Source organism: Enterococcus salsurae (assembly GCF_054784955.1).
On the sequence record NZ_BAAHWY010000003.1, the window covers coordinates 346029 to 403699 of the forward strand.

Annotated in this window: 56 protein-coding genes (2 of these 56 cut by a window edge); 40 read left to right on the top strand and 16 right to left on the bottom strand. The window is 40.6% G+C overall.

The features are described from left to right. The 3 genes in view from ACYVRS_RS09815 to lpdA are tightly spaced (at most 24 nt apart) and all read left to right on the top strand, a layout consistent with a single transcriptional unit that may run on beyond the window. Positions 1–149, top strand: partial view of an alpha-ketoacid dehydrogenase subunit beta gene (locus ACYVRS_RS09815; protein ID WP_054116776.1) — the end only. Its footprint begins 829 nt before the window's first position; the window shows 149 of its 978 coding nt (coding positions 830–978); its start codon lies off the left edge, out of view; the stop codon is at positions 147–149. 24 nt (positions 150–173) lie between these two features. Further along, complete coding sequence (locus tag ACYVRS_RS09820) at positions 174–1832, top strand: dihydrolipoyllysine-residue acetyltransferase (RefSeq protein WP_312497647.1); 1659 nt, start codon at positions 174–176, stop codon at positions 1830–1832. A 7-nt stretch (positions 1833–1839) separates the two neighbouring features. After that, on the top strand, positions 1840–3246 hold the full coding sequence (lpdA, locus tag ACYVRS_RS09825; RefSeq protein WP_054116778.1) for a dihydrolipoyl dehydrogenase: 1407 nt from the start codon (positions 1840–1842) through the stop codon (positions 3244–3246). Positions 3247–3362: 116 nt separating this feature from the next. On the opposite strand, the gene ACYVRS_RS09830 is transcribed toward lpdA, so the two are convergent. Then, complete coding sequence (locus ACYVRS_RS09830) at positions 3363–4430, bottom strand: PTS sugar transporter subunit IIC (protein ID WP_461203260.1); 1068 nt, start codon at positions 4428–4430, stop codon at positions 3363–3365. A 322-nt stretch (positions 4431–4752) separates the two neighbouring features. Between ACYVRS_RS09830 and ACYVRS_RS09835 the strand changes: the two genes are divergently transcribed. The 16 genes from ACYVRS_RS09835 (at position 4753) to wecB (ending at position 23380) form a co-directional block, all read left to right on the top strand. Beyond that, the gene (locus ACYVRS_RS09835) at positions 4753–6027 is read left to right on the top strand and encodes an O-acetylhomoserine aminocarboxypropyltransferase/cysteine synthase family protein (RefSeq protein ID WP_461203261.1); all 1275 of its coding nucleotides are present in this window, start codon (positions 4753–4755) and stop codon (positions 6025–6027) included. A 173-nt stretch (positions 6028–6200) separates the two neighbouring features. Next, positions 6201–7379: an MFS transporter gene (locus tag ACYVRS_RS09840; RefSeq protein ID WP_461203262.1), complete on the top strand. Its 1179-nt coding sequence runs from the start codon at positions 6201–6203 to the stop codon at positions 7377–7379. A 564-nt stretch (positions 7380–7943) separates the two neighbouring features. After that, positions 7944–8168, top strand: a complete 225-nt coding sequence (locus tag ACYVRS_RS09845) for a hypothetical protein (RefSeq protein WP_461203263.1) — start codon at positions 7944–7946, stop codon at positions 8166–8168. Positions 8169–8307: 139 nt separating this feature from the next. Then, positions 8308–8901 (top strand): hypothetical protein, encoded by a 594-nt coding sequence (locus ACYVRS_RS09850; protein ID WP_461203264.1) that lies wholly within the window; start codon positions 8308–8310, stop codon positions 8899–8901. Continuing rightward, complete coding sequence (locus tag ACYVRS_RS09855; protein ID WP_461203265.1) at positions 8894–9568, top strand: ABC transporter ATP-binding protein; 675 nt, start codon at positions 8894–8896, stop codon at positions 9566–9568. Before ACYVRS_RS09850 ends, ACYVRS_RS09855 begins: the two co-directional genes overlap by 8 nt. Before the next feature lie 730 nt (positions 9569–10298). After that, the gene (locus tag ACYVRS_RS09860; protein WP_461203266.1) at positions 10299–13871 is read left to right on the top strand and encodes an immunoglobulin-like domain-containing protein; all 3573 of its coding nucleotides are present in this window, start codon (positions 10299–10301) and stop codon (positions 13869–13871) included. A gap of 110 nt (positions 13872–13981) precedes the next feature. Then, the gene (locus ACYVRS_RS09865) at positions 13982–14476 is read left to right on the top strand and encodes a hypothetical protein (RefSeq protein WP_313537810.1); all 495 of its coding nucleotides are present in this window, start codon (positions 13982–13984) and stop codon (positions 14474–14476) included. Continuing rightward, a complete protein-coding gene (locus ACYVRS_RS09870) occupies positions 14473–15741 on the top strand; it encodes a nucleotide sugar dehydrogenase (protein WP_313537812.1) in 1269 nt (422 codons plus the stop codon). The genes ACYVRS_RS09865 and ACYVRS_RS09870 overlap by 4 nt, the downstream gene beginning before the upstream one ends. A 22-nt stretch (positions 15742–15763) precedes the next feature. After that, positions 15764–16498, top strand: coding sequence for a YveK family protein (locus ACYVRS_RS09875; RefSeq protein WP_313537814.1), 735 nt, complete (start codon positions 15764–15766; stop codon positions 16496–16498). A gap of 6 nt (positions 16499–16504) precedes the next feature. After that, positions 16505–17137 carry a CpsD/CapB family tyrosine-protein kinase gene (locus tag ACYVRS_RS09880; RefSeq protein WP_313537816.1) on the top strand — a complete coding sequence of 211 codons (633 nt, stop codon included), beginning with the start codon at positions 16505–16507 and terminating at the stop codon, positions 17135–17137. Positions 17138–17183: 46 nt separating this feature from the next. After that, positions 17184–17789 (top strand): sugar transferase, encoded by a 606-nt coding sequence (locus ACYVRS_RS09885; protein WP_313537879.1) that lies wholly within the window; start codon positions 17184–17186, stop codon positions 17787–17789. Then, positions 17789–18538, top strand: coding sequence for a WecB/TagA/CpsF family glycosyltransferase (locus tag ACYVRS_RS09890; RefSeq protein ID WP_313537818.1), 750 nt, complete (start codon positions 17789–17791; stop codon positions 18536–18538). The genes ACYVRS_RS09885 and ACYVRS_RS09890 overlap by 1 nt, the downstream gene beginning before the upstream one ends. Beyond that, positions 18528–19781 (top strand): O-antigen ligase family protein, encoded by a 1254-nt coding sequence (locus tag ACYVRS_RS09895; RefSeq protein ID WP_461203267.1) that lies wholly within the window; start codon positions 18528–18530, stop codon positions 19779–19781. Before ACYVRS_RS09890 ends, ACYVRS_RS09895 begins: the two co-directional genes overlap by 11 nt. Before the next feature lie 8 nt (positions 19782–19789). Further along, on the top strand, positions 19790–21205 hold the full coding sequence (locus ACYVRS_RS09900; RefSeq protein WP_461198622.1) for a lipopolysaccharide biosynthesis protein: 1416 nt from the start codon (positions 19790–19792) through the stop codon (positions 21203–21205). Next, positions 21202–22233: a glycosyltransferase family 4 protein gene (locus ACYVRS_RS09905; protein ID WP_461203268.1), complete on the top strand. Its 1032-nt coding sequence runs from the start codon at positions 21202–21204 to the stop codon at positions 22231–22233. Before ACYVRS_RS09900 ends, ACYVRS_RS09905 begins: the two co-directional genes overlap by 4 nt. A 22-nt stretch (positions 22234–22255) precedes the next feature. Beyond that, positions 22256–23380 (top strand): non-hydrolyzing UDP-N-acetylglucosamine 2-epimerase, encoded by a 1125-nt coding sequence (gene wecB, locus ACYVRS_RS09910; RefSeq protein WP_313537826.1) that lies wholly within the window; start codon positions 22256–22258, stop codon positions 23378–23380. Positions 23381–23803: 423 nt separating this feature from the next. Here the strand turns inward: wecB and ACYVRS_RS09915 are convergent, their stop codons facing one another. The 4 genes from ACYVRS_RS09915 to ACYVRS_RS09930 all read right to left on the bottom strand — a co-directional run bounded on the left by ACYVRS_RS09915 (position 23804) and on the right by ACYVRS_RS09930 (position 25367). Next, positions 23804–24328: a type 1 glutamine amidotransferase domain-containing protein gene (locus ACYVRS_RS09915; protein WP_313537828.1), complete on the bottom strand. Its 525-nt coding sequence runs from the start codon at positions 24326–24328 to the stop codon at positions 23804–23806. A gap of 109 nt (positions 24329–24437) precedes the next feature. Then, on the bottom strand, positions 24438–24704 hold the full coding sequence (locus tag ACYVRS_RS09920; protein ID WP_461203269.1) for a hypothetical protein: 267 nt from the start codon (positions 24702–24704) through the stop codon (positions 24438–24440). 21 nt (positions 24705–24725) lie between these two features. Continuing rightward, positions 24726–25268: a TMEM175 family protein gene (locus tag ACYVRS_RS09925; protein ID WP_461203294.1), complete on the bottom strand. Its 543-nt coding sequence runs from the start codon at positions 25266–25268 to the stop codon at positions 24726–24728. Between the two features lie 9 nt (positions 25269–25277). Then, a complete protein-coding gene (locus tag ACYVRS_RS09930; protein ID WP_313537830.1) occupies positions 25278–25367 on the bottom strand; it encodes a TMEM175 family protein in 90 nt (29 codons plus the stop codon). A 144-nt stretch (positions 25368–25511) separates the two neighbouring features. Between ACYVRS_RS09930 and ACYVRS_RS09935 the strand changes: the two genes are divergently transcribed. The 5 genes from ACYVRS_RS09935 to ACYVRS_RS09955 all read left to right on the top strand — a co-directional run bounded on the left by ACYVRS_RS09935 (position 25512) and on the right by ACYVRS_RS09955 (position 31149). After that, complete coding sequence (locus ACYVRS_RS09935; RefSeq protein WP_054116784.1) at positions 25512–25784, top strand: UPF0223 family protein; 273 nt, start codon at positions 25512–25514, stop codon at positions 25782–25784. A gap of 18 nt (positions 25785–25802) precedes the next feature. Next, entirely contained in the window at positions 25803–26570 is a 768-nt protein-coding gene (locus tag ACYVRS_RS09940) for an inositol monophosphatase family protein (RefSeq protein ID WP_461198625.1), read from the top strand. Between the two features lie 204 nt (positions 26571–26774). Then, positions 26775–28601 carry a translational GTPase TypA gene (gene typA / locus ACYVRS_RS09945; RefSeq protein ID WP_054116786.1) on the top strand — a complete coding sequence of 609 codons (1827 nt, stop codon included), beginning with the start codon at positions 26775–26777 and terminating at the stop codon, positions 28599–28601. 129 nt (positions 28602–28730) lie between these two features. Continuing rightward, positions 28731–30095, top strand: a complete 1365-nt coding sequence (rlmD, locus tag ACYVRS_RS09950) for a 23S rRNA (uracil(1939)-C(5))-methyltransferase RlmD (RefSeq protein WP_461203270.1) — start codon at positions 28731–28733, stop codon at positions 30093–30095. Positions 30096–30594: 499 nt separating this feature from the next. After that, positions 30595–31149 (top strand): cysteine hydrolase family protein, encoded by a 555-nt coding sequence (locus ACYVRS_RS09955; RefSeq protein ID WP_461203272.1) that lies wholly within the window; start codon positions 30595–30597, stop codon positions 31147–31149. 56 nt (positions 31150–31205) lie between these two features. Here the strand turns inward: ACYVRS_RS09955 and floT are convergent, their stop codons facing one another. Both floT and ACYVRS_RS09965 read right to left on the bottom strand, forming a co-directional pair. After that, positions 31206–32657 (bottom strand): flotillin lipid rafts scaffold protein FloT, encoded by a 1452-nt coding sequence (gene floT / locus ACYVRS_RS09960; RefSeq protein ID WP_461203274.1) that lies wholly within the window; start codon positions 32655–32657, stop codon positions 31206–31208. Between the two features lie 13 nt (positions 32658–32670). Then, positions 32671–33198, bottom strand: coding sequence for an NfeD family protein (locus ACYVRS_RS09965; protein ID WP_461203275.1), 528 nt, complete (start codon positions 33196–33198; stop codon positions 32671–32673). 371 nt (positions 33199–33569) lie between these two features. Here ACYVRS_RS09965 and ACYVRS_RS09970 point away from each other — a divergent pair, with 371 nt between their 5' ends. Beyond that, the gene (locus tag ACYVRS_RS09970) at positions 33570–33698 is read left to right on the top strand and encodes a hypothetical protein (protein WP_054116800.1); all 129 of its coding nucleotides are present in this window, start codon (positions 33570–33572) and stop codon (positions 33696–33698) included. A gap of 71 nt (positions 33699–33769) precedes the next feature. Here ACYVRS_RS09970 and spxB read toward each other — a convergent pair whose 3' ends face one another. Together spxB and ACYVRS_RS09980 are read right to left on the bottom strand one after the other, a co-directional pair. After that, positions 33770–35491, bottom strand: a complete 1722-nt coding sequence (gene spxB / locus ACYVRS_RS09975; RefSeq protein ID WP_313537840.1) for a pyruvate oxidase — start codon at positions 35489–35491, stop codon at positions 33770–33772. Between the two features lie 175 nt (positions 35492–35666). Beyond that, on the bottom strand, positions 35667–36167 hold the full coding sequence (locus ACYVRS_RS09980; RefSeq protein WP_054116802.1) for a MerR family transcriptional regulator: 501 nt from the start codon (positions 36165–36167) through the stop codon (positions 35667–35669). A 136-nt stretch (positions 36168–36303) separates the two neighbouring features. Here ACYVRS_RS09980 and ACYVRS_RS09985 point away from each other — a divergent pair, with 136 nt between their 5' ends. Together ACYVRS_RS09985 and ACYVRS_RS09990 are read left to right on the top strand one after the other, a co-directional pair. Beyond that, the gene (locus tag ACYVRS_RS09985) at positions 36304–37782 is read left to right on the top strand and encodes an MDR family MFS transporter (RefSeq protein WP_054116803.1); all 1479 of its coding nucleotides are present in this window, start codon (positions 36304–36306) and stop codon (positions 37780–37782) included. Then, positions 37779–38486, top strand: a complete 708-nt coding sequence (locus ACYVRS_RS09990; RefSeq protein WP_313537845.1) for a DUF4811 domain-containing protein — start codon at positions 37779–37781, stop codon at positions 38484–38486. Before ACYVRS_RS09985 ends, ACYVRS_RS09990 begins: the two co-directional genes overlap by 4 nt. A 35-nt stretch (positions 38487–38521) precedes the next feature. Here ACYVRS_RS09990 and ACYVRS_RS09995 read toward each other — a convergent pair whose 3' ends face one another. The 3 genes from ACYVRS_RS09995 to ACYVRS_RS10005 are packed head-to-tail and all read right to left on the bottom strand — an operon-like array spanning position 38522 to position 41887. Then, the gene (locus ACYVRS_RS09995) at positions 38522–39676 is read right to left on the bottom strand and encodes a pyridoxal phosphate-dependent aminotransferase (protein WP_461203276.1); all 1155 of its coding nucleotides are present in this window, start codon (positions 39674–39676) and stop codon (positions 38522–38524) included. Between the two features lie 20 nt (positions 39677–39696). After that, positions 39697–40419 (bottom strand): amino acid ABC transporter ATP-binding protein, encoded by a 723-nt coding sequence (locus tag ACYVRS_RS10000; protein ID WP_313537849.1) that lies wholly within the window; start codon positions 40417–40419, stop codon positions 39697–39699. Then, complete coding sequence (locus ACYVRS_RS10005) at positions 40412–41887, bottom strand: ABC transporter substrate-binding protein/permease (RefSeq protein ID WP_461203277.1); 1476 nt, start codon at positions 41885–41887, stop codon at positions 40412–40414. Before ACYVRS_RS10005 ends, ACYVRS_RS10000 begins: the two co-directional genes overlap by 8 nt. A gap of 493 nt (positions 41888–42380) precedes the next feature. Here ACYVRS_RS10005 and ACYVRS_RS10010 point away from each other — a divergent pair, with 493 nt between their 5' ends. From ACYVRS_RS10010 to holA, 10 genes are all read left to right on the top strand, one after another. Continuing rightward, positions 42381–43013, top strand: coding sequence for a 3D domain-containing protein (locus ACYVRS_RS10010; RefSeq protein ID WP_461203279.1), 633 nt, complete (start codon positions 42381–42383; stop codon positions 43011–43013). A 132-nt stretch (positions 43014–43145) separates the two neighbouring features. Further along, positions 43146–43811 (top strand): 2,3-bisphosphoglycerate-dependent phosphoglycerate mutase, encoded by a 666-nt coding sequence (locus ACYVRS_RS10015; RefSeq protein ID WP_461203280.1) that lies wholly within the window; start codon positions 43146–43148, stop codon positions 43809–43811. Between the two features lie 102 nt (positions 43812–43913). Next, the gene (locus ACYVRS_RS10020) at positions 43914–44180 is read left to right on the top strand and encodes an ACT domain-containing protein (protein ID WP_054116810.1); all 267 of its coding nucleotides are present in this window, start codon (positions 43914–43916) and stop codon (positions 44178–44180) included. A gap of 9 nt (positions 44181–44189) precedes the next feature. After that, complete coding sequence (locus tag ACYVRS_RS10025) at positions 44190–45539, top strand: PFL family protein (protein WP_054116811.1); 1350 nt, start codon at positions 44190–44192, stop codon at positions 45537–45539. Positions 45540–45715: 176 nt separating this feature from the next. Continuing rightward, positions 45716–47275 (top strand): TPM domain-containing protein, encoded by a 1560-nt coding sequence (locus ACYVRS_RS10030; RefSeq protein WP_461203282.1) that lies wholly within the window; start codon positions 45716–45718, stop codon positions 47273–47275. Positions 47276–47495: 220 nt separating this feature from the next. Next, complete coding sequence (locus ACYVRS_RS10035) at positions 47496–48113, top strand: HAD-IA family hydrolase (protein ID WP_312497842.1); 618 nt, start codon at positions 47496–47498, stop codon at positions 48111–48113. A gap of 64 nt (positions 48114–48177) precedes the next feature. Continuing rightward, entirely contained in the window at positions 48178–48819 is a 642-nt protein-coding gene (locus tag ACYVRS_RS10040) for a helix-hairpin-helix domain-containing protein (protein WP_461203283.1), read from the top strand. A gap of 103 nt (positions 48820–48922) precedes the next feature. Further along, complete coding sequence (locus ACYVRS_RS10045; protein WP_312497844.1) at positions 48923–49423, top strand: ComE operon protein 2; 501 nt, start codon at positions 48923–48925, stop codon at positions 49421–49423. Continuing rightward, positions 49392–51647 (top strand): DNA internalization-related competence protein ComEC/Rec2, encoded by a 2256-nt coding sequence (locus tag ACYVRS_RS10050; protein WP_461203284.1) that lies wholly within the window; start codon positions 49392–49394, stop codon positions 51645–51647. Before ACYVRS_RS10045 ends, ACYVRS_RS10050 begins: the two co-directional genes overlap by 32 nt. A 25-nt stretch (positions 51648–51672) precedes the next feature. Next, the gene (holA, locus tag ACYVRS_RS10055; protein WP_313537883.1) at positions 51673–52698 is read left to right on the top strand and encodes a DNA polymerase III subunit delta; all 1026 of its coding nucleotides are present in this window, start codon (positions 51673–51675) and stop codon (positions 52696–52698) included. 47 nt (positions 52699–52745) lie between these two features. On the opposite strand, the gene rpsT is transcribed toward holA, so the two are convergent. After that, complete coding sequence (gene rpsT, locus ACYVRS_RS10060) at positions 52746–53000, bottom strand: 30S ribosomal protein S20 (RefSeq protein ID WP_054116817.1); 255 nt, start codon at positions 52998–53000, stop codon at positions 52746–52748. A gap of 237 nt (positions 53001–53237) precedes the next feature. Between rpsT and ACYVRS_RS10065 the strand changes: the two genes are divergently transcribed. Together ACYVRS_RS10065 and ACYVRS_RS10070 are read left to right on the top strand one after the other, a co-directional pair. Then, positions 53238–54293, top strand: coding sequence for an inorganic phosphate transporter (locus ACYVRS_RS10065; RefSeq protein WP_313537867.1), 1056 nt, complete (start codon positions 53238–53240; stop codon positions 54291–54293). A 13-nt stretch (positions 54294–54306) separates the two neighbouring features. Further along, positions 54307–54930, top strand: a complete 624-nt coding sequence (locus tag ACYVRS_RS10070) for a DUF47 domain-containing protein (protein ID WP_312541561.1) — start codon at positions 54307–54309, stop codon at positions 54928–54930. 36 nt (positions 54931–54966) lie between these two features. Here ACYVRS_RS10070 and ACYVRS_RS10075 read toward each other — a convergent pair whose 3' ends face one another. From ACYVRS_RS10075 to ACYVRS_RS10085, 3 genes are all read right to left on the bottom strand, one after another. Next, positions 54967–55800 carry an undecaprenyl-diphosphate phosphatase gene (locus tag ACYVRS_RS10075; RefSeq protein ID WP_054116820.1) on the bottom strand — a complete coding sequence of 278 codons (834 nt, stop codon included), beginning with the start codon at positions 55798–55800 and terminating at the stop codon, positions 54967–54969. Positions 55801–55929: 129 nt separating this feature from the next. Continuing rightward, complete coding sequence (locus ACYVRS_RS10080; RefSeq protein ID WP_312497849.1) at positions 55930–56634, bottom strand: histidine phosphatase family protein; 705 nt, start codon at positions 56632–56634, stop codon at positions 55930–55932. 28 nt (positions 56635–56662) lie between these two features. Continuing rightward, positions 56663–57283, bottom strand: coding sequence for an MBL fold metallo-hydrolase (locus ACYVRS_RS10085; protein WP_054116822.1), 621 nt, complete (start codon positions 57281–57283; stop codon positions 56663–56665). A gap of 386 nt (positions 57284–57669) precedes the next feature. On the opposite strand from ACYVRS_RS10085, the gene ACYVRS_RS10090 reads away from it, so the two are divergent. Next, positions 57670–57671 carry a 2-nt sliver of a hypothetical protein gene (locus tag ACYVRS_RS10090; protein WP_312541565.1) on the top strand. 532 nt of this gene lie beyond the right edge of the window, so just 2 of its 534 coding nucleotides fall inside the window; its start codon straddles the right edge of the window (only 2 of its three bases are visible, at positions 57670–57671); the stop codon falls past the right edge of the window.

Consider the following 57671-nt stretch of genomic DNA (forward strand, 5'->3'; position numbering starts at 1 on the left):
TTTCTGAACGTGCGGTTCTATCACTTGAAGCACCAATCGGACGCGTATCTGCACCAGATACTATTTTCCCATTCGGTCAAGCTGAAAACATTTGGTTGCCAAATGCAAAAGATATCGAAGACAAAGTGAAAGAAATCGTGAACTTTTAATAGTTAAGAAGGGAAGAATAGACAATGGCATTTCAATTTAAATTACCGGATATCGGTGAAGGAATTGCAGAAGGCGAAATCGTCAAATGGTTCGTCAAAGCAGGGGATACCATCAATGAAGATGATACCTTACTAGAAGTTCAAAATGATAAATCAGTGGAAGAAATTCCATCTCCAGTGACAGGAACTGTCAAAAGCATCGTTGTTCCAGAAGGTACAGTTGCCAATGTAGGTGATGTACTGGTTGAAATCGACGCTCCTGGACACGAAGACAACGAAGGCGATGCAGGCGTGGCTGCTGAATCACAAACACCAGCAAAACCAGCTGCTGAACCAACGACAGAAACAACATCTGAGGCTGCTTCAGGTTCATCTGAAGGCTCTGGTGTCTTCCAATTCAAATTACCAGATATCGGTGAAGGGATTGCTGAAGGCGAAATCGTGAAATGGTTCGTTAAAGCAGGAGATACCATCAACGAAGATGATACTTTATTAGAAGTTCAAAACGACAAATCAGTGGAAGAAATTCCATCTCCAGTAACTGGTACGGTGAAAACGATCGTAGTTGCAGAAGGTACAGTTGCCAATGTAGGTGATGTATTGGTCGAAATCGATGCACCTGGTCACAATGATACAGCGGCATCATCTAGCACTTCAACAGCTGCAGAAGCACCAAAAGAAAAAGTTGAAACATCTGGATCAGCAAGTGTTGTAGAAGCAGCAGATCCAAACAAACGTGTCTTGGCAATGCCTTCAGTACGTCAATTTGCCCGTGAAAAAGATGTAGACATTTCTCAAGTCTCTGCAAGCGGAAAAGGCGGACGTGTCACAAAAGAAGATATCGAAAACTTCTTATCAGGTGGCGGATCATCTGCGCCAGCAGCAGCTGCAGCGCCAGCGAAAGAAGAAGCGAAAGCACCTGCGGCACCTGAAAGCAAACCTGCGGCACCTGCAAAAGCCTTCAAGTCTAATTTAGGTGATTTAGAAGAACGTGTTGCGTTAACACCTACACGTAAAGCAATCGCTAAAGCAATGGTCAACAGCAAACATACTGCACCACATGTGACATTGCATGATGAAGTTGAAGTAACCAATCTTTGGGATAACCGTAAGAAGTTCAAAGAAGTTGCTGCTGCCAACGGCACAAAATTAACTTTCTTACCATATGTTGTGAAAGCTTTGACTGCAACAGTCAAGAAATTCCCTATCTTGAATGCGTCTATTGATGATGCAAAACAAGAAATTGTGTACAAAAACTACTATAATATCGGTATCGCAACAGATACAGATCATGGATTGTATGTACCAAACGTCAAAGATGCAGACCGTAAAGGCATGTTCGCGATCGCTGACGAAATCAACGAAAAAGCAAAACTTGCCCATGATGGCAAACTTGCTGCTGATGATATGCGTAACGGCACGATCACGATCAGCAACATTGGTTCTGTAGGCGGCGGCTGGTTCACACCAGTAATCAACTTCCCTGAAGTGGCTATTTTGGGTGTTGGTACGATTGCGCAACAACCAATCGTCAATGCTGAAGGTGAAATCGTTGTTGGCCGTGTGATGAAATTATCACTAAGCTTCGACCACCGTATCGTTGATGGTGCGACAGCCCAACAAGCAATGAATAATATCAAACGTCTATTAGCTGATCCTGAGCTATTAATGATGGAAGGATGATTTACAAATGGTAGTAGGAGATTTTGCTGTTGAATTAGATACAGTTGTAATCGGTGCGGGACCTGGCGGCTATGTAGCTGCCATCCGCGCTGCTGAAATGGGCCAAAAAGTGGCAATCATTGAAAGAGAATATATTGGCGGCGTTTGTTTGAATGTCGGTTGTATTCCTTCAAAAGCGTTGATTGCTGCTGGTCATCATTACCAAGAATCGTTAGATTCAACCATGTTTGGTGTAAACACTGAGAATGTCACTTTAGATTTCACCAAAACACAAGAATGGAAAGACAACAAAGTTGTGAAAACATTGACGACTGGCGTTGGTTTTCTATTGAAAAAACATAAAGTTGAAAGCATTGAAGGAGAAGCATTCTTCGTTGATGACCATACATTACGTGTCATCCATCCTGATTCAGCTCAAACGTATTCTTTCAACAATGCAATCATCGCGACTGGTTCTCGTCCAATCGAAATCAAAGGCTTTAAATTTGGCGGCCGTGTGATCGATTCGACTGGCGGACTGGCACTAAAAGAAGTACCGAAGAAATTAGTGGTCATCGGTGGCGGTGTGATCGGTTCTGAACTAGGTGCCGCATATGCGAACTTAGGTGCTGAAGTAACGATCCTTGAAGGTTCTCCTCAAATTTTACCTACGTATGAAAAAGACATGGTAAAATTGGTTGAAGAAGACTTTGCCAAAAAAGGCGTGACAGTTGTAACGAATGCAATGGCGAAAGAAGCTGTTGACAATGGTGACAGTGTCACTGTTAAATATGCGGTTGATGGCAAAGAAGAAGAAGTGACTGCAGATTATGTGATGGTGACTGTTGGTCGTCGTCCAAATACGGATGACATGGGCTTAGAGCAAGCTGGTGTTGAAGTAGGCGAACGCGGATTGATCAATGTTGACAAACAAGGTCGCACAAATGTAGCAAATATTTATGCAATCGGCGATATCGTTCCTGGTGCAGCGCTTGCCCATAAAGCAAGCTACGAAGCAAAAATTGCTGCTGAAGCAATTTCTGGCAAAAAAGTAGCTGTTGATTATAAAGCAATGCCTGCCGTTGCCTTTACAGATCCCGAATTGGCTTCTGTCGGCATGACGATCAAAGATGCAAAAGATGCTGGAATCGAAGCAAAAGCCTTCAAATTCCCATTCTCTGGAAATGGTCGTGCCTTATCATTAGGCAAAACAGAAGGATTTATCCGTCTTGTAACGACTGTTGAAGACAATGTGATCATCGGCGCACAAATCGCAGGCTTAGGCGCAAGCGACATGGTATCAGAATTGGCTCTAGCTATTGAATCTGGTATGAACGCAGAAGATATCGCATTAACGATCCATCCACATCCATCATTGGGTGAAATCACGATGGACGCAGCAGAATTGGCATTAGGTATGCCAATCCATATCTAATCGCGTTCGACCCGTTGACTGAAAAGTCAGCGGGTTTTTTTGTATTTTAAAACGGTGCTGCCCACAAGAGCAGCACCGTTTAGATGATCTTAAACAGGTTGATTGAATTGCTGAACCTACTGCAATTCGATCGTCAAGCTACCTTTGGTTGCTTTCCCTAATGCCAACATAACTCGGTAAAAGACATAAGTTAATGTTCCAGACAGCAAAACACCAATCAGACAATAGACAATGAAGCCAGAACGATCTGTTGCAAATAAATTCAGAGGCGCAATCAGTGAGTTCAATCCTAAACCTGCCAATTCATAGCTGGTAGAAAAATGAAAGACGGTCGTAGCCAGTGGGGCGCAAATTGCTGCCGATAGGAAAGGCGGGATCACCATTTGTGGATTTTTGGTCAAATTGGCAAATTGGACCTTCGGTGTGATCAATCCTTGTGCTATATTGGCCCCCAAATTGTTTTCTTGAAACGACATTACCGTAAAGCCTACAAATTGTGCAGTACAGCCAATCAACGCTGCGGCAGAGGACACTGGATCCAATTGTAAGGCAATCGCCAATGCTACAGAGGAAGCAGGGGTCATGAGCAAGGTGCTCCAGGCCACAGCAATCACGATTGAGCCGATGATAGGGGAAATCGTGATCGATTGTGCCATAAAGCCGCTAATGGCCAATAGCATCGGTGTTGTGACATAGGCAAAGCCGACACCTGCTAATCCGCCAAAAAACAAACTGCCCAGAGGAACCAGAATCATATCCAATGGGGTTTTGCCTGTCAGCCATTTACCAATCAACGCAGCCACAAGTCCGGCCATTACCGCACTGATCGGTTGACCACCAGTCAATACGACGGCACCGACGCCTTGTGAAGCGCTGATCCCAGTCATGGTGGTTGCATCAACTGCGGCTTGGGTAAAATACAGGCCATCAGAGGCAATGGCAGCAGCGATCATAGAAGTGAATATCACTAATGTATTTGTTTTTAATTGATAAGCGATCCCTGCACCAAAAGCGGGAGCTAAGAGTAATTTTGAGATTGTTCCTATCGTACCGATCGTAGCAAGCCCAGTTAATTGACCAATCGTTTCTAATAATAGACCAACCCCTAATGCAACCAGTACGGCATTCGAAACACCTAAAGATACTTTGTAGACATATTCTTTCACTGAAATCTTTTCTTCCATATCGGACAAAACTTCCTTTCAATAACTAAATTGTGTGAAATTTTAGATTTTTCAAATTATAACAATTAGCGTTGCGTCTGTCAATTGAAAATAAACGGTTTCATGTGAATAAAAAAACAAATTTCAAGTAAATTAATATGTTAGCGCTCTATTTTTAGCGATAGGTTTTTCTCATAGATACCGGTATATTTTTAGAGATGGATCTAGTGGTGATCAGGAATCATGATCACCGTAGAATAGGTCGATAATTGACAGAAAAATCTGACAGTGTTACGCTTCAGCTACTATTTGACCAACATAAAGATTTACAGGAGGAATGATGATGACAGAACACTTTGAAACCATCCAATTACATGGTGGACAACAGCCAGACAGTGCAACTGGCAGTCGTGCCGTACCAATTTATCAAACCACATCTTACGTGTTTGATGATGCAGATCAAGCAGCAGCACGTTTCAGTCTGAGTGAAGCAGGGAACATCTATACACGAATCACCAACCCCACAACAGCGGTGTTAGAGGAGCGGTTGGCGCTTTTAGAAGGTGGGATCGGCGCCCTGGCGACTGCCTCTGGCTCAGCAGCAATCACCTATGCCATTCAAAATATTGCTAAAGCGGGGGACCATATTGTCTCAGCAGCAACGATTTATGGGGGTACGTATCATTTATTTGCCCACACTCTGCCCGATTTTGGTATCACGACTAGTTTTGTTGATAGTGAAGATCTTTCGGCCCTCAAAGCAGCCATCCAGGAGAATACCAAAGCTGTTTTTTTGGAATCTTTGGGGAATCCTGATATTGATATCGCAGACTTTGACGAAATTACTGCGATTGCGCATGAAGCAGGGATTCCAGTGATCGTGGACAACACCTTTGCTACCCCTTATTTGTTTCGGCCCTTTGAACACGGCGCAGATATTGTCGTTTATTCAACCACGAAGTTTATTGGCGGTCATGGTGTAGCGCTAGGTGGGGCTATCATCGATAGTGGGAACTTTGATTGGACCAATGGCAAATTTCCCAGATTAGTTGAACTAGATGACAGCTATCACGGCATTTCTTGGACTGATGCAGTTGGAGCAGCTGCTTATATCACTCGGGCACGGACGATTTTGTTAAGGGATACAGGTGCGGCCATCTCGCCCTTCAATGCCTGGGCCTTGTTGTTAGGGATCGAAACACTTTCCTTGCGGATGGAGCGCCATGTAGCGAATGCCCAAGCTGTCGCTGCCTTTTTAGAAGCGCAACCGCAAGTATCTTGGGTCCATTATCCAACGCTGCCAAGCAGCAATTATTTTGCGCGGGCACAACAATATTTTCCTAAAGGAACCAGTGCGGTCTTTTCATTTGGCTTAAAAGCAGGTAGTGCTGCCAGCAAGAAGTTTTGCAGTGATACACAGCTATTTTCGTTGTTGGCCAACGTTGGGGACGCCAAGTCTTTGATCATCCATCCCGCATCAACGACACATTCACAATTAAGCGCGTCGGAATTACTTGCCGCAAATATTCGCCCAGAAACGATTAGGCTCTCCGTGGGGCTCGAACATATCGATGATTTGATTGCTGATTTGGCCCAAGCTTTGGCGCACGTGGAGTAGCTGGGTGGTGCAAACGAATCGGGTGTTGCAAGAAGCAAACCATGTGTTGTGGTTTGCTTTTTTCATGCTAAAAGCAGGGGAGGTCGGTTCAGAGGGCATGATTGGATCATAGCGGAAAGGATGGTTATATGATATAGTTATCACGACTAAATATCTGTTAAGGCGGTAAATGTATGCGTACACATGCAAAAGGTTCATTGCGTTTTTTTTATACCAGTATCCAGTGTCTGTATTGGATGATGTTCTGTTCTATTTATGGTTTTGCTACACTGTTTTTGATCGACTTTGGGATCGATCCAGCCAAAATCGGCGGCATGTTGGCATTGATCAATATTCTTTCTGCAATTTTGCAGCCAATGATCAGTCAAGTGATCGTCAAAAAGTTCCGTTGGTCTTTGGTGCAAGTCTTGAAAGTGATGACTGGCCTGATGCTGCTTATACTGGGGCTAGGTGTAGTGATTCCTGCTTTGGCGATCAGCAGCTATCTGATTGGCGGCATCTTATTGGTGTCTATGCAATCTTTTGTCAATGCGTTGGCGTTCGCCTACATCAACACCGGGGCCTCTTTGAATTTTGGTTTTTCAAGAGCTGGTGGTTCTTTGGGGTATGCAGCAACTTCATTTGTGATTGGCCAACTATTGGCTAGTTATTCTGCAGAGATATTGCCATTGATCACGATTGTTGAAGGGGTGCTTTTCTTTGGCATTTTGGCACTGATGCCGGCATTAGCAGAAGACCCGCACACCATACCAACAGAAGTCAGCCAGCATTCACAGCATCTGCTGAAGAAATATCCTTTCTTACTCTTTTTATTCATTGGCTTTAGTTTTTTGTTTAGTTTCCATACCATGATCAATAGTTTCTTGGCACAAATATTTGGTCATATTGGTGGCGGCAGCAAAGAAGTTGGCATAGCTTTGATGATCGCAGGTTTATGTGAATTGCCAGGCATGATGTTGTTCGAAAGGCTGGTCAAACGAAAAAATAGTCAGTTTTGGCTGTTTTTCTCAAGCGTTGCCTTTGGGTTGCGCGGCTTGCTGATGTTGTTGGCTGGTTCGATCCTTTTCATGGAATTGACCCATTTGATGCAAGGGTTAAGTTTCGCCTTATTTATTCCGGCATCAGCTTACTTATTCAATCAAGTATTGGCGAACGAAGACCGTGTCTTTGGCCAAACCTTGATTATCATTGCCACAACTATTGGTGGTGTGCTGGGAAATATTTTAGGCGGCTTTTTGGTACAAGCATTTGGTGTTTGGATCATGCTTGTCTGTGGAACGATCTTTGCGATGATAGGGGCTGTTCTCGTCTATTTCGGTCTGTTGAAGCTGCCGATGAAAGTTGGAAATTAAACATTTTCCAACTTTTTTTTGTAGTATGAATTAACTGGCAATAAAAGATACAACAAATCTGATTCGTCTGGTATTTATTTTCATACAATTTTTTAGCGGCACTCTACTTTGTTGAATACTGTTTGCGCTCCTCATTTTTGACGGTATCTAACAGAAGAGCTAATTATTGTTGATTATGATTTAGTCATTTTAGATTTGTTTGAAAATAAGCACAATGAATTTCGTTTATGAAATGATAGATAATGATTTTTATTTTTTCAAAATTCTGACAGTTCCCTTGTTGTTTTTATTCTTTTTGATAAAATATGAAGCGATGGAAGATAGGGTTTCTGGTTTTGTTTTTTGATTTATTTGTTACGAGTACAGTTTTTGCCTCACAATATTACAATAGCAATAAGACTGCCGGGGTAAAAATGAAGAGAAAATCCAGTTATATTATAAAGGAACTGCTTGAGATTCCTTAAATCCTGTTGCCGCAAAAACTATTTGGTATGATAGTTTTAGAAATACAAGCGTAATTTTGTGAAAAATTGCGCTTTTTATCTATGTAAATAAGGGAGAAAGATGAATAAATTTCAAGTATTAAATATTGTTTTATTGAATCTGTTTACGGTCACGCTTATTGCTATATTTGTTTTAATAAATGAAAAAGGGGAACTATTATTAACTATTATTATCTTAATTACAGTAAATAGCAGTATTTCTTCTTTAGTAATATTAGCAAATAAAAAAGTACTGCAGGTTAGATATTTAGTTGGCATGTCAAGAAAAGAAATAACCTGTCATTAATAGATTAAAGCGTTTATCTGATAATAATGTCTATCTGCTCAATTATATTCCTGAAGCTGACAGGGATGGCGCTATTACTGATTTAGGAGATTGGGAAAGAGCAGATATCGCATCCTTTTTACTTACATTTCAGCACTATTTGTATGTCGGCAAAGAACACTATCTTAATGGAGATGATAATTTTAATCTCATCGCAACTATAAATTCTTCCGATATTGAGCGCAATGTTATTGACAAGTATGTAGACATTGCGTTTAAGAATGATTTGATTTTATTAGAATCTAGTTTGGAAATTATTACTAGGTTTGAGGCGGAAGCGGGTTCATTGAGAGGAGATTTATCTTTACAATCAATATCCGAAAGGCATAGAAACGAATTTACTTATTATTTCGGTAACTTTTTGTTTGGCTTAAGCGTCTCTATGATACTATTGGCTTTTGGCTTGTTTAGTGTTTATTTGATCATTATTTCAAGCTTAGAAATTTTTACTCAAGAAATAAAACTGTTAAGGATTATCGGACTTAAACATTCAAAAATAAGAAAAAATTTTGAATGTTTATTTGCTATACCTATTATTTTATCTGCTATTGTATTTTTATTTTTTATTCAAAATACTGGATTTAAGCTTATCATAGAAGATTACCTATATTTGACTTTACTGAATGTGATTATTTGTTTTTGTTCAAAATATATAATAGATAGAAGATTGGTAAAGGGGTTAAAAAATGATTAGATTAGAGGGAGTGACAAAATCCTATAATAAAAAGAATATATTGACCAATGCTAATTTTCTTGCAAAAGAAGGGGAAATTACGCTATTGACAGGAAAATCTGGTTCTGGTAAGTCGACTTTATTAAATATAATTTCCGGTATTCAAGTTTATGATTCTGGTAACTATTTTGTCAATAAAGTAAAGCTTGATGTGGATGATGATCGATATATGAGCCAATTTAGAAATGCGAAGATAGGTTATATTGTTCAGGATTACGCTTTGATTGAAGATTATTCAGTCCTAGAGAATATCTTATTACCTTCAATGTACAACAAGAAGTTTGAAAAAAAAGATATTCAGGATAAAGCAAATGTACTAGCAAAAGATTTTGGGTTATTCGATAGTATAGATAAGAAGGTTAAACACATTTCCGGTGGTCAAAAACAAAGAACTGCGATTGCACGTAGCTTGATCTTAGATCCAGCGATTATTCTTGCAGATGAACCGACAACTAATTTGGATGAAGAAAATTTTCTGTTGATTATTGAGCTATTTGAGGCACTAAAAAGAGCAAAAAAATTAATTATTATCGCTACACATGATGATAGGATAAAATCAATTGCAAATAAAATTTATAGAATAGATGGTACCATACTAAACAAGAATCTTGATTATCGTATGCTATGAAAAATATGCATTGATTACTCGTGACTTTGTCATATCAAAAAAACCGCTGAATTCAGCGGTTTTTTTCTGTTTATTGTTTAAATTCTTGTGTGTAGGTTCTGCGTTCTTTTCTTAGTGACGAGAAATGATTCCTCCAGCGAGTTTCATTATATTCACTTAATGGTGAATATTCTGATTTTAGAAATCAAATCAAATAGTGTACTTTTATTTAAGTTACAAAAGCACATGACTGTGTGATGTTGACAATTTTATTTGATAAAATCCCGTTCTTATGAAAAGTACATCGGTGTTAGTTGTAATGATTAAGCTTGTTTATATGAAATTATAAGATGATGAAAAATAACAACGGGATTGGATAGAAAAGGAGAGAATTAAATAGCAAATCAAAGGAATGGCACATATAGGTTCCACCTAAAATTTTTGTAGTATGTTAGCTAACAATTAAAACAATCGCTCGCAAGTTGTTCTATTTCATGTTCATCCTGATTCAGCATTCATTATAACTAATAATTAAGCAGGGTGATAAATTGAATGAATAATTTTATGATTGATTTTTTTTGCAGGTGTACATAACAATTATTGCTAATGGCTAATTTTAGTGGAAATAGAAATTGAAAAAAGTTCATTTATTTATATTAAATGGATTCATTAATACGGAAGATACAATTATATACAATTTTAAAAGGCAACAAATGAAAATGACGAATAGATGTAGAAAGGGTTAAATAATATGCCACGTATGACTAGAAAGAAAATGATGACCTTAGGAATCACTGTTTTAACATTACAATCTTCTCTTTTGCCTGCAGGTATGGTTTATGCAGAAACGAAAGAAGCACAAAATGAACATCAGGAGTATGGAGCAAATCATTTTGAACAAAATAACGAGCAATTTTTAGCTAATCAACAGACTAATATCCTAGAGTATACAGAAACAAGAAATACAAGTGCTGTGCCTATTAAAGACTATGAAGGCACAGCATTTATGAATAATGGGAATCTATCTGAAAAAGCGTTAGATATGATTGGCTCATCAGGTGCGATACCGGTTAAAGTAACTGAGAAGACACAGTTGTTTCATAATGGTGTAGTTAAACCTGATAACACCAATCTTTTTGCTATTCATGAAGCTTTGGGTCATTTTGAAAGAGATAATGAAATAATTTATACACATATAGGTATGTACCGAGGGGAGCCAGTTGAAGCCAAAATAAACCTCATCGATGCAGAATCACCAAATGGATCGGGAATTATATCTTTCATGCTAGAAGGAAATCAGGCGTCAATTTCTACTTTCCGCATGACTATGTATAACCTCGAATATGAGTTTAGATTGATGGATACAAAGGAAGTAATTTCCAATAATATAATTTTTGGGAGCAGTCCTATAACCAATTTAGGTATGGAACACCTTCACAAAGGTCTAAAATATGAATTCTCAACTAATAATTTACGTGGTCTAATAATTGATGAAGTATATAGAGGAGTAGGCCAAATTTCCAAATTGGATAATGTAATAAGCGTAAGTCATGGCTCTTCCGAAGAACTACTTCAGTTTCAAGGGGCAGATATGAATGAAGCAACAGTTTTTAATGTCTTAGAAACAGGAAGTTTTAACAAGAAGGTTAGTATGGGTGATATGGAACTAGTTGCTACTAATTCGAGAATGAGTATTCTAGATTGGCCAGGTGATAATTCAATAATAGGAAAAAGTATACTAGAAACAACAATCTCTAATTTGAATACAGATTCTATAAAAGTAACAGGGACAGCGGAACCCAATGCGAATATGATTATTAAAGCTGGGGAATCAATTATTGCTGAAGGGAAAGTTGAAAGTGATGGCACATATTCTTTCGATATTGAAAATCAGTCAGCAGGAACCAAAGTGACAGCCCAAGCCTCAATTGATGGTGTTTATTCAAATGTTGCAGAAACTGTTGTAATTAGAGAAAGAATCAACGAGACTACAATTTCTGATATGAATACTGATTCTACAAAAGTAACAGGAACAGCGGAACCCAATGCCAATATTACGATTAAGGCTGGAAATAATGTGATTGCAGAAGGCACAGTTGGAAGTAATGGTGCGTATTCACTTTCAGTTGAAAAACAATCTGTAGGAACTAAAGTAACAGCTCAAGCGACAATTGATGGAATTTCGTCAAATATAGCTGAAACAACAGTTATTAGAGCAAGAATCGACGAAACAACGATTTCTGAATTAAATACAGATTCTATAAGAGTAGAAGGTAAAGCAGAGCGAAATGCAAATATTGTAATCAAAGCAGGAGAAGAAACGATTGCCAGTGGACGAGTTGGCAGCGATGGTCGTTATGCATTGTCTATTCCGAAGCAGCAGGCAGGCACAGTAATTACAGCGCAAGCAAGCCTTAATGATATTTCGTCAAATATAGCTGAAACAACAGTTGTCAGAGCTGGAATCGATGAAACAACGATTTCTGAATTAGATACAGATTCAACACAAGTAAAAGGAACAGCAGAGCCTAATTCAACTATTGTGATCAAAGCAGGAGAAACAACGATTGCTAGTGGACGGGTTGGGAGTGACGGTATTTACTCACTAACTATACCAAAACAACAAGTAGGTACAGTGATTACAGCGCAAGCAACCCTTAATGGTATCTCTTCAAACGTCGCTGAAACTATAGTTGTCAGAACGGGAATTGATGAAACAACGATTTCAGATTTAAATACTGATTCAACAAGTGTGACTGGGTCTGCCGAAGCAAATGCAACAATTGTCATTAAAACAGGAGATGTGATTATTGCAAATGGTCGGGTTGGAAGTGATGGCATTTATTCATTAACCATTCCAAAGCAGCAAGCAGGTACAATCATTACTGCACAAGCAACCCTCAACGGCGTAGAGTCAAATATTGCAGAGACTACAGTCGTAAGAGCAACTATTGATGAAACAACATTGAATGAAGTGAAAAATACGTCAACAAGTGTGAGTGGAACCGCAGAACCAGGTGCACAAGTGCGAGTAATTATTGGGCATTCTGACACGAAGCAAACAACAGTCGACAATGATGGCAGATTTGAAGTACGAATTGATCCTCAAGCTACAGGAACAGTGATTACAGCGCAAGCAAGTATGGACAGCCTAGAGTCAAATATTGCATCAACTGTAGTCATTACTGATCCAGAAAGTACGGAAGGAACGATTACACCAGGACAATATAATATTTCCTCAGGCGATCAATTTATTAGAGGAACATACACTGGAGATGTGGATTCTGCGCGTGTATATGTCAATGGGACCTCGGTTCGTGGTGGGACTTTTGAAGATGGAAAATTTGAATTTTTCATTGGCAGTCGTATCCAATCGGTGGATGATGTTGTAGAAATCGAAGCATTGGATCCTTTCATCAAAGTGATTGATCGAAAAACTGTTGATTTGACAAGAGATTTAGCAGGTGCGATTGCGCCTAATGAATTTCGTGTTGGTGACACAATGATTACTGGAACTTTCACGGGCGATGTGAATTTTGCCCGTCTAATTCTCAATGGTAACTTGACAAGTTCATGGGGAGGTACTTTTACTCCAGATGGTAATTTTTCATTCTACGCAGCTAACCTAGGCATTAAAACTGGAGATCAAGTAGAAATCCAAGCAATGAATCGCCAAGTAAATGGGAATAGTGAAGTCATCGAGATTTTAGAAACAAAAGAAGTTCCTGTCACAGATAACGTACAAAGCACAATCGCTACAAATAAATATAGCTACTTACATTCTTCAATTACGGGTACTTTTACTGGCAATATCAATTTTGCAAACTTGGTCATTGACGGCCAATCAGTTGCGAATTGGGGTGGAACCTTCAATGATGCAACAGGTAATTTCGACTTCTTTGTTCATGCGCAATTTAGAGAACAAATCAGAAATGCCTCGAAAGTTCAACTGCAAACCTTCCACCGTGAAACAATCAATGGGCAAACGATCGATCATAAACTGATTTTACAACCAGTCGAAATGGTTGATGTCCAAAGTGAAATTCAACCTGCTGTCTTTAAGATGACAGACAATGAAATCACTGGGACTTATACAGGTGATATCAATTTTGCCAACTTAATTATTGATGGTACATCTATTTCATGGGGAGGTTTATTCGATCCAACGACACAAACTTTTTCTTACTTTGTGAACGAGGCAACGCGTAATCTGATGCGTGAAGCTAATAAAGTTGAAATTGTTGCATATCATCGTGGTGTTGTTAGCGGAAATCCAATAGACACACCATTGAATCGCAACGTGATCGAGATTGAAAATGATTAGATAATCTAAGACTTTAAGACTATAAATGGAATAAAGCATAAGAAATTGAAGAGATCCTTGTTTCTTGTATCTAACAAGGATCTCTTTAAATATAGGAGGAGAATGCATACATGCGCATAAATAAAAGAGTACTGACATTGCTGAGTATAACGGCAATAAGTATTGGATTGGCTGCTTGTACAGATGACTCACAGACAAAAACTGACGCTACACAAGTAAACGAGACAAGCGACCAATATCTGATTCAAGAAGAAGCGAAGCCTCAGACCATCGTTGGCGGCTTGAAAATGACAATCGATAAACAAGAAATCAATCAAAAGATAACGGAAGATGGCGATTACAGCTTACATACATTTACAATTACAGCCGAGAACATGGGATCCGTACCAGCTGGATTAGGATCGATTGACTTTCTTTTAGAAACACAAGCAGGTGATGTGATTGAGCTGGATCATACAATGGCGATGTTTGGCAATGAGATTGCTGTAGGAGAAAGTATCACAGGAAATGTTTCCTTTGCGTTAGAAGAAAATCAAAAAGCAGAAAAGCTGATCTATCAACCGGGTGAAGAACAGCTAACAGAATGGGATGTTCAAAGCGAATGAAAATAAATGTAATTGGCTTAGGATATATCGGATTGCCCACAGCACTTACCTTTGCAAACCATGGTGTGGATGTAGTAGGTGTCGATATATCACAAGAAATGGTGCTTTCATTGCAACAAGGCAAGGCGCCAATTGAGGAACCAAAAATTGATGAGAACTTAAACCGCGCAATTGAATCAAAAAAATTCAAAGCACAGAGACACCCCGAGAAAGGTGATGTCTTTATCATTGCTGTACCAACACCGAATATTCCAGATCAGCTTGGGACCTGTGATTTATCTTATGTAAATACAGCGTTGAAATCGATTCTTCCTTATCTTGAAAAAGGCAACACTGTTATCGTTGAGTCTACTATTCAGCCTCGGACGATGCAGGATGTCATTGCCCCTACTTTAGAATCGAATGGATTTACAATTGGGAAAGATTTATATGTGCTGCATTGCCCTGAACGCGTTCTGCCAGGAAATATATTCGAAGAGCTGATCATGAATAATCGAATTATCGGTGGCATGACTGATAATTGTACACAAGAAGGAAAACGGATATATCAAACTTTTGTTAAAGGAAAGATGTTAGAAACATCGGCCGGAAGTGCTGAATTATCAAAGTTGATGGAAAATACGTATCGTGATTTAAACATTGCTTTGGCTAACGAGCTGGTTCAGGTTTGTGATCGTTTAGAGCTTGATGCACTAAAAGTCATTGAATTAGCAAATCAGCATCCCCGCGTCAATATTCATCAGCCAGGCCCTGGCGTAGGCGGTCATTGCTTAGCGGTGGATCCGTACTTTGTCGTTGCAGCGGCTCCTGAAGAAGCTAAATTGATTCAACTAGGTCGGATGATCAACACAGAAATGCCAGAATTTATTATGAATAAAGTTGAAGAAATCCTCTCGATCCATGGAGGCAAAAAAATTACCATTCTTGGTCTGGCCTATAAAGGGAATATTGATGATGCCCGAGAAAGTCCGGCTATTGAGATAGTAAGGAGGCTGAAACATAAGAATCAATTTGACATTGTTACTTATGATCCGTATGTAACAACGGCTGATACAAGCGACTTAGATGAGGCATTAATAAATAGTGATTTGGCCCTAGTACTTTGTGATCATGATGAATTTAAAGGACTTTCCTCAAGCTCAGTACAAAATATGAAGCAGAAAATTATTTTTGATACTAAAAATATCGTTACAGAAAAAGCAAGTTTTGAAGTTGCATACTCACTAGGCTACTTGCCAAAATCACGATCGCCAATGACACGATGAACTTTTTTTGAAAGGAAAATTGATGAATAAAGAAATAAATCTAAAAAAGGTAAAACAAGTGATCAAGCAAAAGATTGCCTATATTATTTTGATTATTGTTGTTCCTTTAGTATGTATGGTGGTATATTTAACATTTTTTGTTGAGCCTACTTTTCAAAAAAGTGCACAACTTTTGGTTAGTCAATCAGAAAGTGCATCTGGGAACCGATTAGAAAATCAAATGATACAAGCAGATCTGCAGTTAGTTAGTACTTACAGCGCTATTATTATGAGTCCGCGCATTCTAAACGAAGTATCCGATGCTTTAGATCAAGCATATGATCTTACAGAGTTGACAGATATTATCAGTGTATCAAATGCGTCGAACTCACAGATTATAGAAATCAAGGCATTTCATCAAAGTCCTGCTATCGCAGCAGAAATCGTTAATACAACTGCACATATATTTAGTGAAGAAATACCGCAAATTATGAATATTGATAATGTCACAATTTTAGCAGAGGGCACAGTTTTTACTAAGGAAGTGCCTGCCCGGCCCCACAAGTTGCTTTTGCTTACAATGACTTTATTACTAAGCCTACTTATGGCAGTCACTTTTATATTCATTTTAGTTGTTTTGGAACGTAGTTTTGCATCAAACTATGAGATTGAGGATACCTTAGGCTTGAAAATTATTGGCGAAATCAATCAAGAAAAATGGATATCATCATTCAAAACGATTCAGTCAAAAAGTATTAGAGGAAGGAAACGAGTGTGATATGTAATGAAAGAGAGTTATTCAATCATAAGTGAACAGTTTAAATTAATAAGAGAAAACATTGATTATTTAAGTAAGCAAGATGAAATAAAAACAATCGTTGTTACCTCAGGAGAAAGTGGTACTGGTAAATCGACAGTCTCTGCAAATTTAGCAGTTGCATTTGCACAACGAGGTAGTCGAACATTATTGATAGATGCAGATTTACGAAAACCGACACTTCATCATCTGTTCACCAAAGAGATTCATGTAGGATTATCAAACTATATTCGTCGTGATATCACTTTTACATCATGCATACAATCAGTAATTTTAGAAGATTGCGAATTTTCAATCATTACTAGTGGACCTATCATGCACAATCCCAACGATTTGTTCACCTCTCCCAAATTGTCTGCGGCTCTGGGTCAAATTAAAGAAAGCTATGACATCATTATTATTGATACACCACCTGTAAATATCGTATCTGATGCATTGATTCTATCAAAGAAAGTTGATGGTGTCTTATTAGTAGTTCATGCAGATAAAACAAAAAAACAGACAGCGAAAAATGCAGTTGAAAAATTACGAATGGTTCATGCAAATATGGTAGGCGTTGTGGTAAATGGTAAGAAGAATTCAGAAGGATACTATTATTAAGGAGGACGATTTTTTGGAGACGCCCCAGATTCAGTCAATCAGTGTGATGAGTTACAAACGATGGAAACGGATATTTGAATTGGTAATTAGTGCAAGCTTATTGTTACTGCTTAGTCCACTCTTGGTTGTGATAAGCATGATCATCAAGCTCGCTAATCGTCAAGCGCCTATCTTATTTAAACAAGTACGTGTTGGAAAAAATGAAAAATTGTTTGTCATGTATAAGTTTCGTACAATGGTTCCGGACGCAGACCAACAGTTGTGTCACTATTTGGATAAGAACGAAATTGAAGGTGCAATGTTTAAACTGAAGAATGACCCTCGTGTGACAGGCTTTGGACGGTTTCTTAGAAGGGCTAGCCTGGATGAATTGCCTCAGTTAATTAATGTACTAAAAGGTGATATGGCTTTAATTGGACCCCGGCCACCCTTAGTGAGGGAGGTTGCTTCCTATACGAAAAAGGAAAAAGAACGGTTAAGTATCACCCCAGGATGTACAGGATTATGGCAAGTAAGCGGTAGAAATGAGTTGAGTTTTCATGAAATGGTGTCACTCGATTTATATTATATCAATAACCTGAGCTTATTATTGGATTTGAAGATCATTTTCAAAACAATTGGTGTTGTTTTTTTGCCCAAAGGAGCTTTTTGATGAAAGATATGAAAAAAATAACATTTTTAGGAAGTTATCTACACCCTCTCACTTTCGAAGAAACGGTGCATAAAATTGAAGAAATGATAAACAAAGATATCCCATTGCAACATGTATCATTAAACGCAGGAAAAATGAATTTAATGGAAAAAGATCCCTCATTATGTTCAATCGTTAATCGTGCTGATTTGATAACAGCAGATGGACAATCTATTGTATGGGCTGCGCGATACCTGGGGCATCATGTGCCGGAGAGAGTGACCGGTATTGATCTATTTAGAGAATTAGTGAAATTGTCGGCTGAAAAGGGATGGCGTGTCTATTATCTGGGTGCTTCCAAAGAAGTCCTAGACTTAGTCACTAGACATGACAAGGAGTTATATCCGGAACTGATTATTGCAGGTTATCATCATGGTTATTTCTCGGACTCAGAATCTTTAAAGATTGCAAAGGAAATTGCTAGATCAAAACCAGATTTATTGTTTGTTGCTTTTTCAAGTCCCAAAAAAGAAATATGGCTAGATACCTTTCGCGAAGTGTTGCAAGTGCCGTTTACGATGGGAGTGGGTGGGAGTTTTGATATAGTTGCGGGAAAAACAAAACGGGCACCTGCTTGGATGCAGCGAAGTGGTTTGGAATGGTTTTATCGATTTATACAAGAGCCAATGAGGATGTTTAACCGGTACATTATTGGAAATATACGATTCGTAAAACTTGTATGGAAAGAAAAACAAAAAAATGAACTTTAAAAGAAAGATTGGTATCAGGGTATTTATGCTTTTTGTTGCGATATTTCCAGTAATCGACGTTCTAAACGGATTGTTCTTAAGTTTGAATGTGCCTATTCCAGTCGGTGTGATTTATCGGCTGCTGTTTTTTCTATTTTTAATCTTGATGATTATGAGTGAAAAAATCCCCTGTAGCTACTATACATATTTAACCTATGGCTTTGTTGTTCTTACGCTGACATTGTTTATTCTTCAAGTGATATTTTTACAATATACCTGGCGTTGGGTAATAGAAGATAGTTCAGTCTATGTAAAATATCTTTTATGGATGTTGATTCCCTATTATATTTACCAAAGGAAACAAGAAATAAGTAAACTTCACTATGATAGTTTGCTTATTATAATTAGTGTATTGTTTACGCTGGGGTTGTTGATTCCTTATTTTTTAGGACTAGGCTACCAAACTTATGACAATTCTGATGCAGGTTACAAAGGATATTTTTTTGCAAATAATGATACGAGCTTTGCGTTTATTGTCTCTATTACATTTACTCTCCAAGCGCTTCTTGTATCAGTGAAACAGCAGTCACATAGATTTTCGATGTTCTATGCAGTCCTATTTGCTGGGAATCTAATTTGTTTAGTGCTTGTTGGCACTAAAACAGGTGTTTTCTATGGGATAAGTGTTATGGGGTACTTATTGATTAGGTTAATTGTTGGTGTTGAACGCAAAGCACGCATACAACAAATGATTATTTGGTTGGTTAGTATCTCTACTGTACTCTGGATTTTTTTACAAGGACTTCCCTTGTTAATGCAGGGATTTGAGGGAACGTATCTAAGAATCGTTTATTTTTATCATCTTTTTGATGGTGATTTAGTCCGTTTGATTTCTAGTTCCAGAAGCGATTTTCTAGCAGGAGGTATGGCTGCATTTTTAAGCGATGATGCACGAAACTTTACGATTCTTTTTGGTCAAGGCTTCGAATATCGGTTGGCACACTTTGGACGTTTGGGTCTTATAGAGATGGATTTGTTTGATACGCTTTTTGGTCAAGGATTTATTGGCGTTTGTCTGTTGTGTATATCTCTTGCATATTACGGATGGTTATCCTTTCAGCCTCATAAGAGATCTGTTTATAGTTATGCCTTCATTGTTGTTCTATTTTATAGTTTCTTTGCGGGACATGTATTGTATTCAGCATTATCTTCCACACTTTTTGGACTAATCTGTGGTGGAATTATTTTGACAGAAAAGGAATGAAAATATTTGTGAAGAAATTGTTTATGAGATTGGGTTTGTTTTCCATAGGATCATTAGGCTCAGCACTATTGAATCTTGTTCTTCTACCTGTAACAACCAGTTTTTTGACACCAGAAGAGTATGGCAAAACAAGTATGTTTTTTCTGGCGCAAACTTTTTTGATTTATATTATCTATCTGGGGTTTGATCAAGCCTTTACTCGAGAATATCATGATCAAATGAATAAGCGTGCACTTTTACAGCAAGCTATGATTGTACCATTAATAGGAGCGATGGCTTTGCAAGCTATTTTGATAATATTCTCTTCAGGATTTTCTCGAATTTTGTTTGCTTCTCCAACGTATTCTTATGCAATCTACCTACTTGCTGGTTCAATTAGTTTGCTTATATTTGAGCGATTTATACTGCTATATATTCGCATGCAAAATCATGCCGTTAAGTTTTCCGTATACAGTATTTTAGTGAAACTAGTGGTATTGTTAACAACTTTGTTCTTTCTATATATGTATTCTCCAACTTTTATTACCGTAGTTTATGGCATGTTGGTTGGCCAAATGATAGGGGACTGTATTTTGATTATAGGAAATTATAAATTTTTTTTTCCTATCGAAAGACAAATCGATTATGACCTGATTCACAAATTAATGCATTTTGGCCTTCCAATTGTCATAGGTACATTCTTATATAGCTTATTGATGATTATTGATAAAGTTATGCTTCGCCACTTTACTGATTTTTCTTCATTAGGAATCTATACTGCGGGATTTAAAATAGCAAGTGCATTAATGGTTTTACAAATAAGTTTTGCGAATTTTTGGGTTCCAACTGCCTATGAGTGGTTTAAACAAAGAAAACCAATTTATTATTATGAACGAGTGAGTCACTTGATCATGTTTTTGATATCGCTATTCTTTTTGTTTATGGTCTTCTTTAAGGAAAGTATCATCTATTTATTATCTCGTGAATACGCAGAAGCTCAATATGTATTCCCGTTACTGTGTTTTTACCCCTTAATGATGACAATCAGTGAAACGACAAATTTAGGAATCGTCTTTTCTAAGAAGAGCCATTTGAATATTGCTGCGTCATTTATTGCTGTAGCTGTTGCTTTTATTTGTCATCTATTGTTAATACCGATAAGTGGAGCCATAGGGGCTGCCTGTGCAACTGCAGCAGGATACTTGACTTTCTTTCTTTCACGTACATATTTTTCTATGAAACATTGGGAAGGGTTCTCGGTGAAACGTCAAGTGACGTTGACACTTATACTATACATCTTCGCAATTTTTGTAGCTTATAATCGAAATATCTGGCTTGAAAAATCTTTAACAATAGCATTAATTATTATAACTATCTCTATATACAATAAAGAGGTTCGACAGATTCTACAATACTTTATTGAAAGGAAACAAAAAAAAATATGAATATTTTACTAGTTGGACCGGATCTAAATGCAAAAGGAGGAATGGCAACGGTTATCCGTAATTTCTTAGAAGCTGAGACACCCCCAGATCTCAATTTTTATTATCACAAAACTTGGTCTGAAAAATGGACAATTTTAACACAGATCATCGCATTTTTTAGTTTTAGATATAAGATCAAAAAAAATAATTGTCAAATTATTCATTTTCATGTCGCTCAGAAAGGGAGTTTTTACCGGAAGAGTATGCTATTACTTTTAGCACCAAAAAAGTGTAAAGTTATTTTTCATTTACACGCTTCAAAATTTGATCAATTTTATCAAAACAGTCACCGTTGGGAGAAGTGGTGGATTCGCCAAATATTCGAACAGGTTGACCAATTGGTCGTTTTAAGTCAAAGTTGGGCAAATTTTTATCAGTCGATTACAACTACAGCCATCGATATTATTCCTAACGCAGTAGAATTACCCGATAAAAATGTTTATGATGCAAATGCAGAATGGATTCTCACACTCGGTAGAATTGGGCAAAGAAAAGGGAGTTTTGATGTACTAGAAGTTGCTAAAGAGATTGCTATAGAATTTCCTTCAATCCGTTTTGTGATGTATGGTGATCAAGAAAACGCTGATATAGATAAACAGATTAAACACGAAAAAATTAATAACGTCTACTTAAAACATTGGATAGGGAAGGAAGAAATGCCAGAAATATTAAATCAATCAGTATTACATTTTCTTCCGTTGTATCATGAAGGAATGCCAATGTCCATTTTGGAAACGATGGCATCCGGGATTCCCAATCTATCAACGAAAGTAGGTGGTATTCCTGAGTTAATACAACATAATAAAAATGGATATTTGGTAGATGCGGGGGATACTCAAGCTATGGTAGAAACTTTAAAAAAATTTTTGAAAAATGAAAATTATCGAAAAAAAATTAGCCAAAAGTCTAGAGAGACAATTATTGAAAAATATGGTTTACCTGCATATCTATTGCAGTGGAATCAGATATATATAAAGCAACTTGATTAAATAATAAAGAAGGAGATGTGTGATGAAGAAAATTAAGGTAGTCTCAGTTTTTGGTACTAGGCCAGAAGCAATAAAAATGGCCCCTGTAATAAAAGAGTTGATGCGTTCTTCAAGATTCGACTCTAAAATAATCGTTACCGGCCAACATAAGGAAATGCTAGACCAAACTTTAGCATCTTTCAAAATAGTGCCAAATTATAATTTAGAGATTATGCGAGAAAATCAATCTCTAACGAGTATTACCAGTCGTATTATTCAAGGCCTTGAAACGATTTTTCAATCAGAAAAACCTGATCTCATTCTAGTTCATGGAGATACAACTACAGCATTTGCTGCTGCACTAGCAGCATTTTATGAAAAAATTTTAATTGGTCACGTAGAAGCGGGGTTAAGAACTGGTGATAAAAACAATCCCTTTCCGGAAGAAATGAATAGAAGTTTAATTGATCAGATGTCAGACTTTATGTTTGCTCCTACCGAAAAAAGCAAAGAGAATCTGGTCAAAGAAAACTTGCCTCAGCAGCAAATTTATGTGACTGGAAATACATCTATTGATGCTTTATTCAATATATTAGAACAAAAGCAGATCCATAATGCTATAGATGCTAATAGTAAAGAAAAAATAATATTAGTAACAATGCACCGAAGAGAAAATATAGGTCAACCAATGGAACAGGTGTTTAGTGCGTTAAAAAAAATAGCAAATGAATACCCAGAATTTCTTGTAGTATTTCCGGTTCATAAAAACCCTAAAGTGCGTGAAATTGCCTACCAATATTTAGATGGACAAAGAAATATAAAATTGATCGAGCCATTAAATACGCCTGAATTCTATCAATTGCTATCCAAAAGTTACCTTGTCTTGACTGATTCAGGCGGAATTCAAGAAGAAGCTCCCTCGTTAGGCGTACCTGTGCTGATTGTTAGAGATACTACAGAAAGACCTGAAGGCATTGCTGCAGGAACTCTAAAGTTAATTGGCACAGAAGAAGAACGTGTATACTCAGAGATAAAGCATCTTTTATCAAATAATTCTCTTTATCAAAAAATGTCAAAAGCTAAAAATCCATATGGAGATGGACAAGCTAGTGAGAGAATCGTAAATCAATTAGAGCAGCATTTCTCAAAGATGAAAAATTTGGAATAGTCAAAAACTATATAGTCTACAATCAACAGGTAGAAATAAATGAAAATGAAACGATTTCCCATATAGTGCTTGAGAATGCTGTTTATTGTCATTTATTTCCTTACAGCTATGATATAAAGAAACGTGAACAAGAAAAATCATTACCTAAGAGAGGAATTAGAATTGATAATAAATTTCTAGGTCTTCTTGAAGCCAAAGAAGAAGTCCGATTTCAGTCCCTGCAACCAAACCAATGACTGCAAAGCGAGCTAAGCTGTGTCCATGCTGTATTCACCATTCAAGTATCTCTCCACTAGTTCTACTCGTTTTTATGGATGAGTTTCATCTTTCTTTTTGGCATACAAAATACCCCCTATACAGGACTTTTTATATTTCAGGTCCTAAATAGGGGGAGTATAACACTAAAGCTTCAGCGGTTTTTTCTTATTTTTTCTCTAATACAGCAATAAATTCACGCATATAATCTGGTAGATCAGGCGGACGGCGGCTAGATACGATATGGCCATCAGTAACGGCTGGTGTATCAACCCATGTTGCACCTGCGTTGGTCATATCATCTTTGATCCCTGGCGTGCTAGTGACCGTTTTGCCTTGTAAAATATTGGCTGAGATCAAGACCCAGCCAGCATGACAGATCTGTCCAATGATTTTTTGCTCTTTATCCATTTCTTGGACAAAAGAGATCACTTCAGGAAAGCGACGCAATTTATCTGGTGCCCAGCCACCCGGTACCAATATTGCATCGTAATCAGCGGCTGCGATATCAGTAAATGCATAGGCTGATTCAGCCGGGACGCCGTATTTGCCAATATAAGTTTTATGGGCTTCTTGACCAACCAAGTCAACTTGAGCGCCTTCTTCTCTTAAGCGGTGGACAGGGTACCACAACTCTAAGTCTTCAAAATCATTGTCCACTAAGGCAATGATTTTTTTGTTTTCTAAACGCACAGATATTCCTCCTTTTTTGTATGCTTCAAGTGTAACAAATGCACAGACAAACAACAAAATATCCGCTTAAAAGCCGCTGGCATCATATCTGCCAGCGGCTTTTTTTTGCTTAACGTTTTCGACCTGGTCCTCTTTGCCGGCGATTGTTCTGGTTCGTGACCCGTTGCAGGACTTTTTCGGCTTTGTTTTTTTCGTTTTGGAGACGGTTTTGCTCCATTTTCAAATGCCTGCGTTCTTGGTCATTTGTGGATTGTGCCAACTTTGTACTCGTTTCAGCCAATTGCTTTTCAATTTGTTCTTGCCAATTGTGATTGAATTGGACCCACCACTGAGGATCAGCATAGTCGTTGGCTTGTTCATCCTTGCCAGTTGCCAACACATCCTTATACCGTGTCAGCTAATGTCCCAGCGGTTGACGCCACTGTTTCAAATAATACGCCCGCTGTTCGTCATTCATTTGTTCGATATAAGTATCTTCTTCATGATCAATCATATTTTGTAAGAAGCCCATGATCGGTAAAATCAAATAAATGATCAAGCCGAAGCGGGGGAAGAAGAAGGCAAGTACCAGTAATATAAGTCGAAACAACAACATCATCCGCTGTCTTTGGCGTTCTTTATTTTGGATAAAAGGATCAGCGGCGTGTTGATTGAGTTGTTTGTTCAAAGACAAGACGAGATATGTCCATAAAGCAGTGACTAGGAAACTCAGCAGACCATAGATCAAGACGACTTGCTGGTTGGTATCTTCAATCAGCAGACGAGTAAAAGTAGGAATCAAGGACATGAAAAATAAGAAAAATATATATACGACAAAATCTTTATTTGATATTTTGTTGATTTTACTGAATAGTCCAGCCCCTTGATACCACAGGTCACCGACGAAACAAAAACTGATAAAATAAATACCAATAGCCCGCAGGAGTGCCCATACTTCGATGGTTCCGGACTACGTCAATTGGATGGGCAATTCTAATACGATAATAGTAATGATGATTGCGATGATCGCATCACCAAAAGCAACGATTCTTTCTTTCATAGTATGCACCTTTCTTGTTGAAACTGACTCTATTTTGGCACAAATTGAAGAGAAAAGAAACGATGAAAAGCTCAACCAGAGTTTTTTCGTCTTGAAGCAATTTTATGGTACACTAAAAGGGAAAGAAAAACAGAGGTGAACACTATGCGAGAGTATCAATATCCGCTTGATTTGGATTGGAACACAGAAGAAATGGTCGTAGTAATGAAATTATGGGATCAATTGGAACAAGCGTACGAAAAAGGCCTTCCTGCCACCGATTTTTTGAGCAGTTATCAAGCCTTCAAAAAAGTGGTTCCGAGTATTGGGGAAGAACGGCGATTGGGACGAGAATTTGAATCACTTTCCGGTTATTCCTTGTATCAAACGGTCAAAACCGCAAAGGAAACCACAGGCAAACTAAAAATGAAAGCATAAGAAAGGATCGATAAAAGCATGCAAGATATCGTCAAAGCAGTACATAGTTGGATGATCGACGCTGGCGAACAGATCAAGGAAAGTTTGACTAAAGAACATTTGCGCGTCGAAACCAAATCTGGACGCAAAGATCTAGTAACTGAAATGGACAAAGCAACCCAAGACTATCTGATCGATCAAATCAAAGCCTATGACCCTGACGCGAAAATTTTGGGAGAAGAAAATGGCTTAGATCACTTAGATGATTTAAGTGGTCGCGTATTTATCATTGATCCAATCGACGGCACGATGAATTTCGTATTAGAAAAAGAAAACTTTTGTATTATGATCGCAATTTATGAAGAAGGCCAAGGTCGATTCGGTTTTGTGTATAACGTCATGAAAGATGAATTCTTATGGGGCGGACCGGAGATCGGTGTGTTCAACAACGGCAAAGAAATCCATCCACCAAAAAATATTGCTTTATCAGAAGGTCTGGTCGGGTTGAACTCTCCAATGTTGATCCATAACCGTCACCATGAAACCGAAGTCAGCGATCGCTCTCTAGGTATTCGCATGACAGGTTGTGCAGGGTTTGAATTGATTGCATTAGTCAAAGGACAAAGAGCCGCCTATATCTCACATTTGGCACCATGGGATTACGCACCAGGAGGCGTCTTATTAGAAACGCTGGGCTTGAAAATGGCCAATATCAATGGCGAGCCGTTGTCCCTAAATGGCCGAGAATTATTCGTAGGCGGAACACCCAAAGCGTTCGATGAGTTGATGACTTTGATGAAGCAATAGTTGTTAACGATAATTGACTATGCCTAATGCGTCAAAAAACGAGGAAATCGCTTTGGAATCAAGCCAAAATAGCGGGTAAAAACAGGTATTTTCTAAATATCTGTTTTTTTCTGTAAAAATGAAAACTTTACACTATATTTCAGAAAGAAATTCTGTTATAATGGCTTGTCGAGTGCAATGTCAACAAAGAAGGAGCAAAATAGATTGAACTTTAGAAATGATATCCGTAACGTAGCCATTATTGCCCACGTTGACCACGGAAAAACAACATTAGTTGATGAATTATTGAAACAATCACAAACATTGGATAGCCATACGCAATTACAAGAACGTGCGATGGATTCAAACGCGATCGAAAAAGAACGCGGTATCACGATTTTAGCCAAGAACACAGCTGTAGAATACAACGGTACCAAAGTCAACATCATGGATACCCCTGGACACGCGGACTTCGGTGGTGAAGTAGAGCGGATCATGAAAATGGTTGATGGTGTAGTATTGGTTGTTGATGCGTACGAAGGAACGATGCCTCAAACACGTTTCGTATTGAAAAAAGCCTTAGAACAACATTTAGTACCAATCGTGGTTGTCAATAAAATTGACAAACCTTCAGCACGTCCTGAGCACGTGGTTGATGAAGTATTAGAATTGTTTATTGAATTGGGCGCAGATGATGATCAATTGGATTTCCCAGTGATCTATGCTTCAGCGATCAACGGCACATCAAGTGAATCAGATGATCCTGCAGATCAAGAAAAAACGATGGCGCCATTGTTTGATACAATTATCAAACATATCCCAGCACCAGTAGACAATAGTGATGAACCATTACAATTCCAAGTATCATTACTTGATTACAATGATTATGTTGGCCGTATCGGTATCGGTCGCGTCTTCCGCGGCAAGATCAAAGTCGGTGACCAAGTAGCATTGATGAAATTAGATGGCACAGTCAAGAAATTCCGTGTCACCAAATTGTTTGGTTTCTTCGGCTTGAAACGTTTAGAAATCCAAGAAGCCAAAGCCGGCGACTTGATTGCAGTATCTGGTATGGAAGATATCTTCGTTGGTGAAACAGTTACACCAATCGATCAACAAGATTCATTGCCAGTCTTGCACATTGATGAACCAACGCTGCAAATGACTTTTATTGTAAATAACTCACCATTTGCGGGTCGTGAAGGTAAATTCGTGACAGCACGTAAAATCGAAGAACGCTTAATGGCACAATTGCAAACAGACGTATCATTGCGTGTTGATCCAATCGGACCAGATGCATGGACTGTTTCTGGCCGTGGTGAATTGCATTTGTCGATCTTGATCGAAAACATGCGTCGCGAAGGGTTCGAATTGCAAGTATCTCGTCCTGAAGTTATCGAAAGAGAAATCGATGGCGTCAAATGTGAACCATTTGAACGCGTACAAATCGATACCCCTGAAGAATATATGGGTTCAGTCATCGAATCATTAGGTTTGCGTAAAGCAGAAATGCAAGATATGATCAACACTGGCAATGGCCAAGTACGGATCATCTTCTTGGCACCAGCACGTGGCTTGATTGGGTATACGACTGAGTTCTTATCTATGACACGCGGATACGGCATCATGCACCACACATTTGACCAATACTTGCCAATGATCCAAGGACAAATCGGCGGCCGCCATCATGGTGCGCTAGTATCGATCGATACAGGTAAAGCAACTACATACTCAATCATGAGTATCGAAGAACGTGGAACTGTCTTTGTTGAACCAGGTACAGATGTTTATGAAGGCATGATCATCGGTGAAAACTCTCGTGATAATGACTTAACTGTTAATATTACCAAAGCAAAACAAATGACCAACGTGCGTTCAGCAAACAAAGACCAAACGTCAGTGATCAAGAAACCAAGAATCCTTTCACTTGAAGAATCATTGGAATTCTTGAATGAAGATGAGTACTGTGAAGTAACACCTGAAAGCATTCGTTTAAGAAAACAAATCTTGAACAAGAGCGAACGTGAAAAGTCACAGAAAAAGAAAAAATAGGCTGATCAATCAGTCCGCTAAAGTCAGAGCGTTATGCTCTGGCTTTTTTTACGGCAGTCGCAGAAACAACCCTTGCAATTTCTTCAGGACCTTTTTACAATGAAGAGAGCAAACTTAAAGGAGATAACAATGAAAAATTATCCAGTAGAAAAGAATCAGGAAATTGAAGTCGAGATCATCGATCTTTCCCATGAAGGAAATGGGATCGCAAAAGTGGATGGCTACTTATTATTTATTGAAAATACATTGCCAAAAGAAAAAGTCATCGCTAAAGTTTTAAAAGTCGGCAACAAATTTGGCTTCGCGAAAGTGATGAAATTTCTTGAAACAAGTCCCGACCGGCAAGAACTGCCGAATGAAGCCTTGTTGCGCACAGGGATTGCGCCACTAAGCCATCTAAGTTATGACAAACAACTACTGTTCAAACAGCAGCAAGTGGAAAATGTCTTAACGAAAATCGCCAAACTAGATGTACCTGTTCTTGCGCCAATCGGCATGACAGAGCCGTTTGGCTACCGCAATAAAGCACAGATCCCAGTCCAAAAAATCAATGGTGCCTTAACAACGGGGTTTTATCGGAAAAACAGTCATACATTGGTGCCGATTGAAGATTTTTATATCCAAGATCCGCAAATTGATCAAGCAATCATCACGATCAGAGATATTTTGCAGCGTTTCAATGTAAAAGCCTACAACGAAGAGGCCCATGAAGGCTTTTTGCGCCACATTGTGGTCCGACGTGGACACCATTCAGGTGAAATGATGGTTGTTTTGGTGACCAGAAAACCTAAATTCTTCAAAGGCGAAGAAATTGCTACCGTCATTCATGATGAGATCCCAACAGTCGTATCCGTTATTCAAAACATCAATGAAGAGAAGACCAATGTCATCTTGGGTGAATTTGGCCGTGTGTTGTATGGCAAAGAAACGATCGAAGACCAATTATTAGGCAAAATATTCCAAATTTCAGCCAAATCATTTTATCAAGTCAATACTGAAATGACAGAAGTACTCTATCAAAAAGCCTTTGAAATGGCGCAATTGAAACCAGATGATATCGTTGTTGATGCCTATGCAGGAATCGGAACGATCGGTATTAGTTTAGCGGACCAAGTCAGTGAAGTCTTAGGGATGGAAGTGATTCCTGAAGCCGTCAACGATGCCAAAGCCAATGCCAAACGCAACGGCGTTGATAATGTCCATTATTTCGTCGGCAAAGCCGAAAAAATCATGCCGCAATGGTTACGTGAAGGCATTCAGCCAACTGTAGTCTTCGTCGATCCACCACGTAAAGGATTGGATGCGTCATTCATCGAAACCACTGCAGCGGTTGGTCCAGAACGGATTATCTATATCTCATGTAATCCAGCAACATTGGCCCGTGATTTGGCATTGTTCGCAGAACAAGGATATGAAACGAAACAAGTACAGCCGGTTGATTTATTCCCGCAGACAACACATGTGGAGTGTGTAGTGTTGTTGGAGAAGAAATAGAAATAAGCGATTAGTAAAAAACCAGTTAGGCAGATTTGCTTAGCTGGTTTTTTTTGTAGTCTGAGGGAATTGGTCGATCCTAATCAACTTTAATGAAACAAGGTTTCCTGCATCTATGCTATGATGTGACAAAGAAGATAGCACAAAAGTTGGCGGTTGTGCAAATCAAACTGAAATGACTTCAGAAAAACTTGACTGTATTTTGCATGAATAGTGATGAAACACAAATAGGTTCTTTTGAATCTTATCAAGTTCCTGCATCGACATGGGCAATTTTCTCTGGTACAGGTAGCGGGAAATCGATAAAAGAATCATCACTGAGTGGCTACCAAACGCTGGTTATGAATATGGCGAAGCCGCAGATGAGGGCTTGTTTTTTGAATATCAAAATAAGACCATTGTTTCCGTTTTGTCAGCTATCATTTCGTAGTATTCACATACGATTTCGCGTACAATATATAAAACGCCCAAACCATTCAAACACAAGGAGGCAATTACAATGAATGATCACGCCGCATTATTGATCATAGATGTCCAAAAAGCGTTTCAAGACCCTTCCTGGGGGAATAGAAACAATCCGCAAGCTGAGGCCAACATGCTGCGTATCCTAGACCTGTGTCGGCAGAAAGATTGGCAAATCATTCATGTCCGCCATCGTTCAGCACATCAAGCATCACGTTTTTATGTGCATCATGAGGGCTTTGAACCACAGAAGGGTTTCGAAGCTTTGCCAGAAGAAAAAGTGATCGAAAAAGAGGTCAATAGTGCATTTATTGGGACGGATTTGCAAAACTACTTAGATACAAGACAAATCAAAAAGGTCGTCATTATTGGGTTGACCACGCCTCATTGTGTGTCCACGACAACACGCATGAGCGGCAATCTTGGGTATCAGACGTATCTTGTTGACGATGCGACTGCGGCCTTTGACTTGATGGATCATCGAGGTCAATTGATCGATGCGGAATTGATCCACCAAATTACTTTGGCAACGCTGCATGATGAATTTGCGACGATTTTGAGTACGGATGCGTTTATCAATACGATCCAATAAAAGACCAGCAGCGAATCCATGCCTTATACATGGTTTCGCTGCTGGTTAAAATAGGTTTAGTCCTTTTTCATCAATTCAGAAGCGCCAGCGAAATTCTCAATCAATGCTTTGACATCTAAGCCAGTTGTTTCTTTTAAAGTTTCTTGGCTGGAAGCCAAGAGATTGGTGGCATAATTGGTTATACGGTTGGCACCGCCGCCTTCGCTTGAGCCAGTATCGACGACAGATATTTTGTCAATATTGGCTAGTGGGGCGGCTGCTTCTTTGACTAATGCAGGCATGATTTCAACGATCATACTGAGGATCGCCGCTTCATCATATTTCTTGAAGGCATCTGCGATTTTCTCCTTCGTTTCGGCTTCTGCCGTTCCTTTGGCTAGGGTGGTTTCAGCTTCAGCCAATCCAATCAAACGGATCTTATCTGATTCTGCTTTCGCCATCGACTCGGTGCGGAATTTCTCGGCTTCCGTTGTGGCTTGGGCCAAGCTTTTTTTGGCTAATGCGTCTTGCTCACGGGCATACCGGTCAGCATCAGCTTTCTTTTTGACTTCTGCGTCGTATTGGCGCTCACGTCTTTGAATTTCTTTTTCTTCCAGCTCGATCTGTTTTTGCCGTTCAATGACTTGAACTTCGATCTCTTGCGCCACGACTTGTTGCTTGATGATGGCACTTTGCAAGTGATAGGCTTGGTCAGCATCGGCTTTGGCGATGTCTTGTTCCTTCTTATACAATGCCAACTTTAATTCTTTTTCTTTCAATGCTTCTGCGATCTCAGTCAAACGCTTTGACTCGGCAGTTTGCGATTCTTGTTCAGAGCGGGCTTTTTTGATGCGGGTTTCTTTTAGTGCTTCTGCCTCAGCGATTTCAGCATCCCGTTTGACTTGGGCGATGCGGGGTTTTCCTAATGAGTCAAGATAGCCGTTTTTGTCCCGGACTTCTTTAATGGTGAAAGAAACGATGATCAAGCCCATTTTTGCCAAATCGACGGAGGCAACTTCTTGCACGCTTTGACTGAATTTATCCCGGTTCTGATAGATTTCTTCTACGGTCATTGAACCAAGGATCGATCTAAGATGTCCCTCTAAGACTTCCCGGGCTTCATTTTCCAATTCATCTCGCGTCTTTCCGAGAAATTGCTCAGCTGCTGTGGCAATTTCTTCAACGGAAGAACCGATTTTGATGATCGATGTCCCATCGCACATGACAGGTACACCTTGCTCCGTGTAAACTTCAGGTGTTGACACATCAAGTTTGCTGGATAACAAACTGATGCGATTCGATCGTTGAAAGACAGGCAAGACGAAAGCCCCGCCACCTCTGACGATTTTGATTCGATTATTGCTCTCATCGGCATGGACATTTTTCTTGCCTAAGTAGCTGCCGCTGATGATCAGCGCTTCGTCAGGTTTAGCTGTTTGGTACTTTGATACAAAAACAATCAGCAGCATCAAGAGAATAAACAATAGTAACACGATCGGTATGAACAATGTTGAGTATAGGATTGACATAGAACCACCTCTTTTAAAGTTTTAGTTGTTGGTCGACATAGGGGACGACATAACAGACCCGGTCTTTGACTTCAATGATCAAAACACTTGTCCCGGCTGCCAGCGGTTCTTCGATGGATTGAAAGGCTGCGGCTGGTCGATTGGTCGAACCAGTCACACTGGACAACTGGATCTCGCCTAGACCTTGACAAGGGATAGGAGTCAATATAGTGGCCACGCGTCCTTCAAATTTTTTTTCAGAACTGGACAATGTGGATTCCGCTTGGCGGAGTGGGACTAAGATGTAAAAGTTTAACAGAAAAACGAGACCGGTGGATAAAGCGCTGCTGACTAGGAAGATACGGATTGAAGATAGGGTGAACCACTGTTCACCGATGTAGCCGAGTAAACTGAGAAAGGCGATCCATGGAATGATCAGCATTGGATCGATCGGACCATCGAAATCAAAAATATCACCGAAAATCAGCAAAACCACCGCTAAAAAAGCGCAAATGAGTAATACGGTAAAATAGATTTGCTCTGGGGCATAGCTTTCGAGCACGCATCAAACCTCCTTTCATATAAATTGGACGTCGCTGCCAAGCACCAAAAAAGGAAGAATGAGGAGTGGTGAAGTTGTTTTGAAAGCGGTGTCCTATCTCTATTATAAGCACAAAGGCGCTTAATAATCAGAAAAATTAAAGAATTTAAATAAATTTGAATATTTATGATGATCGTGTGCTGAATCCTCTAGACAGAAGCCTAGCTGAAAAGTATTGACAAATCCTTTAAATCAAAGTAAATTAAGCTAGGTATACAAAGTGGTCAGCCTGTCCATGCAAGGCGATCCCAATTTTATACACAACAGGCGAATAAAGCGTAATCAGCTTTTTATGAGTAAGTGCGTCATGTGCAAAAAATGAGGTGATAGCAATGGATCAAAAAGAAAAAATGCGCGAATTAATTAAGAAAAAACAAGGTGGCGGCCGTTCAAAAAAAATGGAATCTCCAAAAAATGACCGCAAAAACATGCGTAAGGGACCAAAAATCTATAACAAATAAGTTGGACAGCAAAGAACCATGATCGAGAGAAATCGATCATGGTTCTTTTTTATCTGTCTAGCTGTCTTTTATTATGAGAGTAGTTCACTCAATGCGGGCATATCATGCACTTGATATTTTTCTTTGAACGCATGGATCTCTTCAGGGGTGAAAGATTCAGGATCCAAACGTAATTCTTCAACAGGGAGTGGGCGTTCATTGGCAATCTTGACATCGATCACAACTGGTTTGGTACTGGATTTTGCTTGCTCGAAGACTGAAGGCAGCTGATGGCTCTCTGTCACGGTATAACCTTTCGCACCTAATGCTTCACCAACTTTGCCAAAATCAGCACCTGCGATTTCCACACCAAATTTAGTCTGTTCAGTATCTTCCTGTTCTGCTTCGATGAAGCCAAAAGAATCATTGGAGAACACCACATTGATGATGGGTAAATTGTATTTGACTTGGGTAATGATATCTTGCATTTGCATAGCAAAACCACCATCGCCGCTGAAGGTAAAGACCTGTCGCTCTGGATAACTCAACTTGGCGGCAATACCTCCGGGTACGCCATTGCCCATCGTTGCAAACCAGCCAGATGTGGTAAAGCGTTGTTGGCCGGTCATTTCGAGATGTCGAATGCTATGGATCGTCACATTGCCGACATCGGTGACAAAGACAGCATCGTCTTCGGCGATGCGGTTGATTTCTTTGTAGACTGGTTCAGGCCTTAATGGTACTTGGTTATTGGTATCAAATAGATGCCGCCAATGATGCCAGTTTAGACTATTTTGCTGATTGGCATGCAACCATTTATCGGCTGGACGGGCACGTCCTATCTCAACCCATTTTTTCAAGGCGGTGCCGCCATCACCTAAAACAGAGACATCTGTATGATGTCGGCGGCCAAATTTAGAGGCATCGATATCTACTTGGACAAACTTTGCTTCAGGATTGAAAAAGCGCCGACCAAATGGAAAATCACTGCCGACAAAAACGATCAGATCGGCAACAGCTAACGCTTCATTGGCGGGTTTTGTCGCGACCCGCCCAGCAAAGCCTAAGAAGTTTTCATATAAGTCCGGAACGATGCCTTTGGCTAAAACGGAAGCGGCCACTGGCATGGAGAAATGATCGGAAAAAGCTTTGATCGCTTCAAAATCACCAAAGACACCTTGACCAATATAGAGCAAAGGTTGTTTCGCTTGTTCAAAGAAGGGTAAAGCTGCGCGCAAATCATGATCTGTGGGCTGAAAGACTGCTGTTTTGTGGTTGGCAGCTGTGGCAACATCAAGATCTTCGATTTCTTCGAATCCAAAGTCAACGGGAATGGTTACAACAGCTACGCCACTAAATTTGTACGCCGCTTTGATTGCTTCATCTACGACATGCGGCAAGCTTTCTGGAGACATCACCGTTCGATTGTAGATACTGACATCCGCAAACATTGGATTTTCGTTCATTTCTTGAAAGTCATTATAGTTCATAGAGGTGGAGGCGACTTGTCCAAGCAAAGCGACCACAGGCACGTTGTCCATTTGGGCATCATACAGACCATTGATCAAATGGGTCGCTCCAGGACCAGCAGAGCCAAAGACAGCACCGATTTTGCCAGTCAGCTTCGCATCTGCTGCTGCGGCCAATGCGCCTGCTTCTTCATGGCGGACTTGAATATATTGGACACTTTGCCGTTCATGGAACAAAGCATCCATGGTTGAATTGAATGAACCGCCAGGGATACCGTAAATATGATCGATCCCCCAAGCCTCAAATACGTTGATCATTGCCGTCGCTGCGTTGATTTTTGCCATTACATTCACTCGCTTTCCTATTTTCTTCTACTATAAGTATAAACGTTTACGAAGAAGACAACAAAGAATGTGGCTTTCGCTAGGGGTAGTACGTCAAAATATCTGTGGGCAACTTTTTGCGCATTACATACTGATCGATTTCGATTAAATTCATACGAAAAAAGGAACACCGATTTCAGCGGTCTTCCTTTTTGGTCGTGTCATGAGAGGTACAATGCCGTAATTTATCAAAATCATAGGATTCTTGTTTAGGCAATAATTCATAATGCAGTTTTTGGCTGACATCATCGTGGATGATGTGGAGAATGTGTTGGTCTTCGTCTACGGGCCCCAAACTAATGATCGTGAAACGGTCATCGATGACTTCCAGATTTTGCAAAGCACCAGAAAATACTTTGCGGATATGATGGGCAATTTTTATTTTTTTGTCTGCTTTTTCAACGGATTTGGCTAAAGTGAAGCCTTCATCGAGAAATCGCTTGATCATTTCTACTTTGATCACAGTAGGCAATCGGTATTTTCGCGGCGCGTTTTCTTCTTGCGCGACAGACACGATAAAGCCTTTTTGTTCCCAATAGCGCAACTGTCGTGGTGAGATGCTGCACATTTGACTAAGTTCGCTGATGCCTACCAATAGGTTGTCGTTTTCCACCAGATTTCGAAATAGATGTGACATATCGACTCCATTCTTGTAAAGGTATTTGTATATATTGTAACTTGTTTTACTTTTGTGTCAAGTAGGTTGACAAATAAACACAAAAGTTTTAAAGTAAGGAGTGCTTTATGAAAACTATTTGAAAAGAGTGTGAAATATGTCAACGAGTCGTCCTTTAGATATATATGGCAAACCATACAATCGATCATTGTTGGTCATGGTCTTGCTGATTGGTACTTTCTGTACCGTATTGAACCAAACGTTGTTAACAACAGCTTTCCCGACTTTAATGAAGGCTTTTGATATTACAGCGTCAGATGTTCAATGGTTGACAACTGGTTTCTTATTGGTGAATGGGATCATGATTCCCATCACTGCATGGTTGATCAACAAATTTAGTTCCAAAAGTCTTTATTTGACCGCAATGACTATTTTCCTTGTGGGAACTATTGCTTGTTTTACAGCACCTAATTTTTCTACTTTATTGATTGGTCGCTTAGTTCAAGCGGCTGGTGTTGGGATTTCAATGCCTTTGTTGCAAAACATTATGTTGTCGATTTTCCCACCAGAAAAACGTGGTTCAGCGATGGGCATGTCAGGGATTGTGATTGGATTGGCGCCTGCTTTAGGTCCAACACTTTCTGGATGGATCATTGACCATTATGATTGGCGTTATCTGTTCGGTATGGTGATTCCAATTGTGGTTCTTGTCTTAGTGCTTGCGATCTTTTTGATGAAGAGCGTCATCGAACTATCTCATCCGAAAATCGATATTTTCTCCGCACTGTTGTCCACCGTAGGTTTTGGTACCTTGCTTTATGGATTTTCAAGTGTCGGCGACAAAGGATGGGGCAGTGTTGAAGTGATCGGTTTCCTTGCAGCTGGTGTCATTTTTATCGCCCTCTTTACATGGCGCCAATTACACATCGAGCATCCATTCTTGGAATTGCGGGTCTTCAAATCCAATACCTTTACGATGGCTTCGATTTTATCTGGTGTCACAAATATGGCTATGATCGGCGCAGAAATGGTCTTACCATTATATATTCAAAATATTCGTGGTGAATCAGCCTTTCATTCTGGCCTGATGTTATTGCCAGGTGCATTGATCATGGGGATCATGATGCCAATCACTGGCGCTATCTTTGATAAATATGGTGCCAAACGTTTGGCCATTACTGGGATGTTCATTTTGACGGCGGCAACTTTACCGTTTGCCTTTTTGACGAAAGATACCCCAATCTTGCATATTATTATTCTGTATTGTATTCGGATGTTTGGGATTTCAATGGTCATGATGCCAGTCACAACATCTGGGATGAATGCCTTGCCTGTTAACTTGATGAGCCACGGAACGGCAGTCAATAATACGTTCCGTCAGGTGGCGAGCTCGATCGGAACAGCAATTTTGATCAGCGTATTGTCTAATGTCACGAAAGGCAATTTGCCAAGCGACAGTTTATTAGATGCGACACCTTTAGCGTATAAAGATAAAGCAATTGAGGCAACTTTATCTGGTTACCATGCAGCCTTTTATGTAGCCACAGCTTTTAGTTTGGTTGGTTTCTTCTTTGCCTTTACGCTTAAAAAGAAAGAGCCAGCTTTAAAAGTGCTTAAAGGAGGTGCCAATCAATGATCTTGATTTTGATCGTTCTTAGTGTCCTAGGCTTTGCGTTACTTAATGTCTTTGCTAAAAAGTCTTGGCAAACGGCAGTGTCTTTAGTACTTGGGGTCGTTTTCGTAGGTAGTCTTGTGGCTTTGATGGCCAACTTGACCTATCATTTCGGGATGGAGAAAGAAGTCACTTCGAAAACAACTGCTTTGGTATCCAGTGGTGACAGTGAGGCATTTGATTTGCTTCTCTATCAACCTTTAGGTGATGGCACAGAAAAAGTCTATCTGTATAAAACGGACAGCGCGCAGGAAGAGCCAAAACAAACAGGGACTGATAAAGTCACGAATGTTGTGGAAACAGGGGCTGATTCAGCGCAACTGACGACGGATACAACTCGCTGGGTCTATCAAAATGATGTCTATCGCTTTTTATTCGGGATTGCGGATAACGACGGCGAATATGTGGAACGCACGAACACATTTGCTGTACCTGATGCATGGGAAGTGCTGAGTGTCGATCAAGCCAAAAAACTAGCGTCTTTGGCGGAGGAACAAGCAGATACCATGAAAACTGAAGGACAAGCATATGTACAAGAAAAAATGCAAGCAGCTTTGATGGCAGATCCGACAATGGACGAATCGGAACAGCAAGCGAAAATCGCTGAATACACCGCAGCTTATCAAGCAGAAGCGATGAAGAAGTTAGTGGAAGAAGCGAAAAAATAAAAATAAGCTTTCCCTTATTTTGGGAAAGCTTATTTTTATTTGAATTGACAAGTCTCGATCCGATCGAAAGCTTCTTTTAGTACCTCCAATGATTGTGTTGCCGCGAGGCGGACATAGGTATCACCGGTGGTTTCACCAAAGGCTTTTCCTGGAATCATCAGCACACTTGTTTCTTGCAGCAATTTCTCAACAAAAGCAACAGAATCTAAGCCGCTCCCTGAGATATTGATAAAGGCATACATGCTGCCTTTGACAGGAGAGAGGGATAGGAAGGGAATCTGTTGCACGCGTTCTTCAATGTAGCGCAACCGTTCTTTGAACACCGCTACAACTTGCGGAACCAATTCATCATAATGGTTAAGGGCATAGATCCCAGCACGTTGCGAAGGCGTTGGCGCAGAATATGCGATGGCTTCATTGATCAATTTGGCGGTCAGATTGATGGCTTCAGGCGCAATCATATAACCGATCCGCCAACCAGTCATGGCAAAGGCTTTGGAAAAACTACTGAAAGTAATGGTATGTTCTGGTGCGAAAACAGCCATTGGGACAAAGGTTTCGTCAAAGCAAAATGCCTCATAGACTTCATCTGATAGAATCAATAAATCATGCTTGATCGCCACATCAGCAATTTGTTTAAATGTATCAGGCGAGAAGACAGCACCAGTTGGATTGTTCGGTGAATTGATAATGATTCCTCGGGTCTTGTCTGTGATCGCTGCTTCTAATACTGCCACATCGATTTGGAAACCGTCTTTCTCGTAGGTTGGAATAAAGACTGGTACACCGCCTGCAAGTTCGACTTGCTGTTTATACGGAGAGAAGTAAGGTTCATGGATGATCACTTCGTCACCCGGATTCAAGATTGCCGCCAGCGCTAGATACATACCGTGTAAAGCGCCGACTGTTCCCCGAACTTGGCTAGGTGAGAAGGTCAAATTGTATTGCTTCTGGTAAAAATCAACAACCGTTTGGATAAAATCAGCACTACCATCAGAAGCTGTGTATTTGGTATGACCGGCCTTGACATCGTCAAAAGCGGCGTTGATGATCGTTGCATCAGTGGTCAAATCAGGATCACCGATGGATAAGTCGATCAAATTAGGTGTTTTTTTGGCCAGCGTAGCAATTTCCATCAATAAATTTTCAGCAGGTGTTTGAAATCTTTCTGCGATCAAAGGACGTTCCATTGTATTGTCATCTCCAGTTTTTATAATACTTTACTTAAGAAATCTTGGGTTCGGCTGTTTTGCGGGTGATCAAATATTTCTTCTGGCGTTCCTTGTTCTTGAATGATGCCGTCGGCCATGAAAATGACCCGATCGGCCACTTCTTTGGCAAAGCCCATTTCATGGGTCACGACGACCATCGTCATACCTTTTTCAGCCAGTGTTTGCATGACCGCCAATACTTCACCGACCATTTCAGGGTCAAGAGCGGAAGTTGGTTCGTCGAAGAGCATGACGTCTGGGTCCATAGCCAGGGCGCGAGCAATCGCTACACGCTGCTGTTGACCGCCGGATAGACTCGCCGGATAACTGTTGGCTTTATCTGCCAAACCGACTTGTGCCAGCAAATCTTGGGCGGTTTTTTCGGCCGCAGCTGGCGCCATTTTTTTGACTTTGATTGGACTGAGGGTCAGATTTTCTAAAACTGTTTTGTGGGGAAAGAGATTGAAGCTTTGAAAAACCATCCCCATTTTTTGGCGAATCTGATCGATATTGACATTTTTTGCCAACAGATCATTGCCTTCGAAGGTGATTTGACCATCAGTTGGTTGTTCGAGCAAATTCAAGCAACGTAAGAAGGTACTTTTGCCGCTGCCGGATGGCCCGATGATCACTACGACTTCACCGGATGTTACCTCTAGATCGATTTGATTCAAAACGGTGCTCTCACCATATGTTTTCACAAGTTTGTCGATTTTAATCACTAGTTTTCATTCTCCTTTCAGCAACGCCCAACAAACGTGATAGAGCGAAGGTCAATACAAAGTAAATCAATGATACGATGACATAAGGCAAGAATGGTTTGAAGCTGGCGCCTTGAACCACCCCGGTTTGAAAGATCAATTCGGATACACCGATCACAGAAACAACGGAGGATTCTTTGATCACAGTGACAAACTCATTGCCTAATGCAGGTAAAATATTTTTGATTGCTTGAGGGAAAACGATGAAGCGCATGGCTTGCATCTGATTCATTCCCAGTGAGCGCGCGGCTTCTAGCTGTCCTTTGTTGACGGCGTTGATGCCAGCTCGAATGATTTCTGCTACATACGCAGCACTGTTCAAGGCCAATGCAATACAGCCAGCTGTGACTTTCGACAAATCAAGGCCTAAGACCCCTGTACCAAAGTATACAATAAAAATTTGTACCAACAAAGGTGTTCCCCGAACATACTCAATATAAACAGCTGCGATGACTTTCAATATTTTGTTCTTAGATAATTTCATGAATGCCAGCAAACTGCCGCCGATTGAACCGAACAAAACACCAACAAAAGCTAGAAAGATCGTATAGCCGGTCCCTGAGATATAAAAAGGCAAATATTTGGCAAAGAAGCCTTGTTCAACGGTATCTTCATCACCAAACATCAAAGCGTTGGCTTCGGCTTGATATTGGGTCAATAAGTCGTTGTTGACGATCGTGTCAATGGAGGCATTGACCTTTTCTAATAGGACGGGTGCTTCTTTTGAGATTGCGACAGCTGTTTCTTTGGTGCCATTTTCAAATGTGACATTGTCTGCTATCGCCAACTTGTCGTTTGACATCACGTACGCATCCGCAACTGGACCTTCCATGACGATCGCATCGATTTTTCCTGATGTTAGATTGGTGATCAAGTCAGGGACTTTTTGCAGTGAAGTGACAGTGGATCCCGTTAATTCAGTTTTTGCCAGTTCTTCCTGGGTCGTTTGCTTTTGGGCCCCAACGGCTACACCATCAAAATCTGACGTAGATTGGAACGTGTCGGCATCTTCGGCTCTAACGATGACTTTTTGCTGCACTTCCATATAAGTGTTTGAAAAATTCACTTCTTTTTTCCGTTCATCAGTCGCCGCCATCCCAGAGATGACGACATCGATCTTGCCGGTTTTCAAGGCACCTAGTAAAGCATCAAAACCTAATTCTTCGATTTTCAGCTCAACGCCTAAGTCGTCTGCGATTTTTTGTGCAATGGAAATATCGAAACCAACGATCTCATCTTTGCCGTCGATCGTGGCATGGAATTCATAGGGGGCATAATCGGCTGAAAGCCCCACAACCAATTGACCATTGGCTTTGATTTTATCATAGATTGGATCAGTTTCTGCCGCTTTGACTTGTTGGACTAAGAAAAAGGGCAAGAGGGTCACTAGCAACCCAAAGAGTATCAGAACTTTGTTGAACCTTTTCATGTGAACGCTCCTTTTTGTGTATGCATTTTGTAAACATGCAGTTTAAAATTTAAAAATGTATAAAAATACATATAAGTAATAAGACATATCATAGCATAAACACATGCTAAGTCAATAAGCTTCAATGAAAAAAGCAAAAAAAATTTCCATTGCTTTTTTCATTTATTCACCTTTTTAATAAAACTGACATATTGTTACATCGTTGTCATTCTTGATTGAGCTAATCGGTTACATGTGGGCTTTTTCCATGATTTCTCATAAAAAAATAGAGGTTGCTGCTTGCATTGTTACAGGCAATGAAGAAGAGAATTTTGGTTTTTTGCTGATATAACAGTGTTTGAACAAAATAATCCCCATTTTTAAAAGGTTGTTTAATGAATCATACCGAAGTGAAATATTTCGTCACAAGATTGTTACCAAAAAATTCTGGTGTGCTGTTATGATTGTTCAAGTCGTTACGACGAAACTTACATAGAGCGAGGGAATTACACATATGAAAACAATCAAATCTTTATTACTTACAACGGCGGCTGTTGCAAGCTTGGCAGCTATGAGCACGACCGCACATGCAGATGAAGTCAAACACGTAGTGACATCGGATGATACCTTAACGGCTTTATCACTAAAATATTTTGGCGATCTTGATCATGTAGCAACGATTGCAAATCAAAACGATTTAGATGATCCAAATATGATTTATGATGGCACAACATTGGTGATCGATACAGATGCCAAAGTGGAAACATCAACAAAAACTGCATCTAGTAAAGAAGCTTCAACATCAACTGAAGATACCACTTCAACTGAAGTAACGGACGCAAGCGATTATTCAGGTACAACTTTAACGATGGAATCAACAGCTTACAGCTCAGATCCGGCAGATACATTGGGGGGCGGTACAGTGACAGCAACTGGCCAAAACCTATTAGAAAATCCGATGGCAGTAGCAGTGGATCCTTCAGTCATTCCATTAGGAACTAGATTGTATGTTGAAGGTTACGGCGAAGCGATTGCGAGTGATACTGGCGGTGCAATCAAAGGCAATATCATCGATGTTCATTTCCCAACCAATTCCCAAGCAGAGCAATGGGGACGACGTACCGTCAAAGTAACGATTTTAGATTAATCTTTGTGTCAAAACTGTACGTCATCGGCGTGCAGTTTTTTTGTGTATCAGACAGGATGCACAGCACGTCTAAACAGACTTATTGTTGATTTCTTGCGATAATAGGAACGAATGTAAAAGGGAGGCGTTTAGATGAAAGTTGTATTGATTCGCCATGGTGAAAGTGAAGCAAATTTTGCGAATTACTGGACGGGCTGGTTAGATGTGCCATTGACCGAAAGAGGACAGCAGCAAGCATGGCAAGCAGGCTTAGCGATTAAAAGTAGAGGGATTCAATTTGATTATGCATTTACCTCCATGTTGCAGCGGACATTGACAACCTGCAATGCGGTGTTAGAAGCCACCGATCAATTGTGGGTCCCTGTCATGAAAACCTGGCGTTTGAATGAGCGGCATTATGGTCGATTGGTTGGGGTCAACAAAGATGACATGATCTCGCAGTTCGGGGAAGCACAAGTCCAGCGTTGGCGTCGTGGCTACAAAGAACCGCCCTTGTACGTGGAAACCAATGATTTTGATCGTCGTTACGATCATTTGGATCAGCGATTGGTACCTAAAGGAGAAAATCTCGAGATGGTGGTGGCACGGGTCGTTCCGTTTTGGCTAGATGAAGTGGTTCCCCTGATCGCTGAGGGCAAGAACGTGTTGATCACGGGACATGGCAATAGTTTACGGGCGTTGGTCAAGTATGTAGAAAATGTGCCTGAGGATGCGATGGATACGATCAAGATCCCTAATGCCCAACCAATCATCTACGAATTCGATGCAGCAATGAACTTGATCGAACGGGTAGAATGACGAACAATGTTTGACTATAACCGTGATTTCGTCTGAGCAATCATCGAAATTGCGGTTTTCTTGTGCTATAATAAGAAAAATTTATGGAAAGGCGGTTGTAAGATGAAAGCAGTATTGACCGTTATTGGCAAAGATAAGGTAGGCATCATCGCAGGAGTGAGTCAAAAATTGGCGGCATTGGATATCAATATTTTAGATGTATCACAAACGATCATGGAGGACTATTTTACGATGATGATGCTTCTGGCATTGGATCCAACGAGTGATTTTGATGGTATCCGGGAAGAACTCCATCAACTTGGACAATCTTTAGGTGTCAAAATCAGCATTCAAAATCAAGAGATTTTCGATACGATGCATAAACTTTAGGAGGCCGAAATGGAAACTAGTCAAATACTTGAAACCATTCGTATGGTTGAAGAAGAAAATTTAGATATTCGAACGATTACGATGGGGATTTCCTTGTTGGATTGTATTGATGCGGATATCGAGAATACTTGTCAGAAGATTTATCAGAAAATTACTACAAAAGCCAAAGACTTGGTTCAAGTGGGTGAAGACATCGAAAGTGAATATGGGATCCCGATCATCAATAAGCGGATCTCCGTGACACCCATCGCTATCGTGGCTTCTGCTTGTCATGCGACACCTGCAGATTGCGTGAAGATCGCCAAAACGTTGGATCGCGCGGCACAAACCGTTGGTGTCAATTTTATCGGTGGCTATAGCGCTTTGGTTGAAAAGGGCTATCAAGGTGCTGATTTGGCATTGATTGAATCGATCCCGCAAGCCTTGGCTGAAACGAATTTTGTCTGTTCCTCGGTCAATATCGGTTCAACCAAAGCAGGAATCAATATGGACGCGGTTCGATTGATGGGAGAAACGGTGAAGAAAACAGCCGCTGCCTCTGATATGGGCTGTGCCAAATTGGTCGTCTTTGCCAATGCAGTGGAAGACAATCCATTTATGGCTGGCGCTTTTCATGGGGTAGGTGAAGCTGACGTTGAAATCAATGTTGGTGTCAGCGGTCCAGGTGTAGTCAAACGGGCTTTGGAAAAAGTCAAGGGTGCGTCTTTCGACGTTGTGGCGGAAACCGTCAAAAAAACAGCGTTTAAAATTACGCGGATGGGTCAGTTGGTTGGACGCGTGGCATCTGAGCGTCTGGGTGTACCATTTGGTATCGTCGATCTTTCATTGGCGCCAACCCCTGCTGTCGGCGATAGTGTAGCCTTGATCCTTGAGGAGATGGGGCTTGAATCTGTCGGCACCCATGGCACAACGGCCGCACTGGCACTGTTGAATGATGCAGTCAAGAAAGGCGGCGTTATGGCCTGTAATCATGTCGGTGGTTTATCCGGCGCATTTATTCCCGTGTCAGAAGATGCTGGGATGATCAAAGCGGTGGAAGCTGGTTTATTGAATCTAGAAAAATTAGAAGCAATGACAGCAATCTGTTCCGTCGGACTAGACATGATCGCAATTCCTGGCGACACCTCTGCTGAAACGATTGCGGCGATGATCGCAGATGAGGCAGCGATTGGCGTCATCAATCACAAGACAACAGCTGTGCGGATCATTCCTGCGAAAGACAAACAAATTGGTGATCGAATCGAGTTCGGTGGATTATTGGGTACTGCGCCTGTGATGAAAGTCAACCCAGCGAAATCGACAGACTTCATTCAACGCGGTGGTCGAATTCCAGCTCCGATCCATTCGTTTAAAAATTAGGACCTGTTCATTTTGTAAGAAGATATGATAAAGTGACCTTTAAAAGACAGACCAACATGCTGTCTTTTAAAGGTTTTTTTGGTCCTGTTGCTCGTTTTTTCATGCTTAAGGCGGATGTTTTTTCGTTTGAAATCGAATACAATGAAAAATAATACAATAATAAAAGGGGTGGTAAAATGAAGAAAATATGCCAAATTGGGATGTTGGCTTTTGTTGGGTTCATGGGGTTCTTTGTCTTTCAGCCATCCATTGCTTTTGGACAGACATTTGTCCGTGATGATGCGGGAGTTCTTTCACAAGAAACGATTGAACAAATCGATACCTTAAACAAAGAGGGGTTTCAATCATTGACCGGCGCGCCAGAATACGCAGTGATCACGATTCCTTCTTTGGATGGACAATCGATTGAGGAGCGCAACTTGGCACTGTTCAACGAGTATGGTTTAGGAAACCCAGAGGACAATAATGGATTATTGTTTCTCTTTGCGATTGATGATCGTGCATTTCGTCTAGGGTATGGCGATGGACTATCCTATGTCTTCAGTGCGCTATCGGAAGATGATTTAGTGGATGAAGATGCCAAAGACGCATTACGAGATGAAGATTATGATGCCGCGATATTGGCTGCGTCTAATCAAGTCTATCAGCACATGAAAGAAGCGGATGAAACGATTGGTTTAGGAACGATCTATCAAGATGGGAATCAACTGTTAGCAGAAAAACGAGCCCAAGAAGCAGAAGCCAACAAGCAAATGTGGTTCACTATTGGGAAAATCGTTAGTGGCGTCGTAGCCGCCACAGCAGCGGGGCTTGTTGGGTTCATCAGTTTTCGCCATCTTAAAACCAAACAGCGATTTGCAGAATACTTGCCGGTGCCAAAACATCTGCAAGAAGACATTCACTTTCAACAGAAAGAATTTTTGAAATGGGCGAGCAATAGAAAGAACTATCAACGTTACCATCAGTATCAGACAGCAAAAGATTGTCAACGTGCATTTACGCAGTATGTGACGAGTACTTACGTGCCAGCGAAATTGAGTTCGATCACTGGATTTTCGACAACAGATAACCGATTGATCCAACATGGCTTGATGAATCCTGTGATTGGTTCCTTTTTTTCAAATCTGCTGCTGAAGAAAAAAAACACCCTCAAACAATTCGGTCAGTTGATCCTTACGCAGCATGACACCTTAAAAACCTATCAAGCACAATTAGGTAGAGAAGTGTCTGAGCGGTTAGCAGATGATGATTTGTCAGATGATGTGTTACCGGAGAATTTGCCTTTAGCAGATGCATATCGGGCAGAAATAGCCAAGCAAGCCAAAGAAGAGATCAGAAGGCGAAGTGAACAAGGTCGCTACTTAGCCCAACTTGTGACGGAAAGAGCGTCCTATCCTGAGATGGTTCAAGCGGTTCCCAAAGAAGTGTCAAATGTGTTTGCAGAAGTTAAAGCTGACGCCCTGTTTCAAGTTGACTTGACGCAGATGTATCAAAAACATCCTGAACTGGCTCAAAAATTATCTTCATTTGATCCTTCTGATCGAGAAGCGGTTTTAAACAATGCTCGTCAAGAGTATGATCCTCAAGGAATGAATATGGCATTGTTCTTTGTGATGATGAATACGCATGTGTCTCATCAAGAACAAGTGATTGCGGATACACAAAGTTCCTCTAATGATTTTGGCGGTTTTAGCGGAGGAAGCAGCAGTGGTGGTGGTGTTTCCGGCAGCTGGTAAGTTTTCGAATACCGGATGAACATTCATTGATCTGTAACCTATCCCTTTGCATGTAGATTTGAGCAAATGAATGTGTTACAAGGTCGATGGCGTTTTTTCTTGTGGAGGAAATCCCTTCATAAATAAGACAAACCCATCAAAGTGTGGTAAACTTTTTTAGAGTTACAGAAAATGAATGGAAGTTTCATTCGTTTGAAAAAGTGAGAAAACGAGGGATATCATGTACCAATCTTACATATGGGATTTTGATGGAACACTTTATGACAGCTACCCAATCATGTTGAAAGCTTTTATTCAGACATTGAAAGAGTATGGATTCGATCCAGATCCAGCGGAGATTTACTATATTTTGAAAGATTCATCTTCCAAAAAAGTTGCTGAAAAATACAACTTGGATTTCCAAGAATTCACTAAAAAATTCAAAGCCAATGAAGCACTAGATGATCGTCTGCCTCTTTCTTTCGATGGGACAAAAGAGACATTGGAGGCTGTCGTTACTGCTGGTGGCAAGAACTACATTTTGACCCACCGTGATGTCATCTCAACGAAAGAATTATTAGAAAAAGAGCAGCTGGCGCACTTGATTGTTGAGATCGTTGGTCCAGAAAACAACTTTCCCCGCAAACCTGATCCAACTTCCTTGCTTTATCTTGTCGAAAAGTATCAACTAGACAAAGATCAGACTGTCATGATCGGCGATCGCACGATGGATGTTTTTGCAGGGCAAGGTGCAGGCGTCAAAACAATTTTTTATGACATAGAAGGCATTTTAAAAGAAGTATCCGCTGACCATACCGTCCAATCGATGGCTGAAATACAGCAAATCATTAAGTCTTGAGAAATCAAGGCTTTTTTTCTGTCATTGATTCCTTTTTGCGTATTTCATCTATGAGGTGGTGAAAATGGATCAATGGAAAATGTTTAAAGACTACTGGCGGATGATACTTGCGGGTGCTGTTCTGCTGGTTTTGCTGATTATTTGGTTCGCACCTTTCTCGCAAGACCAAGGAACGAACTGGCATTACATGACGGATGCTGCTGGTCAATCCTCTGAAATGGTAGCGGGAGAGAAAAACCTAGAAGACAGTTCTCAAGCCGAGAGTAACTTGATTGTGATTGATATCAAAGGACAAGTGCGCCAGCCGGGCATCTATCGATTAAAAACAGGTGCCCGGATGTATGAGCTGATCGAACAGGCTGGGGGGTTAACAGAAGACGCGTTAGAAACTGCGATAAATTTAGCTCAAGTCTTACAAGACCAGCAAATGGTATTGATCCTGCATAAAGATGAGCGCCATTTGCTGGAGCTGCCGCAACAAAGCGATGTCGCTCATGACGACACTGCCAATGCATTGATCGACTTAAATCAAGCAGATGCAAGTCAGTTACAAACTTTACCAGGCATTGGCGCAAAGAAGGCGGAGGCGATCATCCAATATCGGGAAGAACATGGTTTCTTTAAAACAATCGATGAGATCACTAAAGTCACAGGTATCGGCGACAAAACCTTTGAGGCTTTAAAAGAATTGCTCACTGTAGGTTGAAACAGCTATGCATCATCTAATTAATAGACCACCAAGAAATGACGGTTGAAAAAAGCAAAAAAACAATTAGAATAGAAGTAATCGAATATAAAGGAGTAACTACATGCAGACAAATCGAATTCCCTGGGACCAATACTTTATGGCGCAAGCAGTCCTATTGTCATTACGCAGTACTTGTTCAAGATTAGAGGTCGGCGCAACGCTTGTGAAAGACCGCCGCATTATTGCGGGTGGTTATAACGGCTCTGTCAGCGGCGATGTTCATTGTATCGACGAAGGCTGCCATGTTGTAGACAATCACTGTATCCGCACGATCCATGCTGAGATGAATGCATTACTGCAATGTGCCAAATTAGGTGTATCTACAGATGGGGCGGAGATTTATGTCACCCATTTTCCTTGTTTGCCTTGCACAAAAGCAATTTTGCAAGCGGGAGTCAAAAGGATCCATTACTTGAATGATTACCGTAATGATCCCTATGCGATGGAATTGATTCAACAAGTTGGTGCTACCGTCCACCAAGTTGTGCTCGATCCTATCTATTTTGAAAAGCTGTCTTTCGGCGTATTGAATGATCCGACTGTTCAACACACAGCAGAATGATTCTTATCTTTTTCTTGGGGTGATCTTGGCGTTGGGAACGACGGCTTATCTAGTACAGTCTGTCTGTCTCGCTTTGCTCACTGTTTATTATTTCATGATGCTTGTCTGGAGAAGACAAGCTTTTTTGTGTGTGGTGGTATTGTGCTGCTGCGTAGTGATTGCAGCTCGTATATACTGGACACAGACGCCAACAGTTGCTGAAGGCTCCTTTAGCGGCTCTCTCAGCGTTCGATCGGATACGATCAAAATCAATGGGGATTTGGTCACGTTTGAAGGGAAAATGGCTTTAGGCAAAGTTATGGTGCGGTTGCAAGTCCAAACGGAAGCCGAAAAAGAACAGTGGCAAAGACGTCAAGATTGGCAGGGCACGATCACTGGCGATGGGCGGCTGGTTCATCCCCAAGGTGCAAGTAATAAGCATGGGTTCGATTACGCTGCTTATTTGGAAAATCACAACTTTGTGGGTACGATCGAACTGACAGATTGGCAGAAAAGCACAGAAGATCAGTCAGTAGTGCCTCTGAGAAAATGGCGTGCTGCTGCAATCACACATGTCCAACGTGTTTTTCCCTCGCGGATCAGTATTTATATCAATGCTTTGCTCTTTGGCTATAAGGATCATGAATTTCAGGTGTTGCGGGATTTGTTTAGCGGGAGTGGGTTATTGCATTTCTTTACGATCTCTGGCATGCATGTGGCTTTCTTCTTTCAAAAACTGACCTATATTTTTCGCCGTCTGCATTTTACACCTGAGGAAATGTGCCTGCCGGTATTATGCTGTTTAGGCGGCAGCATTGTGTTGTTTGGCGGCAGTATCAGTGTGATTCGCGCAGTATTGGTCTATATGTTGAATGCCTTGATGACCGCAAGAGCCAAATCATGGTCAGCGAGTGATCGTTATGGCATTATTTTAACGATTTTATTGATCATTGCGCCTAAATTGTTGCTGCAACTATCAGGACAGTTATGCCTGTTGATGACCTTTTTACTGCTGATGACCAATAGCCTTAGGCCGCGTTTTCATCGATTCGTCAGTGGCCAGCTGCTGACCTTGTTGGCAGGACCTATACTCGCATGTCTGTTTTTTGAGATCCCTTTGTTCGGCGGACTGGCAACCGTTTTATTTTATCCATTGATGACAACGGTCTTGCTGCCCGGTGTTTTCTTGCTTTTTGTGATGAGTTTGGTCGTTTCGTTGGCGCCTGTGATTGCTATTGCTGAAATATGTTTAGACATACTGGAAGGAACGTTGTTTCATTTACGTCATGGTTCTCTGACGATTGGCGTATTACCAGTATCAGTCGCGCTGCTCTGTACGATTGTAGGTGTGATTTGTTATCAACAAAGAAAAGTGCTTTTGCTCCTAGTGGTCACGATTTTGGTGCCCATTGGGTATCAGAAATGGCAGGTTGTACCCACGATTTCTTTTGTCGATGTCGGGCAAGGAGATAGTATCGTGATTCAGGAAAAAAGAAATCGCGGGGTCTATGTCATCGATACTGGTGGCACGTTGGGCTTTGAAAGACAGGCCTGGCAACAGCGTTCCTATCAATCCGGGGCTGCGTACTCATTGGTGCCTTTTTTGAAAGGTGAAGGCATCAATGAAATCACCGGTCTGTTTTTGACCCATGGGGATACCGATCATATCGGAGATGCGTTATTTCTGATGCAGTCGATCCCTGTTAGGACATTATATTTGGTACCAGGCAGTCAAGAAGATCCACGGATCGCTGCGTTGTTGAAAGATATGCCTGCGTCTACAGAAGTGATATGGACAGAGATCGGACAAAGAATTGGGAACGAGCAGTCCCTGCATGTGTTGGCACCAACCTATGGCGAAGGACAAAATGAAGACTCTCTCGTCTTGCAAGCACATCTTGGCTCACATTCATTTTTATTCACCGGTGATTTAGATCAAGCAGGTGAACTTGACCTGTTGGCACACTATCCAGCGTTACAGGTGGACGTGTTGAAATTGGGGCATCATGGCAGTCGGACATCAACAGCAGAGGCTTTTATCGAGGGCTTGTCACCCCGCTATGGCATCGTTTCTTGCGGCCGCAACAATCGATATGGTCATCCCCATCAAGAAGTTCTGGATCGACTGATGGGTTCTGCAGTCCTAAGAACGGATCATCATGGAATGATCCAATTTAGCTGGTCAGAAAACAAACAGCAGCTGACCTTGCAGACTTGGCTAGACGAAGACAATCAGGAATGGTAGGATAGTGATGAAAGTGGGGATCGCAATGGATTTACAAAAAGCACTGCAAACAATTCGTACCGATACATTGAAACCCATTTACTTGGTGGTCGGCAGCGAAACTTTTTTACAAGATCAAGTCCGAGAGGCTTTTTTGACCCGTTTTTCTGTTTCAAAAGATGATTTGAATTTTGCCACATTTGATTTGGAGAAAGATGCCGTTGATTTAGTGATCCAAGAAGCACAATCCTTGCCCTTTTTTGGGGATCAACGCTTGATTTTTGTTGATCGGCCATTCTTTCTGACAGCAGAAAAGAAGAGCAATGGACCAGAACATGATTTAGAGGACTTTGTCAGCTATATCCAATCACCTGAGCCAACATCCGTTATGGTCTTGTTCCTTCTAGCAGATAAGATGGATGAGCGGAAGAAAATCACGAAACAATTGAAAAAAGCAGCAGTGGTCATCGACACTGCAGCGATGAAAGAACAAGATGTCCGTAATTATTTGCAGCAAACGATGACCAATGATGGCATCGAAATGACCCGAGAAGCTTTTGACTTGTTTTTGCGCTTAACGGATCTGCAATTGACAAAAGCAATGCAGGAATTGCAAAAATTGCGTTTATATGCCGGTGATGGCCGTAAAATCACAAAAGAGATCGTCCAAGAATTGATTCCGAAAACGTTGGAACATAATGTCTTCGAATTGACCAGTGATGTATTGAAGGGCAATGTTTCTGAGGCGCTGCGTTTATACGATGATTTACTGTTGCAAGGAGAAGAAACCATCAAAATCAATGCGATTTTGATCAGTCAAGTTCGGCTATTGCTGCAAACATCGATTTTAATGAAGGTGGGGTACCAGCAAGCCAATATTGCTCAAACCCTTGGGATCCATCCTTATCGGGTCAAATTGGCCATGCAGCAGACAAGGGGCCTTGCTGCTGAAGATTTGGCTAGATTGTATGATGAGTTGATCGAAAATGATTATCAAGTCAAAAGCGGTCAAATGGACAAGACACTTTTGTTTCAATTGTTTGTCTTGCGCCATGGAAAAAGCAGAAAATAAAAAGAAAGGTGAAGCAATCAACGATTGCTTCACCTTTCTTAATTTGCTTATTTGGCAATTTTTTTACTTAAACGAGATTTGTCGCGACTAGCTTTGTTCTTATGGATCAATCCTTTAGTCTCAGCCATATCGATTGCTTTAACAGCATCTTTATATAACGCATCTACGTTATCAGCACCAGCTTCAACAGCTTGATCAAATTTTTTGATCGCTGTACGCATTGTGCTTACTTGAGATGAATTCTTCGCATTAGCCGCTTCGCTTGTACGCGCGCGTTTGATTGCAGATTCAATGTTTGGCATGTATTTCACCTCCGAAAAAAAAGTTCAATTACGTTTGAAAAAACGTATAAATCAACACTAGTCATTATACCTAATGCGCTTGCCGATTGCAATAAAAGTTGTAAAGAAATTTTACTTAACACAAAAAAAGAGCAAATAAAATGGCTAATTCATTTGAATATCTGTCGTAAAATGTATCTTTACACATTTTTTATTGAATAGTTACAAAAAGTTTACACAACGGTGATTTTCTATGCTATGATAACTTCGGAATTTTCAAATGGAGGGTTTAATGTGAGTATCGCTTTATTTATAACGATTGTATTGTCATTGGGTGTCATTTTCGTCAATGGTTGGACAGATGCACCAAATGCCATCGCGACAGCTGTTTCTACTAGAGTTTTACGCCCAAATGTTGCGATTGGCATGGCTGTGGTCATGAACTTTTTAGGCGTCTTGGTGATGACGTATTTCAATGCCCAAGTGGCTGAAACAATCAGTAATATCGTAACATTCGATTCTGGGGGCAGTTTCCGAGTGTCACAAATCGCTTTGGCAGCAGCGCTCTTCTCGATCGTTGTCTGGACAGTGGCTGCTTGGTATTTTGGCATCCCTACTAGCGAATCACATGCCTTGATCGCTGGTCTGACAGGTGCTGCAATGGCTCTTGGTGGGTTACATGCTGTCAATGGCAATGAATGGATCAAAGTATTGATCGGTTTAGTTGTTTCAACGTTAATGGGGTTTATCGGCGGGTTTCTGATATCGAAGCTGATCGTATGGCTTTTTCGCGACACACCGAGGCGTAAAGCCAATCAAATTTTTACAGTGGGGCAAGCGTTCGCAGCTGGTGCCAATGCTTTTTTGCATGGTGCGCAAGACGGGCAGAAGTTTATGGGTGTCTTCATGTTAGGCCTATACTATAACGATATCGTCGAAAAAAGTGGCAGCGGTTTTGCAATCCCCTTATGGGTCATGGTACTGTGTTCGTTGACAATGGGTGTGGGAACATCCGTCGGCGGGATGAAAATTATTAAATCCGTTGGGATGGATATGGTCAAGTTGGAGAAATATCAAGGATTTGCAGCGGACGTAACTGCAGCAATCTGCTTGTTCCTATCTTCTGTGTTTGGGATCCCCGTTTCAACAACCCATACCAAAACAACCGCGATCATGGGTGTTGGGGCTTCTAGACGCTTTTCAAGTGTCGATTGGCGGATCGTGAAGGAAATGATCTACGCTTGGATCTTGACATTCCCAGGTTGCGGACTCATTGCATATCTGATGGTAAAAGTTTTATTGTTTATTTTGTGAGGGAGAGAAAGTAATGGCACGTAAAAAAAGTTTTGATTATTTTGCAGCGATGGAACAATTGGCAACCAATGGCCATTTAGCGGCACAACGTTTTTCTGTTCTGATCCATGATTACTCAGAAACAGCGTTAACTGAAGCAGCAGCGGAGATCCATGCATTAGAAAAAGAAGGGGACAAAGTGATCGCAGCGTTGACCAATGAATTGTACGATTCATTTATCACACCAATCGATCGGGAAGATATTTTGATTATCTCAGAGCGTTTAGATGACATCTTAGATGGCATTATGGGGTTGACTTATTTGTTCGAGAATTTGGTCATTCAGTCATTGCGCCCAGAAACCGCACGTTTTGCTGACATGATCACCCAAGCGACCCAAGGGGTTGAAACGGCATTAAAAGAATTTCCTAAGTTTAAAAATTCTAAAACATTGCGCAAGATGATCACAGATGTCAATGCAATCGAGTCAGAAGCGGACCTGTTATACTCACAAATGAAAAAGGCCTTGTTCACTGACGAAACAGATGTATTAGAAATCATTAAATGGAAAGATATCTATGATCGCTTTGAATCAATCATCAATGACACTGAAAGTGCTGTGGATATTATTGATGGCATGGTCATCAAGAACACATAAAAAAAGCTTCCAAGAAAATTTTCTTGGAAGTTTTTTTTATAGCTGTGTCAGCCAATAACCGATCAAAATCACACCAAGAACGATGCGATACCAGCCGAATACAGTAAAGTCATTGCGTTTGATATAATTCATCAAGAAACGTATCGCGATCACAGAAACGATGAATGAAACGATCGTACCTGTCAGCAGGATCACAGTTCCTTGTAAGTCAAAGGCGTTGCCGTCTTTTAGGAATTTGAAGATTTTTAAGGCGCTTGCGCCGAACATCGTAGGGATTCCTAAGAAGAAAGAGAATTCTGCAGCGACGAATCTAGAAGCGCCGATCAAGATCCCGCCGAGAATGGTCGCGCCAGAACGAGAAGTACCAGGAATGAGTGCCAGTACTTGGAACATACCCACGATCAGGGCAGCTTTGTAAGTAAATTGATTCAAATCCGTACATTTAGGGGTTTGATTTTTGTTTCTTTTTTCAACCACGATAAAGCCAATACCATAAATGATCAAAACGATCGACACTGATAAAAAGTTATAGAAATGTGCATCGAGCCAATCATCCAGTGGTAATCCGATAATCACAGATGGCAAGACTGCTACAACTACTTTGAACCATAATGTCCAAGTATTCCTTTTCTCGAGCGCATTCTTTTGGGGCGAGAAGGGATTCAGTTTATGAAAATATAAGTAAACGACGGCTAAGATCGCGCCTAACTGAATCACGACATTGAACATGGTCATGAATTCCGGTGTGACGTCCAACCCGATGAATTCATCCGCTAAGATCAAATGCCCGGTACTGCTAATAGGGAGCCATTCAGTGATTCCTTCGATAATACCAAAGAGAATTGCTTTTATGAAATTAGTAAAAAACATTGAGTCCTTCCTTTCTTAAACAAAATACAATTATCAGTATACCGTTTCTCTAGCAGAATACCAATCTTTTTCCAAAAAAAGAGCGCAGTTTTCAACAAAGAAAACTGCGCATAAAACGTGGCGATTGTCTTAAGATAATAATTCTTGTGAAAGACGAACGCCTTTCTTGATGTAGTCAGTTGAGCCTACTTCTGCAATCGAAAATGTCCCATTTTCATAGACCAGCCGTGTCACGGAACCGTTATCGATATCCATACGTACATTGTTTTCGTTGTTGATCAAGTGAAGCAAGAAAGCAATCGTTAAGCCGTGGGACACAACTAATGCATTCCCGCCGCCTTTTTTCTCGACCCGATAGGCAATATCTTCAAAACCGTTTTTGACCCGTTCGGTCAGCACATCGAAGGTTTCAGCCCAATTCGCTGTATCTGCGTGATGGATCGCGTTGGCAATCGCTTCGAAGGTGACATGATTGGCGATCATATCATCATAGTCAGGGAAATCCAAGATCCTAGGCAAGACGCCCCACATTTCAGCATCATAACCGCCTTCCAAAGACCCGAAACTCCATTCGCGAATCCGTTTATCGATATGATAAGGAATCTCTGGTCCGCGTACATGTTCTCCTAAAATCAAACGCATCGTTTCGATCGCCCGGCCGCTGTCGCTGGACACTGCTTCCGTAAACACAACATCCCGCAGGCCCAGACCCAAATAATGAATGCCTTGTTCACCAGTTCGGGTCAAAGGGGTATCGCACCATCCTTGGACTCTCTGCAGCGTATTGAACATTGTCTTGCCATGTCGTACGACATAAAGCTCTGTTTTGGTCATTGCCATTTCCTCCATTCACTATCGTCTTTTATTGATTGAAAAACGGATTGGTCCTCTTTTCGATTTCGATTGTTGTTGGTTCGCCATGGCCAGGGTATACAGCCATTTGATTTGGCAAAACAAATAATTGACTCTGAATGCTTTCAAGCAATTGTTCTAAGTTGCCAGTGGGTAAATCGGTTCGGCCAATGCTGCCTTTGAAGAGGGCGTCACCAGCAACGACAAAAGAATCAAAAATAAAGCTGACACTGCCGATGGAATGGCCAGGTGTTGGGACGACATGGAACGACAGCCCACCGATACGATAATCTTTCATTTCCAAAAGTTCTTCTGCAGGTCTGGCTGTGATGGCGCCAAGATCTGGATGACGGCCAGATAAATTTTTCTGAGGATCACTCAACCAATCTTGTTCCAGCGGACTGACGTAAACTGGAATATCATAATACGCTCGTAGTTGATCGACTGCCCCAATATGATCATAGTGGGTATGCGTCAGCAAAATGGCTTGCGGTACAGCCCCTGTTTTGTCGATCTCAGTGATCAGTCTTGCAGCTTCAGCACCTGGATCAATGATCAAAAGCGTATCTTCATGCCAGATGAGGTAACAATTCTCTTGTACTGGACCTGTGACTAAACCGATGATTTTCATATAGAACCTCCTCATATCGAATAAAAAAATAGTTCCATCTTTAGTATAGCTCAAAGTAGTCTGCGAAACAAAGAAAGGTTTTTGTGCACCTCCACTGGCATACCGATAGGGAAAAAAGCCATCCTTTTTTCGTGCAGCACATTTAGAAGAAAAATGAGCTTTAGAAAAGAAAATAAAGATTCTGTGAAAAAAACGACCTTAAACCATAATTCAGTGAGAATCATCCTCGGAAATAAAGTGGGATTCCGAAAATTTTTCTTAGAAAACCCTTTAGAAAAAAGCCGCCTGTTATACTGTAAGTGGTTTCTGATAGAAAAGGATCCTTGATCCTTCAGACAGATCTATACGGTGCGCGTGAATCTATTTGATGAAAGAAGGTGGCTTCGAT

What these genes read in the sequence shown, in the direction of transcription:
- ACYVRS_RS10085 (WP_054116822.1), bottom strand. Translation starts at nt 57,283, where the DNA reads ATGAAAATCATCGGTTTAGTCACAGGTCCAGTACAAGAGAATTGTTAC.
- ACYVRS_RS09895 (WP_461203267.1), top strand. Translation starts at nt 18,528, where the DNA reads ATGAACTTTAAAAGAAAGATTGGTATCAGGGTATTTATGCTTTTTGTT.
- ACYVRS_RS09980 (WP_054116802.1), bottom strand. Translation starts at nt 36,167, where the DNA reads ATGTCACATCTATTTCGAAATCTGGTGGAAAACGACAACCTATTGGTA.
- ACYVRS_RS10020 (WP_054116810.1), top strand. Translation starts at nt 43,914, where the DNA reads ATGAAAGCAGTATTGACCGTTATTGGCAAAGATAAGGTAGGCATCATC.
- lpdA (WP_054116778.1), top strand. Translation starts at nt 1,840, where the DNA reads ATGGTAGTAGGAGATTTTGCTGTTGAATTAGATACAGTTGTAATCGGT.
- ACYVRS_RS09930 (WP_313537830.1), bottom strand. Translation starts at nt 25,367, where the DNA reads ATGAAAGAAAGAATCGTTGCTTTTGGTGATGCGATCATCGCAATCATC.
- ACYVRS_RS10015 (WP_461203280.1), top strand. Translation starts at nt 43,146, where the DNA reads ATGAAAGTTGTATTGATTCGCCATGGTGAAAGTGAAGCAAATTTTGCG.
- spxB (WP_313537840.1), bottom strand. Translation starts at nt 35,491, where the DNA reads ATGGCAAAAATCAACGCAGCGACGGCAATGATCAACGTATTTGAGGCT.
- ACYVRS_RS09890 (WP_313537818.1), top strand. Translation starts at nt 17,789, where the DNA reads ATGAAAGATATGAAAAAAATAACATTTTTAGGAAGTTATCTACACCCT.
- ACYVRS_RS09845 (WP_461203263.1), top strand. Translation starts at nt 7,944, where the DNA reads ATGAATAAATTTCAAGTATTAAATATTGTTTTATTGAATCTGTTTACG.
- ACYVRS_RS09985 (WP_054116803.1), top strand. Translation starts at nt 36,304, where the DNA reads ATGTCAACGAGTCGTCCTTTAGATATATATGGCAAACCATACAATCGA.
- ACYVRS_RS09935 (WP_054116784.1), top strand. Translation starts at nt 25,512, where the DNA reads ATGCGAGAGTATCAATATCCGCTTGATTTGGATTGGAACACAGAAGAA.
- ACYVRS_RS09970 (WP_054116800.1), top strand. Translation starts at nt 33,570, where the DNA reads ATGGATCAAAAAGAAAAAATGCGCGAATTAATTAAGAAAAAACAAGGT.
- ACYVRS_RS09905 (WP_461203268.1), top strand. Translation starts at nt 21,202, where the DNA reads ATGAATATTTTACTAGTTGGACCGGATCTAAATGCAAAAGGAGGAATG.
- ACYVRS_RS09875 (WP_313537814.1), top strand. Translation starts at nt 15,764, where the DNA reads ATGAATAAAGAAATAAATCTAAAAAAGGTAAAACAAGTGATCAAGCAA.
- ACYVRS_RS10005 (WP_461203277.1), bottom strand. Translation starts at nt 41,887, where the DNA reads ATGAAAAGGTTCAACAAAGTTCTGATACTCTTTGGGTTGCTAGTGACC.
- ACYVRS_RS10050 (WP_461203284.1), top strand. Translation starts at nt 49,392, where the DNA reads ATGATCCGACTGTTCAACACACAGCAGAATGATTCTTATCTTTTTCTT.
- ACYVRS_RS09820 (WP_312497647.1), top strand. Translation starts at nt 174, where the DNA reads ATGGCATTTCAATTTAAATTACCGGATATCGGTGAAGGAATTGCAGAA.
- rlmD (WP_461203270.1), top strand. Translation starts at nt 28,731, where the DNA reads ATGAAAAATTATCCAGTAGAAAAGAATCAGGAAATTGAAGTCGAGATC.
- holA (WP_313537883.1), top strand. Translation starts at nt 51,673, where the DNA reads ATGGATTTACAAAAAGCACTGCAAACAATTCGTACCGATACATTGAAA.
- ACYVRS_RS09865 (WP_313537810.1), top strand. Translation starts at nt 13,982, where the DNA reads ATGCGCATAAATAAAAGAGTACTGACATTGCTGAGTATAACGGCAATA.
- ACYVRS_RS10010 (WP_461203279.1), top strand. Translation starts at nt 42,381, where the DNA reads ATGAAAACAATCAAATCTTTATTACTTACAACGGCGGCTGTTGCAAGC.
- ACYVRS_RS09880 (WP_313537816.1), top strand. Translation starts at nt 16,505, where the DNA reads ATGAAAGAGAGTTATTCAATCATAAGTGAACAGTTTAAATTAATAAGA.
- ACYVRS_RS10040 (WP_461203283.1), top strand. Translation starts at nt 48,178, where the DNA reads ATGGATCAATGGAAAATGTTTAAAGACTACTGGCGGATGATACTTGCG.
- ACYVRS_RS10070 (WP_312541561.1), top strand. Translation starts at nt 54,307, where the DNA reads ATGGCACGTAAAAAAAGTTTTGATTATTTTGCAGCGATGGAACAATTG.
- rpsT (WP_054116817.1), bottom strand. Translation starts at nt 53,000, where the DNA reads ATGCCAAACATTGAATCTGCAATCAAACGCGCGCGTACAAGCGAAGCG.
- ACYVRS_RS10075 (WP_054116820.1), bottom strand. Translation starts at nt 55,800, where the DNA reads ATGTTTTTTACTAATTTCATAAAAGCAATTCTCTTTGGTATTATCGAA.
- ACYVRS_RS09940 (WP_461198625.1), top strand. Translation starts at nt 25,803, where the DNA reads ATGCAAGATATCGTCAAAGCAGTACATAGTTGGATGATCGACGCTGGC.
- ACYVRS_RS09990 (WP_313537845.1), top strand. Translation starts at nt 37,779, where the DNA reads ATGATCTTGATTTTGATCGTTCTTAGTGTCCTAGGCTTTGCGTTACTT.
- ACYVRS_RS09955 (WP_461203272.1), top strand. Translation starts at nt 30,595, where the DNA reads ATGAATGATCACGCCGCATTATTGATCATAGATGTCCAAAAAGCGTTT.
- ACYVRS_RS10065 (WP_313537867.1), top strand. Translation starts at nt 53,238, where the DNA reads ATGATAACTTCGGAATTTTCAAATGGAGGGTTTAATGTGAGTATCGCT.
- ACYVRS_RS10025 (WP_054116811.1), top strand. Translation starts at nt 44,190, where the DNA reads ATGGAAACTAGTCAAATACTTGAAACCATTCGTATGGTTGAAGAAGAA.
- ACYVRS_RS09840 (WP_461203262.1), top strand. Translation starts at nt 6,201, where the DNA reads ATGCGTACACATGCAAAAGGTTCATTGCGTTTTTTTTATACCAGTATC.
- ACYVRS_RS10035 (WP_312497842.1), top strand. Translation starts at nt 47,496, where the DNA reads ATGTACCAATCTTACATATGGGATTTTGATGGAACACTTTATGACAGC.
- ACYVRS_RS09995 (WP_461203276.1), bottom strand. Translation starts at nt 39,676, where the DNA reads ATGGAACGTCCTTTGATCGCAGAAAGATTTCAAACACCTGCTGAAAAT.
- ACYVRS_RS09855 (WP_461203265.1), top strand. Translation starts at nt 8,894, where the DNA reads ATGATTAGATTAGAGGGAGTGACAAAATCCTATAATAAAAAGAATATA.
- ACYVRS_RS09830 (WP_461203260.1), bottom strand. Translation starts at nt 4,430, where the DNA reads ATGGAAGAAAAGATTTCAGTGAAAGAATATGTCTACAAAGTATCTTTA.
- ACYVRS_RS09885 (WP_313537879.1), top strand. Translation starts at nt 17,184, where the DNA reads ATGAGTTACAAACGATGGAAACGGATATTTGAATTGGTAATTAGTGCA.
- ACYVRS_RS09835 (WP_461203261.1), top strand. Translation starts at nt 4,753, where the DNA reads ATGACAGAACACTTTGAAACCATCCAATTACATGGTGGACAACAGCCA.
- ACYVRS_RS09860 (WP_461203266.1), top strand. Translation starts at nt 10,299, where the DNA reads ATGCCACGTATGACTAGAAAGAAAATGATGACCTTAGGAATCACTGTT.
- ACYVRS_RS10080 (WP_312497849.1), bottom strand. Translation starts at nt 56,634, where the DNA reads ATGACCAAAACAGAGCTTTATGTCGTACGACATGGCAAGACAATGTTC.
- ACYVRS_RS10030 (WP_461203282.1), top strand. Translation starts at nt 45,716, where the DNA reads ATGAAGAAAATATGCCAAATTGGGATGTTGGCTTTTGTTGGGTTCATG.
- ACYVRS_RS10045 (WP_312497844.1), top strand. Translation starts at nt 48,923, where the DNA reads ATGCAGACAAATCGAATTCCCTGGGACCAATACTTTATGGCGCAAGCA.
- wecB (WP_313537826.1), top strand. Translation starts at nt 22,256, where the DNA reads ATGAAGAAAATTAAGGTAGTCTCAGTTTTTGGTACTAGGCCAGAAGCA.
- floT (WP_461203274.1), bottom strand. Translation starts at nt 32,657, where the DNA reads ATGTCAATCCTATACTCAACATTGTTCATACCGATCGTGTTACTATTG.
- ACYVRS_RS09870 (WP_313537812.1), top strand. Translation starts at nt 14,473, where the DNA reads ATGAAAATAAATGTAATTGGCTTAGGATATATCGGATTGCCCACAGCA.